This window comes from Nocardioides sp. URHA0020, from assembly GCF_000620705.1.
Classification (GTDB): Bacteria; Actinomycetota; Actinomycetes; order Propionibacteriales; family Nocardioidaceae; genus Nocardioides.
Window position 1 is genome coordinate 1 of the sequence record NZ_KK211169.1, and the last position, 54,459, is coordinate 54,459.

A 54,459-nucleotide genomic window follows, 5' to 3' on the forward strand; every position below is an offset into this window, starting at 1 on the left:
TGTGATGCCCAGGCACGTTGTGCGATCGGGTACGGCGAACCCGTAGATGGGTGAAGGCCTCCCGGTGTGGAGTGGAGCTATCTAGGAACCGCTCCCACCCAGGAGGCCTTCGTGTCCCACGTTAATGCTGCTCTGACTCCCAGACACCGCCTGCGGCTGGCCAGGTTGATCGTTGAGGACGGTTGGCCACCGTCTCGTGCGGCTGAGTTCTTCAACGTCTCGTGGCGCACCGCGGACAAGTGGGCGAGCCGCTACCGTGACGAGGGCATCGCCGGGATGAACGACCGGTCCTCGGCCCGCCACACCCAGCACGCCAAGACACCGCCGCCGGTGGTGCGCAAGATCGTGCACCTGCGGTGGAAGCAACGCCTCGGACCGGTCCAGATCGGCGCGAAGCTCGGCATGCCAGCCTCGACCGTGCACGCGGTCCTGGTCCGCTGCCGGCTCAACCGGCTCACCTACATCGACCGGACCACCGGTGAACCAGCGCGACGCTACGAGCGGTCCCGGCCCGGGGAGCTGCTCCATGTCGACACCACGAAGTTCGGCAACATCCCCGATGGTGGCGGCTGGCGCTTCGTCGGGGTGAACCGGGGCAACGTGAACCGTCGCTCGACCCGGAACCGGACCGGGAAGAAGACCCACCGCTACGACGTGTCGATGGGGACCTGCTTCGTGCACACCGTCATCGACGACTACACCCGCCTGGCCTACGCCGAGTGCCACGACGACGAGAAGGCCGTCACCGCGGTCGGAGTCCTCTACCGAGCGATCGCGTGGTTCGCCGAACGAGGCGTCAACGTAGAGCGGGTCATGTCGGACAACGGCTCGGCCTACATCTCACACCTGTGGCGCGACACCTGCCAAGAGCTCGAGATCAAACACAAGAGAACTCGACCCCGTCGCCCGCAGACCAACGGGAAGATCGAGAGACTCCACCGCACCATGGCCGACGGCTGGGCCTACAAGAAGCTCTACACATCCGAGAACGCCCGCCGAGCGGCCCTGGCAGGATGGATCCACCAGTACAACCACCATCGGCCCCACTCAGCACTCGGCGGCCAACCACCCATCACCCGGTTGGACAACCTGGCCGGACATCACATCTAACCGCCGTGGTCCTCGATCGCTGTCTTGATGTAGTCGATGCATTCTTCGATCTCCTCCTGGAAGAAGATCTTGTCGATGAAGGCCTCTGCGCCGGCGCGGTATCGCTCCGCCTCGGCGCGCGGGCAGAGAAGTAGCCCGACGACGAAGGGTGCCGATCCGGTGACCATGGTGCGGAGTCGCTGGGCGGCGTTGTCGCGATCAAACGTCAGGGTGTCGCTCAGCCCGAGTCCCTGCAACGTTGCCGATCCGTAAAGCAGCTTCATCTCCAGTGCAGCCTCGGCGAGTTCGTAGAGGCGCTTCTGGATGTCATCGGCTACCCGGCGGATGCGTTTGACCTCCAGGTAGATGACGGGCGACTCGCCAGTCTTCGGATCGGGCCAGACCCCGTCTGGCTTGCGACGCGCGACGACCACTCCGGGCACTTCTCGCCGCGGAGGGCTCATGAACAGCGGTATGCCCTCGGCAGCGAGGCGGTCTCGGAAGTGCTGTTCGGTCCGTCCGCGCGCCTTGCGCTGGAGATCGCCTTGACGAAGTGCGGTGGCGTTGGAAGCAATGGTGTCAAAGTCCGCGCTAACAGGCAGCCTCGTCTGCACGGCGAACGCACGGCGCTGCCTCGTTGGAACTAGCTGTGCTTCGTCTTCGGTCGCGGCCTGGCGCAGCGACGTGCGGTTGAGCTCTGTGGCCGCGAGCATGAAGTAGTACCCGCAAGCGGCGTCGCGCAGAAGACGAGCGACGTCTTCGATTGGGAGTTTGCTCAGCGCGAATCGGCCGTCAGATGTTGCGGTTGTCGCGATCGCCGGATCAGACCGAAGAAGGACGACCCTCCTGCGGAACTCGTCCAGTTCCGGCAGCGACACGTGTACTCCTCGGGCTGTTCGGGTCGATCGAGTCGAGAGCTTGCGCGATCTCGTCGGTCTCGACGCCGAACAGGGCAGATATCAGGTCGGCGACCTCATCATGCCGCTGAGCGGCGGTGGCCTCTCGGATTGCGTCGCGCGTGTCATCGGTGACGTCAGGTATCGGCAACTCACGAAGGAACTGGCGCCGGTAGCGGCTGAATCCGTCCTTGACCTGAGGGGCTCGGGTCCGGATCAGGAACTCAATCGCTGGACTGTTGAGGATCGCGACGAGTGTGTCCGAAGGCAGAGTCGTCGCGGTCAGGTAGTAGAGCGAGTGCTGGGGGACGTATCTGCCCATGTCGACCGCGAATCTGTTGGATCGGGCTACGTCGGGCACCAGGATCTTCTCGGTCGTGTGCAGCGGCGCCCCGACTGGATCGTGAAGATCCCACCAGGGCTTCCCCCAGACACGTACGCAGTGGCGTTGCTTCAACTCCTTGCGGAACTGACGCAGCCACCGCCCCGTCCTCGGGAACTCCTTCAGATCTACTAGGTGCGGTGTCCCGTCTGCGGCCCATCTGTAGGGAACGAGCATGCATTCGCCCGAGTCCACAATCTCGTTTGCGAGGACGTCACGACCGCGAACCGTGGGGTGAATCAGGTCGGGCTCGAGGCGACTCGCAGTCTTGGCGTCGAGAATGAATGCCGGGTTGTAGCCGGTCGTCAGGCCTGCTGAGATCCGCTCGGTCAGTGCGCCGAGTCGTGGGTGTCCGGCAGTCAACCGTTCCTCAAGTGATTCGTAGCCGCTGCGTTGGAAGGACCACGTCGAGAATTCAAGCCGAGCGGAGTTGAGGAGTTGGACCTCTTCGACGACGGGTGTTCGCTCATTGTCGTCGGCAAGGGCGACTCTGCTCACCTTCAATACAGTCGTGTCCGCAGGGTTCGGGTGCCCGGCAACATCAGGGTCCTTCTGCTGAGCTCGGACTGACCGAGCTTCGGCATCAGCCGCGACGATGGATGACCAGACAGTGACGCACGGAACGGTCGCCGCGTCCTCAAAGACCCTGTGACTGCTGAATACCGCGATGCTGCGGACCGTCCCAGTCTCACGGAGCAGGTTCCGCAACGGGCCTGCCGACGAACTGGACAGGTACTTGTCTGGAGTTATGAATGCGAACGCGCCGCCGGCGTCCACGGTTCGTGAGGCTTGTTCCATGAAGAGGGTGTAGAGGTCGAGACGTCCGAACGCGCTGCTGAAGTCCGCCCGGTATTGCGCCTTCTTTGGCGCCGTGATTCGGTCGGCCGTCACGTAGGGCGGGTTGCCGATCAGCAGCCTCGGTCGCTGGGCTAAGCGAGGGAACGCGCTCAAGCCGTCGGACAGAAAGTCGGCGACCACGATGTTCTCGTCGAACGTTGAGGGTTCGAGCAGCGTGCCCACGAATTGCTCGGCGGCCGAGCACAACGACTTGCGGGTCAGTTCGACAGCCATCGGGTCGAGATCGAGGCCCCATAGGTGGGACTGAGCTCGCCGGAGCAACTTGCCTCGGCCGGCAGCCGTTCGGAGATCACTCTCCGCGGCCATGCGCTCCAAGCACGCCAGGAGAAAGACACCGGCACCGACTGCCGGATCCAGGACCGGACCTGGAAGAGGCTCACCCTGTGCCAGCGCCTGGTCCAGGACGAAGCGAGCCAGGGATGCTGAGGTATAGACCTTGCCGTGGGTGCGCCGATGCTCCCGTTCCAGCGTGCTGAGGTGCTGCGCGCCGGTAGTTGGGGGTCTCGTCTCGTTCATCTCGCCCTAGTCTCGCCTGATCTCGAAGCATTCGGTCGGCGCAATGCCGTATCGGTCTCGCATCCTGCCTCAGAGGTCCGACATAGACTCCGGCGAAAGTGCAACGCCGCTGGTTGGCGACGGGCGGATCCTGGCGCATGGGACCGACCGGACCTACGTGGCCAAGCACGATCTAGCGCGGAACTGTGCGCTGCGGGCGCGGTAGATCGCCTTCATTCGTGGGTATGAGAGGCCATGCCCTATCCGTCGAGGCCGGTCCTCGATGCAGTTGCGGAGTTCCGGGGATCTGCCACTACGAGACCCTCGCCGGAGCAACGGCGACGCCTGTTGGAGTTTGTCGCAGCCCAGTGCCGCGCAGGTCGCTCCCTGCGCGAAATCGCGGAACTGGCGGATCGCACCCAGTCCGCGGTGCGTCGAATACTGGACCAGGCAGGGGTGCCGCGGCGCGGGCAAGGCGCGCCCAAGAATGGACGGAGTTGTTGTCCGCTGAGGCTCGATCGCGGCTCAAAGTGGCGCCGTGCGAGCAGTCTCTTGAATTCTCGGAGGACGGGTCCGTCAGACAGTTGCGCAGGATGGCCCTGCCTCGCGTGCGGTCGACCTGTTCCGTAGGCAAAGGTCCCCGCACTTGATACAACCTGCTCATCGTGGGACTCGTGCAGGGGACCAGGTGTCGGCCATTGCGTCACGCGCTGGGGCTGACCACCACGGTGCTCTGGACCCCGTACTTGTCGCGGCCGACGCAGGCGATTCGGGCGTCGACTCCGGAATCCAGCGCTGAGGTGCACAGCTCGCGGCCCTGGTGGCTTCGTCTTGATACGTGTCGTATCAACGTTGTCGCATTGGTCCCGTATTGCCTCCGCCACTCACGCCTTCGGTCTGGACAGTTCGTTCGAGACCAGCCTGGCGTACGCATCGAGGCGCGCGCGGTCACCGCCCGCTCGTACCCACTGAAGCGGTGTGAGGTCGCCGAGCTCCGGCGCCGGGGTGTGCATCAGCACAGCTACCGTCCACGCCTCGTGTTTACGGAGGGCTCGAAAGAGGCTCTGCAGGCCGGGGCGGACCCGCGTGAGGTCACCGGCGCGCTCGAACTGCGCGACCGAGTAACGGTGATCGCCATCGGTGCTCTCCACCCCCAAGATCAGACCGTCGCGGCGGAGCTCGGCGAGTTTGAGCTCGTCCACGTCGAGGGCGCGTTGTGTCCTTCCAGGTGTCCAGAACGGAGCAAGCAGGTCAGCGAGCTCGTTCGGCGGCGGAGTTGGAGCCCCGACTTCAGGCGTATCTTCCGTCATCTCCCGGCCTTGACTGGATCGGTGAGCGTGGCGAGGTCGAGGAGTCTCATGTTCCCCGCCTTGCCGTTGCAATCCAGTGACCAGATCTCGGTGTCGTAGCCAGCGCCGGACAGCGTGACCGTCCGCTGGCCCGAGCAGTGATAGTGCGCATGCACCTGAAGCCGTGGGGCAACGCCGAGGAATGCGGCAGTGACGAGGTCTCGACCCTCTGTTGCATATGAGAGTGCGCGGTCGGTCCAACTCATCGGGTTCGTCGTCACAATGTCCTCGACTGCTCGCGTCGCCCACGGCGGTCCGGGTGCATCGTGAGTGATCATCACGTCGGCGTAGCCGCCGGCGATTGTTCGATCAACGTCCTCCTGCGTCATCTGTTCCTCGGGCCACCAATCCTTTCCCTGGCGCCGAGAGAGGAAGTCCACGCTCGGTGCTCCACCAAGCGACACGAAGGAGCGGCCGTGCATCGACCATCTATAGCCGCGGGGGAGGACGGCGACGTGCTCGGTGAGGTAAAGGGGGCGCCTTTCACCGTCTGCTTCACGGTTCTTAGGGTTCTCCCAGAGCTGATTAATGCGCGACCAATGCTCATGGTTACCTGGAGTGACGAGCACTGCGATGTCGTACCTTGCGCAGACCTTCTCGACGGACTGTAGAAAGGCCTTGCCGCTCGGTCCGGGCCAAATGCCGAAGTCGCCGGCGTGGAGCGCGACGCTGACACCGCGTTCCCCCAGCGACTGGAGTCGTGCGTTGGCCCACGATCGGTCGCCGTGCCAGTCTCCGATCACAGCGGCGATCGACGATTCGTCGAGGTTGGCTGTCGACATCATGAGGTCTCTCGTGGCTGATGGCGGCCCTGGGTGCTGGGGCGCGAACTATGGGAAGTTGCCGTGACCGTTTGGATCGCGAGACGACGACGCTACTTATGAGTCCTCAGTAGGACCACATGTTTCGCGCTGTGCGGGGTTATTGGATCTGTTAGCTCAGTCGGTCGGGCGAGGCTTCGCGCAGCAATCGCTGCGCGCGGCAGTCGCTGCACTGCCGGTAGAGCACTGGATATGGACGCCCACGTCCGCTGGGCGGGTCTTCAAGTGGCGTTGGCGGGACTCTCCTCGCTGTCACAATGGGGCACGACCCCGTGGCAGCAACCTTTGGCCTAGCTGGCTTCGCCCTCACCCTCCAGCAGAAGGGTCAGGGGCTGTATTTCGATCCGCTCGGCGATTCGCTCGACGGACCTCAGGGACAAGTTCCGTTCACCTCGCTCGAGGCCGCCGACGTAGGTGCGGTGGTATCCGAGTTTGTCAGCGAACGCCTCCTGTGAGAGGCCAAGGGCCTCTCGATGACGGCGAAGGTTCCGACCTACGACCCGCTGCAGATCTCCTTCGGCCACCCCGAGAACGGTTCCGGGCTGCTACCTTTTGGTCTACAGACTCATAAGTAGCATCGCGCTCCGAATGGGCTGTGGGTCTCGGACTAGGCGCTCCTTGCCCACTTGCCTGGCCAGAAGTGGTCGCGCCGCTGGCCTGTTCCACGCTTGAACTCCGGTCCAAGACCACAAGCCAACAGAAGTGGCGGAAAAGTGGCCTGGACGTTTGCGCAGGTCAGACGGCGTTTTGGTAGTAGTAGTTAAGAAGAGAGACCACTCTTTTAGATTGATAGATACCTAACACCAACACTGGGACCTAGTTCCGCTGTAACTCTCTCTATTGCTCACTTCCTTCTATATATAGCTATATGTAGGAGCTGGATGTGCGGTCAAAGTGGTCGCGACGCTGTCGGCAGGGCTCTGACCTGGGCAAACGCATCCAGGGGGTCGGCGAATCTGCCCACAAACGTGTACAACTCCGTGGCGTCCTTGGTCTCCAAGGTCGAAAGGTGGTCGCGACGTCCAGGTCGGTTGACCTGATGAGGTCGAACCGAAGCAAAGGGTTGCCCGGTCGCCAGGCGTGTCGACTTCGCCGTGACCGAGTTCAACCACGTAGAAGAGCTTGGCGTCTGCGCCACCAGGAGGGCGTACCTCGGCCTGGCAAACGCTCCTCCCGGACCCGGCCACACTTTGCTGCCGCCGGTGGTCTGGCACATGGCATAGGCACCTGTATGACCATGAACTCTGACGGTAGGTGCGCCTGCTGCGTACCCCGCTCGACTGAGCCGTCTGCGACGGAGCCCGTCGAGGATGAGGCCCGTACTGGGATCGGCTCGGCGCTCCCGGGTTTCGCCTCGCCCATCGCTGCGGCCCACACCGTTCTTCTCACCGTGGAGGAGGCCGCGCAATATTTGCGCATCGGCCGGTCGAAGATCTACGAACTCTTGCGCGACGAGACGTTGGCATCGGTCCGGATCGGACGCCGGCGACTGGTCCATGTGGTTGAGGTCAATCGCTACGCCGACAGTCTGGCGACCAAGGATCGTGACCTCTGATGGGTAAAAAGGGCACCCGGAACAGCAACGGTGAGTCCTCGATCTACCGCGATCCCAAGGGGACCTGGCACGGATGGGTCACGATGGGCCAACGCGCCGATGGCTCCAACGATCGCCGGCATCGGCAGGGCAGGAACCGTACAGAGGTCGCGCGGAAGGTCGCTGAACTAGAGAAGGCTCGAGAGTCGGGGCAGTTCGCCGCCGCGGGTGCGGCCACAACCTTAGAGCAATGGCTGAGCCACTGGCTCCGCGAGATCGCGCCCAACCGCCTGAGGCGAAAGACGCTTGCTTCCTACCGTACGGACATCATCAGGCACCTGATTCCGGGTCTCGGCAAGGTGCGGCTCAAGAGGCTCACGTGGGTACAGATCGAGGCGTTCGAGGCGGCCATGCGTCGCGAGACTGTGACGGAAGCCGGCCTGAGTCGCGTGCGCTACCGGCCCGCGACGGTCGACCACGTCCATCGAACCTTGCATAGCGCCCTCAAGGACGCGGTTCGCGCTGGGCTCCTCGGCAACAATCCGGCGACGCAGGTTCAGTCGACTGCCTCGCAAGCAGTAGACGCCGTCGACTTCGAAGGTGGAGTCCTTAGCGTCGACGAAGCACGCCGCGTAATCGCTTCGGCCCTGAAGCGCGACGGAGGCGCCCGACATGTCATCCGGCTTGCTTTGGGTCTGCGACAGGGAGAGACGCTGGGTCTGCCTTGGTCGCGGACCTTTCTTGAGTCGGCCCCGCGCCTCTCCATTGCCCAACAGCTGCAGCGACACTCCTACCTGCACGGTTGTGGGGAGGAGATCGGCATCGCGGGAAGCCGGGAGTGGCCGTGCGGCGCCAAGCGAGGAGCCGATTGCCCCTCTCGCCACGGAGGCGGACTTGTCGTGACGCAAGTCAAGACTCGCAAAGGCGAACGCGTGATTCCGCTCGACGACGTCAGCGCGGCGTACCTTCGCGCGCACAAGGCGGCCCAAGCCGAACTGCGGCTCGCGGCGGGGCCGGCATGGCACGACACCGGCTTGGTGTTTCACCCAGCCCGATGGCTCACCAATTGACCCGCGCGCCGATCTTCGAGAATGGAAGGAGATCCTGGCCGAGGCCGGGGTCCGCGACGTTCGTCTGCACGACGCACGACACACCGCGGCGACCATCCTCCTGGTCCAAGGCGTCGACAAGCGCGTGGTGATGGACCTCATGGGATGGAGCAGCGAAGCTATGCTTCGCCGCTATCAGCACGTTGTCGACGAGTTGCGTGTCGAGGCTGTTCGAAAGTCGACGTCCTACTTGTACGGAACGGCAAACTGAGATTCGAACTGTCTGTCGTCCCCGCATCGCAGTCGACTAGAAGGCGCCCATCTGGTCGAGCACCTGCTCGGCCATGTCCACGATGTCTGTGGCTCTCGCGAGGTCCGCTTTGACGTCGTGCGCCGTCACCGATGGCGCGTCGCCCGTCGGGTACTCGCTGTCGTTGCGAGTGCGGCGCATCCGAGGGAATGCGCGCAGGAGGTTGCCAGCAACGTTGCCCAACTGAGCTGCGACTGCATCGCCGACGACCACATGGCCGCCCGCGTGGGTAGGCCGCAGCCCTTGGTTCTCCAACACCGCGACCAGCGCTTTGCGAGTCGCGTCGTATGTGAGCTGGTAGGCGCCGGTGGGGTCAGCATCAGCGATCGCTGTCGCGGATGCGAGATGCGTGCGCGCTTGTTTGACGAGGAAATCGGCCTGACTGCGACTCGCTGCGACGCTCTCAAGGTGCCCGGCGCTCAGCATCTGCTGGATGGTTGTCTCGCCGATCGCCCAGCGGGTCATCGGAAGCCCTCACTCCTGTGTTGTGGATCTACCCGGTCTGGTTGCCTCACGGAGAGTCTGCTGCGGCGGGTGTCTGCGTCGTTAGTCCGTTCGGCAGCGCTTGCAGGTGCACCATTGGACGGTCGCGGATGGTGCGAAGGAACGGGTCGTCGCCAGGGTGTTGCCACCGCTTCTTGGAGATCTGCCGAATGTTGACCTCCCGGTGGAGCTTTCCGCGCGCGGTCTCAGCGATCTGGTCCAGAAGATCTAAATCGACGCTGCCGACGACCAGCACGTCTACGTCGTTCGGGGTCGGTCCCGGAGCGCCCGAATATCGCGATGCCCAGGAGCCGTAGATGTAGGCTTCCTCGACGCCAGGAAGTTCGGTGAGGAGGCCCCGGAGGACGGGAAGGGGGCCGAAGGTGACGGCCAGGAGCTCGCGAAGTGCGCGCGTGACGAGGGTGTCATCGGGAGCCGAGATCAAGCGGGATCGGCCGGCTTTGACCTCGGCCAGGAGTCCCGCTTCGAGAAGTCGCCGAACTTCGGCGTGAACACTGGTTACGGGTTCATCAAGTTCGCGTGCCAGGTCGCTGATGCTCAGTGGCGCGTCCCAGCGGCTCAGATAGATCGCAGAAAGGATCTCTCCCTGCAGACGAGAGCGCAGGATTGCGAGTAGAGGCGGAGCTGACTTTCTCATTTACCTGTAATCATCTCTCGGTATACGGGATTGTCAAGGTAGAGGGCGCACGAGATGGACGTCGGTCGCTACCACTTGATCTCCGTGACTAGCAGGGAGCGTGTGGGTGGGGGCTTGCGAACGTGCGGTCCGCTAGTCAGTTCGACGCGCGCGGCAATGCAACCAGGTCGCTCGCACTTGCGAACCCGTACGCTCAGACATGACGACAGGAGTCGAAATGCTCGATCTGTACGTGACTCTTGGCCAGTCCAACGTCGGCCGCGACACGCGCACGGGGCGCGAGACCGACACCAAGGAGATCGAAACGGCTGATCGCGATCGCGCGGCCTACCGACATGACCTGACGAGCCTTCCACTCTCGTAGGAGCATTGAACATGACAGACGCACCGGCAGAGAAGCTCGATCTATACCTGCGGCTCGGGTCGCAGTTCGCGGCTGACCGAGAAAGCGGTCCGACAGGATCCACGCTGACGCATAAGGAGGAGACGGCCGACAACGACCGAGCTCACAGTGTCCTCGTGGCGGTTGGACTTCCCGCGGGCTGAGGCCGAACGCTTAGACACGAATCGCCACCCGCGTCCCAGTTGACGCCCTAGAGTCGGGGCATGCCCTGTGGCTCGCGTGCTGTTGCTGACGACCTGTACCTCGTACTCTCCAGCATTCCCGCTGTGACGGACCGCGAGGGCGCGAACCGAGGAACCCTTACGGCTAGCCCTGAAACCGTCGACGACGACAGGCGATCCGTTGACGGCTTTGCTTGCGGGCTACCTGTCGGATGACCAGCGACCTGGGTGCGTGCGTACTCATCGTTGGTGAGGAGACCGACCCTCACGTCGAGGCAGTTGCGGCCCTCCTGGAGTCGGCGCTAACAGTTGTCATCGACGCTGAATCTTTGTCGTCGCGCCCCTACTTGCTGTCAGCAGATGGCTTCGAGGTCGAGGGTCTTGCTGGGCCCTTTCGCTCAGGGCGCGCGCGGGCTTGGATGCGTCGTCTCGCCCCTGCCGATTGGGGGCACGGGGACGCAATCGGCTCGCACGCCGCAGTTGCGCAAGCGGCGGCAGTTTCGCTGATTGCCGGCATAGCCCGTGTTCCGGGGATCGACTGGCTCACGCCAATCGACCCGCTGCTCATCTGTGAGAGCAAGCTGCTCCAGATCCGGATCGCCGACCGTCTCGGCATTGCGACGCCCCGAACCGTGGTCACCAACAAGGTCGACACCGCTGTGCGCGAACTTGGCCACAACGTAGTCATCAAGCCCCTGGGGCCTGGCCATTTCACGACCTCAGACGGCACTCCTGCTGTGGTCTATGCGACGGCGGTCGATCTCTTGAGTCCGGACTTCCAAGATCTCGGGCCGACGCCGTTCCTGCTCCAGGAGCGAATTACCGCGAGCACCCACTTGCGAGTCGTCACGGTCCGCGGCCAGTGCTGGGTTGCTGAGCTCGACGCAGACTCCGTCCCGCTCGACTGGCGAGCAGAGGAGGCAGCACACAGCTCCTTTCGCGCGACGTACGGAACGCACGACACTGTTGCCAAGGCGGCGGCGCGCCTAGCCGACGACCTTGGTCTCGGCTACAGCAGTCAGGACTGGATCCTTACCCCGAGCGGCGATGAGGTCCTACTGGATGTGAACCCCGCTGGACAGTGGCTGTTCCTGCCGGAGCCGATTGCGTCGGCCGTCTCGGCGGCGATCGCCAGCTGGCTCAACGGAGGTTAGAAATGGCACCTGACACATCTGGGCGAACGGAGCCGCCCGCTCCGCTTCCTGAATGGAAGCTGTACCTGGTCCACCTCAGCGGTCTTTGGGCGGGAAAGTCGGTTCCGGTCGTTGAACTCCATCGATCGCAACCGGCCGACATCTCATCGTGCACCGATCAGGAGCTCAACCTCCTGATTGCCGTCGCCCAGCGCCAACTCGATGCCCTCTCTGAACAGCTCGAGCAGATCCGTCAGCGCGGTCAGTTCCTCTTCACAACCCTCATCGTTCTGATCGGTCTGTCCACGGCGGCACTTTCGAAGATCGTGGACGGAACCAGCCTGGTGGGCTTCGTCATCTGGGCTGTTGCAATCGCGGTCCTCTTCCTTGCCCTGCTCGGCACCGCAGGTGTCGTGGTGAACAGAAAGGTGATGGGAACCGTCGACTCAGCCTGGATTACCCACCAGCCGCGGCCGTGGTTGCAAGCGAACGCCCAAGATCACCTCGATTCCGTCGAGCCATCGTGGGCGACGGTCGCGACCCAAATCACCATCTACCGCGACAGCGCGCTGTTGACGATCTTGGGCGTAGTTGGCATCGGCGTTGCCTGGTGCGTCTCTCTCGCCTGACGTTCGAGATGTCCACGGGTTGACGACGGAACCGGCTGATCAGCGCGGCACCTCGGCTGCCCTTCACAGTCGTGCGGGGCTCAGATCGCGGATCGCCTCGACGGCTGAGAGCAACAGATCGATCGAACGGGATCACCTCTCCATGCGTTCGATCAGTCGGTCCGTATCGACGCCGAGCCGCACCGCAAGCCACGCCCGGATCAAGTTGAGGCCCTGAGCGGCGAAGTCGCGAGCCGCCAGAGCGTCGGGGAGAGGCCGGTCTGCATGCTTCGATCCCTTGAAGGCCTCATTGAAGTCACGGCGCCAGGTCCTTGCGTCGGCTTCGCCATAGAGGCGGTTGTGGTGGAAGCCAACGGCATCTGTGACCCGCTCCAGGAGTCGCGGGAAGTTCGGCGTCGCGCCACCCCTCGAGTTGCGCTCCGCAGTCCAGATGGCGAAGCCGAGTGACTCAAGAGCCACTCCGATCTGCAGGAGCTTCGCCTCAATGGTCGTGCCTTGCTGAAACATCGTGGTGACAGCAATCCAGGTGGGGCGTGACCAGAGATCCCATTCGGCCATCCAAGACTGAAGAGCTGATTCGTCCAGGTCGCGCAGATAGAACAAGGGTCTGTCGCGCGTTCTGTCTAGAGGTCTGACGGCGGCGGACCCTCGTCCGAACGAGGGTTGGTACGCCTCGTGCCAGAAGCGTTTCTCGCTGCTGTCAGAGTAGGCCTGGTCGTCGTCGCGCATCACTGCGGTGAGCTCTGCGCTGCAGGGCTTTGCGTAGACCAAGCACATCAGGTCCTGCAGCATGCGGTGCACGACCGCGTGGTTCTCCCACGCCACGAGCTCAGCAGACCGCGTCCGGACCGACACGATGTCGGTAACGGAGAAGACGTTGCCCGTGGGGCGTGGATTGTGGGTAAATGTGGTTTCTAGGGAGACGTTGAGTGGGCCGCCGAGCAGGATCGGGTCGGGGTTGTCAGCCCGGATCAGCACTGCCAACGACTCATCGCCTGTGCGTTCGAGACTTTGCTGGACGGTAGTCATCTCCGCCCAAGTAGCGAGCCCGTCGATCTCGACTCTCATGCCGTTGACCGCGTCATAGGGGATCGCATCCCGGCCAGACGCGACAACCCGGGTCGCTCGGATTCTTTCCACGCTGGCTCCGCCGGTGGAAGCGGTCGTACCGACGTTCCGGCACTCCAGGAGGGTGAGGCGTCCTTCGTGGTCGTAGAAGTGCAGAGGGTCAGGCGCGGCAGGCGGATCATCGGTGAGCATCCGAAACGGATCGAGGCCGGGATTGGATCTCGGCCGGGTCGCGATCGCCCCTTTCGCGTCCAACTGAACGATCACGACCTCCGACGTTCCGTCGTCGTTCTTGACGTGCCCCATCCGCAACGTTCCCGCCAAGAGCTTGCGTGCCATGACACAACTCAACCGCATAGCTGGACGTTGCGGTCGATGGAAACCGCCACTCGGCACGAAGCAGCGTCGCGATCGCGCCGAACCCGGGTCGTCGGGCGGCCCGCAACAGGTCAGATAGCGCGAACCTCGGTCGCCGGTTCGTTCAGCTGCTCTTCGTGGTGAGTCCACACGTTGGCGTCGAACACGTCAGGGGTCTGCTGCACGAACGGGTGACAGACCCCAACGCGCGCAGGAAAGTCTGCGTCTTGGTCCGATGGGCCGGGACATCGAGCTGGTCAATTCGGGTCAAGTCAACGCGTATGTCGCGCGGCCCGACCGTCGCTTCGCCCGGACCTCCCCGGAGCATCCCAGAGAGCGCCGTGGCATCTGCGGCACGTGTATAACGTTCGCGCCCAGCGGTCTTGAGGCGACCGCCCATGAAAGGGTGCCCCGACCAAGATCCACGCGTGCCAGGTGACGCCATCAATGCAGATGTCTCCGCAGCGAAATGCAACGGAAACTGCAACTGACGTGTCCGAAAACACCCCCACCGATTACCCGGTGGGGGTGTCTTCGCAGGTCAGAGACCTGCTTGCCGGTGGCCAGGGGCGGGGTCGAACCGCCGACCTTCCACTTTTCAGGCGGACGCTCGTACCAACTGAGCTACCTGGCCAAGCGACGGAAACCATACAGGAGCCGTCGGGGTCGGGCGAAACCAGCGGCGGCTGCTGCTTTTGGAGCGCTCAGCGAGGGGACTCTATGCTTCTCCGTGCACGTCCGGCCCCCATCGTCTAGCGGCCCAGGACCCCGCCCTTTCACGGCGGTAGCACGGGTTCGAATCCCGTTGGGGGTGCGACCCGAGGTGCGAGTCGGCCCGATTGGGAGTCGGCCGCAACCATGGGTTAGAGTTCCACCGCTTCACCAGTGAGATACCTGGCCCCGTAGCGCAGTTGGTTAGCGCGCCGCCCTGTCACGGCGGAGGCCGCGGGTTCGAGTCCCGTCGGGGTCGCAGATGAGCACCAGCCCCTCCCGGTCCGGGAGGGGCTGGTGTCATTTCGACGGGCTCCTTCGGCGTGCCTGCACAATGACCGCATGCCGGTCGAGATGGGCTCCGTGGAGTTCGACGCCCTCGTCGACCGCGCCCTGGACGCCATCCCCGACGAGATCACCTCCCTGGTGCGCAACGTCGTCGTCCTGGTCGAGGACGAGCCACCGGCCGACGACCCCGACCTGCTCGGGCTCTACGACGGCATCGCGCTCACCGAGCGCTGGGGCGACCCGATGATGGATCTACCCGACCGCATCTTCATCTTCCGCAACCCCCTCCTCGACATGTGCGAGAGCGTGCAGGAGGTGGAGGACGAGGTCCGGATCACCGTCGTCCACGAGGTCGCCCACCACTTCGGCATCGACGACGCCCGTCTCCACGACCTGGGCTACGGCTGACCGCGGCGCGTCCGCGGACCAGCGGCTCAGGCCGCGAGCCAGAACCCTGCCGCGCAGGCGGCCAGCGCGGTCACGATCGTGCCGGCGGCGTACGCCGTCCCGCGGCGCGGCCCGAGCCCGTGCGTCTGCACGGCGAAGGCCGAGTACGTCGTGAAGCCGCCGCAGAAGCCGGTGCCCAGCAGGGCCATCGCGTGACCCGACAGGGCCAGCGCCGAGAGCAGACCGAGCAGCCCCGACCCGGTGACGTTCACGAGCATCGTGCCGAGGGGCAGCCGGCCGGGCTCGTCGTACCGGCTCGCGACCACGAACCGCAGCGGCGCCCCGACCGCGGCGCCGAGGGCGACCAGCAGCGCCGTCACTCGTTGCCGCCCTCGGGTGCGACGGCCGCCCGCTCGGACGGCCGCGACCAGTGGTCGGCGACGGCGACGCCCACCACGCAGCAGGCGAGGGTCGCGACGAGGTAGAGCCCGGCGGTCGAGGCGTGCCCGTGGTCGAGCAGGGCCCGGGTCTGCTCGGAGTACGCCGACAGGGTCGTGAACCCGCCCAGCACTCCCGGGCCGAGCGCCACGGCCAGGAGGCGCTGTCGGCGCACGACCACGAGGGCCGGCAGCAGCGCCAGCGCGAAGGACCCGACCACGTTGATCGCAAAGGTCGTCCACGGGAAGCCGTCGGGCTCCGCGGGCAGAGCCGCGGTCAGACCCCAGCGGGCCCAGGCGCCGACCGCGCCGCCCACCGCCACCGCGGCCAGGAGCCGCGGCGTCGAGGCGCCGACGGTCACGTCACGCTGCTGGGGTCCTGGGATCGCGACACGGGCGCATCTTTCCACGCCACGGCGGGCGCGCCCTGCTCCTGCCGGACGAACTCGCTGAGGAACCAGCGCTGGAAGCGCTGCTGGTCGGGCATCCGCGCGAGCGACAGCAGCCGCTTCTCCCGGCAGAAGGCGTCGGCGAGGTCGAGCAGCTCGATGAACCGACCGATGGTCGCGGCCGTCTCGCGCGGCATCGCGACGTGCAGGTCGGCGGTGGCTGCCCCCGAGGCCAGCGCCTGCTCGATCTGCTCGGCGCCGATGCCGTCACGCAGGTCGTTCTCGAGCGCGCCGAAGAGCGCGGAGAGGTCCTTGGCCAGCGGGTAGTCGGACTCGTGGGCGAGCGACAGCAGTCGGACCTCGCGGCGCAGCTCGCGGTAGTGACGCTGGAACTCGACGTACATGCGCAGGGGTACGCCGACGATGTCGATGCGCATCTCGTCGGGCGCCGGCTCGCGTGCGGGGGCGACGCGCTCGCCGGTCACGACGCCCTCGACCGGGTCGCCGCCGGGCTCGGACGACGGCGCGAACCAGATCGTCTTGCCGTGCTCCTCGACGTCGACGCCCCAGGCGGTCGAGCAGCGTGCCACGATCCCCAGGCCCCGCCCGAAGGTGAGGAGCAGGTCGTCCTCGGCGTCGTCAATGGGCATCGGCGGGACCTCCGCGGACCCGTCGTGGACCTCGACCCGGGGATGCTCGACGGTGCCGCGCACTCGCACGGTCAGCGGGGGCACGGCGTGCAGCAGCGCGTTGGTGACCAGCTCGGAGACACCCAGCTCCGCGCACTCGGCCAGGTCGTCTCGCCCCATGTCGTGGCATGCGTCGACCACCCAGCGGCGCGCGTCTTGCACGCCGCGGGGACCCGAGCCCAGCGACAGGGCGGGCCGGTTCAGCGGCACGGTGTTTCTCCACGGAGAGGCTGAGCAGGATGGAGGCAGTCCCCGGCGTGTACCCCTGCATTTTCCGTCGAAACCTTGCGAACCGTGGACGGTTTCGCCGGTCCAGACCGGGCGATATGTGCGGAACTCGTCGTGCTGACCCGATATCACGGTGAGTGTGAGCAACATGACCGCCCCGATTGCGGAAACCGGGGTGCGGAGCGGAACAATGGGTGCCGCTGAGGATGTTCTCTTGGCACGATCCAAACGAACGAAAGCGAAGGGCCCGTCATGGCGACGACGCAGCAGCACGAGCAGGCAGCCGAGCGACACCGGGTGGTGATCGTCGGGACCGGGTTCGGTGGACTCTTCGGCACCAAGCAGCTGCGCCGCTCCGACGTGGACGTCACGATCATCGGCAAGACGACGCACCACCTCTTCCAGCCGCTGCTCTACCAGGTGGCGACCGGCATCCTCTCCCAGGGCGAGATCGCACCTCCGACCCGCGAGATCCTGCACGGGCAGGACAACGCCCAGGTCCTCCTCGGCGAGGTCACCGGCATCGACCTGGACGCGCACACCGTCACCTCCCAGGTGCTCGGCCGCTCGACGGTCACGCCGTACGACTCGCTGATCGTCGCCGCCGGTGCCGGCCAGTCCTACTTCGGCAACGACCACTTCGCCGAGTACGCCCCCGGCATGAAGAGCATCGACGACGCCCTCGAGCTGCGCGGTCGGATCTTCGGCGCCTTCGAGATGGCCGAGCTGGGCGCCACCCGGGGTGAGCCCGTCGACCACCTGCTGACCTTCGTCGTGGTCGGCGCCGGCCCGACCGGTGTGGAGATGGCCGGCCAGATCGCCGAGCTGGCCCACCGCACGCTGCACAAGGACTTCCGCGCCATCAACACCCGGCAGGCACGGGTGATCCTCGTCGACGCCGCGCCGCAGGTGCTGCCGCCCTTCGGCGCCAAGCTGGGCGCCAAGGCCAAGTCCGAGCTCGAGAAGCTCGGCGTCGAGGTCATCCTCGGCGCGATGGTGACCGACGTCGACGAGCGCGGCATCGAGATGAAGTTCAAGGACGGTCGCGTCGAGCGCATCGAGAGCGTCGCCAAGATCTGGGCGGCCGGCGTCCAGGCCAACCCGCTCGGCCGCACGCTCTCCGAGCAGACCGGTGCCCCGCTCGACCGCGCCGGCCGGATCGCGGTCAACCCCGACCTGACGCTGCCGGGTCACCCCGAGGTCTTCGTCGTCGGCGACATGATCGCGCTCGACAACCTCCCGGGTGTCGCCCAGGTCGCGATCCAGGGGGCGAAGTACGCCGCCAAGGAGATCGACAACCGTCTGAAGTCGAAGCCCTCCGCGGGCCCGTTCCACTACTTCGACAAGGGCTCGATGGCCATCATCAGCCGCTTCCGGGCGGTCGCGCTGATCGGCAAGTTCCGGATCACCGGCGTGCTCGCCTGGCTGATGTGGCTGGCGCTGCACCTCATCTACATCACCGGCTTCAAGAGCCGCGTCACCGCGCTGCTGCACTGGGCGGTCTCGTTCATCGGGCGCGGTCGCTCCGAGCGCACCACGACCGAGCAGCAGATCTTCGCGCGCAGCGCCTTGAGCCGCCTCAAGCGCGGCGCCACCGACCTGGTCTCCGACCCCGGGGCGTACGACGCCGCGCGGGCCATGCTCGAGACAACCCGACGGGCGGAGCTGGAGGAGCGCGCGCTCGAGGAGTCGCGGCTCACCGACGCCGGCGAGCGCGGCGTACCGGTCGAGCAGACGGTCGGCTGACCTACTCGAAGGACGGCGGCGGCTGCGCTGCCGCCTTCTCCCGCGCCCAGCGCGGGAGGATGAAGAGGCCCTCGGCCTCGACCGTCACTCCGTCGGCATCGGACAGGTGGCCGCGCGCCCAGGTCTTGATGCCCTCGGTGCGCTCGATCCACGCCTCGGCCCGCAGGTCCCCCAGCGCGGTGGCGCGCCGGTAGGTCAGCGTCAGGCTGGCCGTCATGCCCGGCTTGCCGCCAGCGCCGGTCGCCTCGCCGAGCATCTGGTCGAGGACCAGCGCCGAGACGCCGCCGTGCACGAGGCCGGGAGGACCCTCGTACGCCGCACCGAGGTGAAAGCTCGACCAGGCGCGACCGGTGCTCTCGCGCTCGATGTGCAGCGGCGGGGCGATCGCGTTGCGAAGACCCACGACCGTGTTGCCCCAGTGCCGGCCGCGGTTGTTCACGGCGTACGGGCCGTCGAGCTGGCGCGTCCGGAGCCGGGCCACGATGCTCGCGAGCTCGGTCTGGATCCCCGCGACCTCGGCGTCGTCGATCTCGGTGCGGATCGTGGCGTCGACGAGCTCCCGCACGACGTCGGTGAAGGGTCCGTAGAGCGACGCCTCGCGCGCCACCTGCTCCGCGGTGCTGGGTTCGCGCTGGTCTCCGGCCACCGGCCGATCCTAGAACACGTTGCAGTTCTGGGATCTGATGGGATGGGGCCATGACGACGCTCGTGACCCCGGACCTCGACCTGCGTGCCTCCTGGGCTGAGGCGGTCGAGGAGTTCGGTGAGCGGGACTTCATGCACGGCTCGGGTCTGTGGGACTTCGATGTCGTCGACGTCTCTCCGGAGGGTGCGCCCGCGCTGATCGCCGCGCTGCTCGCCCAGGCCGACCCCGCCACCCCTCTCCCCGAGGGGCGGGTGCACTGCACCTACTTCTGGATCACCGACGGTGACGAGTTCGTGGGCTACCTCGCCCTGCGGCACTCGCTCACGCCCTGGCTGCTCGAGGAGGGCGGCCACATCGGCTACTCGGTGCGTCCGTCACGTCGCCGCGAGGGGCACGCGACCCGAGCCCTCGCCCTCGGCGTACGCCGCGCCGCCGACCTCGGCCTCGACCGCGTGCTCGTCACCTGCGACGACGACAACGACGGCTCGCGCCTCACGATCGAGCGCTGCGGCGGGGTGTTCGAGGACGCCCGCAACGGCAAGCTGCGGTACTGGATCGACACGGGCGCGCCAGCTGCCGGAGATGAATGAACCGCCGGGGTCTCGGGCCGCCGGCGGTTCAGTCTGACGCGAGACTAGGGACTCGCCGACCCGGTGGATAGGTCGTGGTGCAGACCCTGGGGTGCATATGGCCCACTTGGGCGGCCACCTGACCACTTTGGGTAGGCCCCGTGGGACTCGAACCCACAACCCGCGGATTAAAAGTCCGATGCTCTGCCAATTGAGCTAGGGGCCCGGGACATGGTTACTTTCATTCTGACAACCCTCCGGAGTTCTCCACAGGCTCGTGAACCATGCCGGGGACATCCTGCCGCATGCGTCTCCGGGGACCGGGGGCTGGCTCGCCGCGAGCGGACATGCCTGGTGACAACCCTCGGTACAACGTCGTTGTCATTCACCCGTGCTGCGGCGTGCTGCCAGGGTGCCGGCGGGACGGTGAGCCGCAGTCGGACCGGGCGGCTTCACCGGGTCGAGCGCACGCTTGAAGCAGGTGCCCCGCACCGCGCCGCGACCGAACTGCCTCGTGGCCCGTGCTGGACCAGGCCCGTGAGGCGTCGTGTGACACGCCAACGACGGATCGCGGCAAGCGTGGTCCAGGCCCAATCCGATGGGAAGGGTCCGCTTCGAGCGACCGCTCGCCGCGTTGGCTCCTGAACGGGTCGCACCGGCTGCGCACGTTCGGTAGCGTGAACGACGTGTTCGACCTGCGCGACCTGGCGTTGCCGGTCATCAGCTCGCCGATGGCAGGAGGGCCCTCAACGCCTGCGCTGGCCGCCGCGGTCTCCGAGGCTGGCGGCCTCGGCTTCCTGGCCGCGGGATCCACAGCTCCTGAGGCAGTCGCCGCCGACATCAACGCAGCTCGGGTCGATACCACCGGTCCACTGGGCGTGAACCTCTTCGTCGTCGACGCTTACGAGCCGAATCCTGTGCTCCTCGACTCCTACCGGCGGTCACTGCAACCAGAAGCCACCCGTCTGCAGGTAGCGCTCGGAGAGCCGCAGTGGGAGGACGACCACTGGCAGGCCAAGCTGGACCTCGTGCTCGACCTGCGCCCCGACATGGTGTCGTTCACCTTCGGATGCCCGGCCGACGACGTGTTCGACGCCCTGGCCCACCGCGGCATCCTGTCCTGTGTCACGGTGAGCTCCCTCGACGAAGCCACGGCAGCCGTCGCCCGAGGGGCGGGCTCGCTGTGTATCCAGGGGCACGAAGCAGGCGGCCACCGGGCTACCTGGGACGCGGACGCCAGTCCGAGCACCTCGCCGCTGATGACGCTGGTGTCCGCCATCGCGTCGAGCGTCGACGTACCGGTCGTCGCTGCGGGTGGCATCGTCGACACGTCGACGAGTCGGGCGCTGATGGACCGAGGTGCCGTCGCCGTCCAAGCCGGCACCGCGTACCTGCTGACCGATGAGGCGGGAACCAACGCAACGCACCGAGCAGCGCTGGTAGACCCGAACTTCACCCGCACGACCCTCACCCGTGCCTTCACAGGCCGGTGGGCTCGTGGCCTGGAGAACCGCTTCATCGCCGAGCACGCCGATGCACCGGCCGGGTACCCGCACCTCCACCACGTGACCTTCCCGCTCCGCCAGGCCGCAATCGCGGCCGGGGACATGGAGGTCGCGCACCTGTGGGCGGGGACGGGTCACAGCCACGTACGGTCGGGCGCTGCTGCGGACGTCACCCGCGCCCTCGCCCCCTGACCTCGAGGCCCGGAGGATCCAGACGCGGTCGGCAGCACCGCGACGGCGGCGATCACGACGGTGAGCGGTGGGCAATCCACCGTTCGTGTGGGTCGGAACGGTGGGAAGCCCACCGGCGGTCGTCGGTCGGCGTCGTCCCCGCGGGCCGGCGGTGGCCCCGAACAGCTCGATCGCTGATCTCGCCGCGATGCCGCCACATCGCCGAACGCGCGACGAGGATCCTCGCTCAGGTCAGCTCGGGCAGCTGCTGGGCGCCGCGGAGGAGGACGCGGAACGGGTCGCCCAGGGACTCCACCCGGTCCAGCACGGTGCGGATGGTCCACCGGTCCGGGCGCAGGTCCGGGTCGTCGAGCTCGTCCCAGCCGATCGGCACCGACACCGGCGCACCGGCTCCGGCGCGGGGCGAGTACGGCGCGACGAGGGTCTTGTTGATGGCGTTCTGGGTGTAGTCCAGGCGCGCGAGCCCGCCACGGGCCTTGACCTCCCACTTCCAGCTCACCAGGTCGGGCAGCACCTTCCCGACCGTTCGGGAGACCTGCTCGACCCAGGCGCGGGTGTCATCGAAGGTGTACCCGGCCACGATCGGGATCCAGATCTGGATGCCGCGTCGGCCGGTCACCTTCGCCCGGCCGGTCACGCCCAGGTGGTCGAGGGCGGTGCGGTGCAGCCGGGCCAGGACGAGGAGGTCGTCCCAGCTGGTCTCGGTGCCGGGGTCGAGGTCGATGAGCGCGTACGTCGGCTCGTGCGGCGCCTCGGTGCGCGAGGTCCAGGGGTGCCACTCGAGCGCTCCGAAGTTCGCCATCCACACCAGGGCCGCCGGCTCGTCGGGCACGATGTAGGTCGTGGTCTCGCCCCGGTCGGCATCCGGGTTGTCCCAGCCCGTCAACCAGTCCGGGGCATGACCGGGGCGCTGCTTGTGCCAGAAGCCCTTCTCGTCGGCTCCGTTCGGGTAGCGGTGCAGGTTCACCGGCCGGCCCTGCAGGTAGGGCAGCGCCGCCGGGGCGATCCGCGCGGCGTACGCGAGCAGCTCACGCTTGGTCACCCCTGCCTCGTCGGTGCGCGCAGGGAAGAGGACCTTGTCGAGGTTCGTCACCTTCAGCGAGCGTCCGAACACCTCCCAGGTCCCGGCCGTCCCCATCGCGGCGAGCTCGTCGAGCGCGTCGTCCGGGAGCGGGCTGGGCATCAGCGAGACGCCCGCCCGGTCGGCCGGGAGGTCGGTGCGCCACTCCCAGTCCGGGTCGGCGAGCACGTCGTCGTTCGTGCGCCCCGTCAGGACCGACACCGGATGCTGCTCCGGGTCCCACCCGATCGCCGCGTGCTCGTCGTGCTTGTGCAGCAGCATCCACTCCTTCCCGTCCGCCGAGCTGCCGCGGCGGACGAGCACCAGGCGACCGCGCAGCTTCTGGCCGTGGACCTCCACGTGCAGCTCACCGTCCGCGACAGCGGCCGCGGGATCCTCGGTGTGGACGGGCTCCCAGGTCCCGGTGTCCCACACGATGACGTCGCCACCGCCGTACTCACCGGACGGGATGACGCCCTCGAAGAGCAGGTAGTCCACGGGGTGGTCCTCCACGTGCATCGCGAGACGCCGGGCCTCCGGGTCCAACGTGGGGCCCTTCGGCACCGCCCAGGAGACGAGGACGCCGCCGATCTCGAACCGCAGGTCGTAGTGCAGCCGGCTCGCCCGATGACGTTGGACGACGAACCTCGGCTGCCCGTCGGTGCCCGCGAGCGCGCCGGCGGGCTCGGGGGTGCGCGTGAAGTCACGCTTGCGGCGGTAGGTGGAGAGGTCGCCCGGCATACCGGACACGTTCCCGCTCGCCCCCCGGCTCATCCGTCCGAGCGGTCCGTCCGTCCTCGGCCACCGGCGCTGCCGGTCGCGACCGCCAGACGAGTGCGCTCAACGGGTGCACAGGAGGCGCACAGCGACCACAGGCGTCCCCGACAACTCCGGAAGGCCTACTGGGGGAGTCGATCCACCCGCCGTCCCCCTGGAGCTCACTGCAATGCCCACCTACGCCCTGTACGCCGCCGACCTGGTCGCGATCAGCGTCCTCGTCTTCGGCCTCTTCCTCCCGCGCAACCACCGACCGGAGCTGATCGTCGCGCTGCTGACGGTGAACGTCGGCGTCCTGGCGGTCGCGTCAGCGCTGACGACCTCGACGATCGGCGCCGGCCTCGGCCTCGGCCTGTTCGGGATCCTGTCCATCATCCGGCTCCGATCCGAAGAGCTCGCGCACAGCGAGATCGCCTACTACTTCGCGGCTCTCACGCTCGGGCTGCTCGGCGGGCTCGACCAGTCGCCCACCTGGGTGGACCTGGCGCTGATGGCCGCCGTCCTGGGCGCGGTCGCAGTCGGCGACAGCCCGCGACTCGGGCGCAGGCCGCAGTCGCAGCAGCTGCTGCTGGACCGCGCGTACGTCGATCGCGGCGCCCTGACGGCACATCTGGAGAGGATCCTCGGCGGCACCGTCCTCTCGGTCCGCGTTGTGAGGACCGACATCGTCAACGACACGACGCTCGTCGACGTGCGCTACCTGGCGTCGCAGGGTGTGGTGCCGCCGGCGCCCGTCCCGGCCGGTGCCCGATGACCGCGTTGGAGGCGGAGCGGCTGCACGCGATGGCGCCGATCTCCCTCGCCGAGCTGGTCGATCGCGCCGAGCTCCTGACCCGGGTGGACCGCAAGTACGTCGTCCCCGTGCGGGAGGCGCAGCTGCTGATGGACAGCCTGTCCGGCCTCGGCCAGGTCCTGGAGATCGACGGTCGGCGAGCGTTCGGCTACCGGTCGACCTACCTCGACACCCCGGGCCGGGACAGCTTCCACACCTCGGGCCGGTCGCATCGCCGGCGTTGGAAGGTCCGCACCCGGACCTACCTCGACTCATCCTCGTCGTGGCTCGAGGTCAAGACCCGCGCGGCTCGCGGCCAGACCGTCAAGCTGCGCATCGAGCATCCCGATGCCGAGGAGGTCGGTGGGCTCACCGCCGACGGACAGGGGTTCGTCGCAAGCGTGGTCCCACCGGGCGTCACCAGCCGTCTCGAGCCCGTCCTGGTGACGGACTACCGCCGTACGACGCTCTTCCTGCCGGACTCCCGGAGCCGGGTCACCGTCGACGTCGACCTCGGCTGGACGTCGCTGATCCAGGGCGGAGACCTGGAGCGCCCGTCGCTGGCGATCGTGGAGACCAAGACGGGCTCGACGCCGTCGCAGGTCGACCGGCTGATGTGGTCGCGCGGCCACCGGCCCGCCCGGATCTCCAAGTACGGCGTCGGGATGGCCGCCCTGCACCCCGACCTGCCCCGCCTCAAGTGGCACCGCGCACTCGACAAGCACCTCGGCCTGATGGCCGTCCGACCCCAGGAGAACCCATGAAGAAGACGACCCTGCGCCACCGGATGGCCGCGCTCGGCACGGCCGCCGTGCTGACCCTCGCCACCGCGTGCGGCTCCAGCGCCGACGGTGGCACCACCGCGACCGGCACGTCGGGCGGGACCGGCACCGTCGCCAGTGCGACGGCGTTCATGACGTTGGACGACACCCATGCCGACACCGACGATGGTGACTACTCGGCGGACGGCGCGACGACCATCGCGCTGGCCGACGGCGGCACGGAGGTCGACGGTGACGGCGCGACGGTGAAGGGTGACGTCGTCACGATCACCACGGCGGGCACCTACATCGTGTCCGGGACGCTGACCGACGGCCAGATCGTCGTCGACAGCCCCGGCGACGGCAAGGTCGACATCGTGCTCGACAACGCCGACATCACCTCCGCGTCGACCTCGCCCCTCGTCGTCACCGAGGCCGACGAAGCGGTCGTGATCCTCGCAGCGGACAGCGTCAACAGTCTCGCGGACGCCGCCGCCTCGACCGCCGACGACGACAGCGACGACGCCCCGACCGCCACCCTCTTCTCGATGGCCGACCTGACCATCGCCGGCACCGGGACGCTCGAGGTGGCCGGCAACAGCAACGACGGCATCGCCAGCAAGGACGGGCTCGTCATCCTGTCGGGCACCATCGACGTCACCGCGACCGACGACGGGATCCGCGGCAAGGACTACCTGGTGATCGCGGGCGGCACCCTCGACGTCACCTCCGGGGGCGACGGTCTGAAGTCCGACAACGAGACCGAGGGAGAGCCCGGGACGGTCCAGCTGGATGCCGGCCAGGTGACCATCTCCGCCGGCGACGACGGAGTCGACGCCATCGGCGCGATCAACGTCGCCGACGGCACGCTGACCGTCGCGAAGTCCACGGAGGGCCTCGAGGCGGCCCAGATCAGCATCGCCGACGGCACCGTCGACGTGACCGCCCAGGACGACGGCATCAACGCCACCAACGGCGAGACCGCCGGCGGTGGCGAGGACGCCCAGGAGGGTGTGCTGGCGTCGATCAGCGGCGGTGACGTCCACGTCGTCGTGGCGCAGGGTGACGGCATCGACTCCAACGGCTCCGCGACCATCACCGGCGGCACCACGGTCGTCGAGGCCGGCTCGGCGGGTGGTGGCGGCACCGGGTCGCTCGACGTGAACGGCTCGTTCCCGGTGACGGGGGGCACCCTGGTCGCCCTCGGCGGGATGTCGTCGGCGCCGTCGACCGACTCCGACGAGGGCTGGGTCGCCGCGACGCTGACGACGCCCGCGGAGGCTGGGCAGGTCGTCGCCGTGGTCGACTCCGACGGCGACGTCGTCGCGCGGTACGTCGTACCTGAGGCGACGTCGTCGGTCATCGTCGCCGCCGAGGGCATCACCAACGGCCAGGACCACGACCTGTACGTCGGCGACGCGGGCAGTGACACCGGGTTCTCGACCGGCGGCAGCACCTCGGGGCTGACGAAGGCGGGCACCGTCACCGCCGGCGAGTTCACCGGTGGCATGGGCGGCGGTCGCGGCGGTGGGCCGCGCGGCGGCGACGGTGGCGGACCGGGCGGTCCGCCGGAGGACGACACGAGTGCCGGCAGCGGCACGACGTGAGCTGACCCGGTCGACAGCTGACCGGCAGGGGGTCCGGAACTCGACGGAGTTCCGGGCCCCTTGCTGCGTCGGCGAGGAGCTCTCGAGGCCTCACATCGCGCTCGGGGAGCGAGCACAGGGGGCCCACAGACCGCGACGACAAGGTCGTGCCATGCCAGCCGACCCTGACCTGAGGCCCCGCCGTACCGTCGCCCGACGCTCCTTCCTGATCGGAGGAGTCGTCGCCGCCCTGGGCGCCGGCGGCGCGAGCTCGTGGGCGTTGAACGAGTACGTCGTCGACCATGTCGCCATCGACGACGCCGACGCCTACGAGGCCGCCGCCGGCAGCACCGGCACGGCGCTGGACACGTCCGACGCGACCGCGACCGGCGACACCTGGTCGGCCGACGGCACCACGGTGAAGATCTCGAGGATCGAGTCGGGCAGCGGCGACGACAAGGTCACCTACTTCGTGGCCGACCTGACCCTGACCGATGCCACCGTGCTGCGCTCAGCCTTCGCGCACAACCAGTTCGGCGAGAACATCGTCGAGAACACCTCGGCCATCGCCCAGGACAACGACGCGGTGTTCGCGGTCAACGGCGACTACTACGGCTTCCGCGACCGCGGCATCGTCATCCGCAACGGCGCCGTCTTCCGCTCGACCGGCGCCCGGGAGGGCCTGGCGTTCTACCGGGACGGCACCGTCAAGCTCTACGACGAGACCGCGACCACGGCGAAGGACCTGGTCGCCGACGGGGCGTGGAACACGCTGTCCTTCGGGCCGGCGCTCGTCAGCGACGGCGCCGTGGTGGACGGCATCGACCAGATCGAGATCGACACCAACTTCGGCAACCACTCCATCCAGGGCGAGCAGCCCCGGACCGCCGTCGGGACGATCGACGTCAACCACCTGGTGGTCGTGGTCGTGGACGGCCGGGATGCCGGCTACAGCCGCGGGGTCACGCTGCCCGAGCTGGCAGAGATCATGAAGGGGCTCGGCGCGCAGACGGCGTACAACCTCGACGGCGGTGGCTCCTCCACCCTCTACTTCCAGGGCGAGGTCGTGAACCGGCCCAGCAACGGAGGCGAGCGGGGCACCTCCGACATCCTCTACATCGGCGGCTGACCCGGTGCGCGTGCTGATCCCCGCCTACCAGCCCACCGACCTGCTGACCGGCCTGGTTCGAGGACTGCTCGAGGCCAGGCCCGGGGCGGACGTGCTGATCGTCGACGACGGGAGCGACCTGGCCCGGCAGGAGGTCTTCGCCGCCTGTCAGCGGCTGGGAGCGAGCGTCCTGCGACTGCCGACGAACCGTGGCAAGGGCTACGCCCTCCGCGCCGGCTTCCGGCACCTCGACGCGCTGCGCGCCACGGGGCCGGTGGTCACCGCCGACGCCGACGGTCAGCATGCCGTCACCGACATCCTCGCGGTCGCCGACAGCGTCGACACCGCCGTCGGTGCCGCCCCGCACCTGGTGCTCGGCGAACGGCAGTTCGACACCGACGTCCCGCTGCGGAGCCGCTTCGGCAACGCCGTCACCCGCCTGATGTTCCGCGCCGCGACGGGGCTGCGCCTCCGGGACACCCAGACCGGGCTGCGTGCCTTCCCGGCCACGATGCTGCCGTGGCTGACCACCGTGCGCGGCGACCGCTACGAGTACGAGCTGGTGATGCTGCTCCAGGCCGCGCGACACGGGATCCCGATCCGGAGCGAGGCCATCCGCACCGTCTACCTCGACGAGGCGAACACCTCCTCGCACTTCCGGCCGGTGGCGGACTCGGTGCGGATCTACGCGCCGCTGCTGATCTTCATGGCGACGTCCCTCACGGCGTTCATCGTCGACACCGGGGCACTGCTCGTCGTGTACGCCGCACTGGGTGCCCTCCTGCCCGCCGTCGTCGTCGCGCGCCTGGTCAGCGGGGCGCTCAACTTCGCCATGAACCGGCACCTGGTCTTCCCCGGTGGCAGTCCCAGTCGCCCGCGCCGGGCGGCGGTCCGCTACGCCGTGCTCGCGGCGGCGCTGCTGCTGGCGAACTACCTGCTGCTCTCAACCCTCGTCGCGGCCGGGATCGCGATCCTTCCGGCCAAGATCGCGACGGAGGCGGTGCTGGTCTCGCTCGGCTACGTCGCGCAGGCCCGCTTCGTCTTCCGCGTTCCTTCAAGGTTTCCACAAGACTCCGCGCACCCATTGGAGAGCGCCGCGTCCCTCGCTACCGTTGACCCCACAAGCCGCGCTGGTGACCCGAGACGCTAGCGCGGCTTGTTTCTATTTTTCGGTCGGGCGGCTGGTGCCGACGGCCGTCGAGACGCCGAGGATCACGCCGGCGTGACCTCCCCGTAGCGCAACCTTCATCCGCGGACTGAGAAAAATCCGGGCCTAGGAGGTTCGAACCGGAGCGATGGTTGGTAACGTGTCTGGTGCAACAGGTGCAAGTTCCAGCAGGTATGACGCCGGCGGAGTTTGTGATCCAACGGCGTTTCTTCTTTCGTGGGCTTGATTCTCATGCGAAGTAGGGGCGACGTGTCACCGCACCTGATGTGGGACCGTCGAAGTGGCGGTCTCTCGCCCCGACAGAGGAGTAACGAGCACATGGCTCAGGGCACCGTTAAGTGGTTCAACGCAGAAAAGGGCTTCGGCTTCATCGCTCAGGACGGCGGCGGCGACGACGTCTTCGTTCACTACTCGGCGATTCAGACCCAGGGCTACAAGTCCCTGGACGAGAACCAGAAGGTCGAGTTCGAGGTCACCCAGGGTCCCAAGGGCCCGCAGGCGGAGAACGTCCGCGCGCTGTGATCTGACGGCCGTCCCAGCGATGGCCTGAAGGGGCTCCACCCTGTTGGGTGGGGCCCCTTCATCAATTTGGACCCCGTTCGGGACCACCGGTATGGCCCGGATGGGTCAGATTTCGTGTAGCGGCGTTTGTGGGCGTGACCGTCGGGCACCCTTGGCGTTAGGGGAGGTCAGCCGATGCCAAGTCCACTGCGCCCACTTGAGACGCACCCAGGGAGTGATGACGTGCACGACCAGTTCGACATCTCCCTCGAGGACTCCGACCTGCTCGGAGAGGTGGAGCTCACCACCAACCTCATCATCGCTGCCAGCGAGTCCGACGAGCACCTGTCCGTCGACGAGATCGACAAGATCCTCGGCGTCGTACCAGCGCCGCGGAGCGAGGCCTGATCCTCAGTTCCGGGGCCGCATACCCCTCAGGGGTATGCTCGAGGGCATGAGCGAGAGTGCCACGGCCGAGCACCAGCACGGCTACATCCAGCGCAAGGACGAGTACCTCCGGCGGCTGCGCCGGATCGAGGGCCAGGCCCGCGGTCTGCAGCGCATGGTCGAGGAGGAGCAGTACTGCATCGACATCCTCACCCAGGTGGCGGCGATGACGAAGGCACTGCAGGCGGTCTCGCTGGGCCTGGTCGAGGAGCACCTGACCCACTGCGTGGTCGACGCCGCCCGCTCGAGCGACGAAGCGGCCCAGGAGAAGATCGCCGAGGCCGTCGACGCCATCAGCCGGCTGGTGAAGTCGTGACCAGCTCGTCGTGGCAGGTCGCCGGCATGACATGTGCGCACTGCGTCGCCGCAGTGCGCGAGGAGATCGGCGGGCTCGACGGAGTGCGGTCGGTCGAGGTCGTGCTGGACACCGGTGCGGTGACCGTCGAGAGCGACGCTCCGCTCGAGCGGTCGGCCGTCGCCGCGGCGGTCGAGGAGGCCGGCTACCAGCTGGCCTGAGTCAGCAGGTCGCGAAGAGCACGGGCCCGCTCGAGAGGTCGGACAGGACGTACGCCCCGGCCCGCGGCTCCAGGTCGAGCCGGACCAGGTCGCCGTCGGCGGTCGTGGACCGTACGGCGAACCGGTCGCCGAAGTCGCCGCCCTGCCCGGGGGCCGGACCGGCGGCGAGCGCGGCGCGGCTGGTCGCGTTGGTGCGCGCCTGGTCGTCGTCGGCGAAGGCCATCACCACGCGCACGCCGCCGCCCGGCTGCACCGACATCGCCAGCGCCCGCAGGGGGTCGACCGTCCCGGCCTCCTCGACCAGCCGGTCGGCCGTGGCCCGGTCGTCGGCGTCGGCCTGGCTCATCGCCAGCGCCGAGCAGGCGCGGTCACCGTCGTACGCCGCCGCGGAGAGCGGCTCGCCGGAGGCCCGGACGACACTGCGCAGCGGCGCGGACAGGTCGTCGTCGCCGAGGCCGTCCAGCACCTGCTGGAGGTAGCCGGCCCGGTCGCTGGTCAGGACCAGGCCCGCGTCGGCGTCCAGCGCGACGTACTGCAGCTCGGGCGTCAGGTCGTCGCCGATCCCCGGCAGCAGCGACTCGCCGCCGACCCACACCCCCTGGTCCTTGCTCGGGCGCGTGAAGCCGACGGCCGCCAGGTCGTCGCCGATCTCGTCGGTGCGCGAGCCGTCGCTCAGCTTCAGGATCACGACCGCGCCCTGGGTCGACTGGCTGAAGAGCTCCCAGTCGACGCTGGCGGGGGAGAAGCCGAAGCTGCTCTGCAGCACCGGCGCCGACTGCACCAGCGCGGAGGTCGAGGTGAGGTCGCGATCGAAGGCCCGGTCGAGGAAGGACTGCACCTCGTCCGCCGAGGAGTCCGCGCCGAGTCGCGCGCCCGTCCGCTCGCGGACCGCCGCCCAGTCGGTCCAGGACAACCGCTCCGCGTCGGCCGGGGCGTACGACGCCGCCTGCTCGAAGGCCGTCGTGTCCCGGTCACGCCACCAGCCGACGCCCACGACGGCTAGGGCCGCCAGCAGCGCCAACCCGACCACCGCGGCGACGACGATCGCCAGGCGTTTGTGCACGGGTCGGTCTCCTCATCTGGCCGCGGTGGTGTGAGACTAGTTCGTATGGCCACGAACGACGTGCTCGCCGCCGGCGCCGTCGTGTTCCGTCCGGGCAAGCGGGTGCTGCTGGTGCACCGCCCTCGCTACGACGACTGGTCCTTCCCCAAGGGCAAGCTGGACGCCGGGGAGCACGTGACCGCGGCCGCCGTCCGCGAGGTGTCGGAGGAGACCGGGCTGCACGTGCGGCTCGGCACGCCGCTGTCGGCGCAGCGCTACCCGGTGACCGGCGGCCGGACCAAGCAGGTGTCCTACTGGGTCGGTCGTGCCGTCGGCGGCGACGACGTCTCCGACTATCGGCCCAACGCCGAGATCGACGCCGTCGAGTGGGTCCGGTACGACGACGCGATGGACCGGCTCACCTATGACTACGACCGGGCCACGCTCAAGGAGGCCCGGCCGGTGCGGCGCAAGACGCACGCGCTCGTGGTGCTCCGGCACGCCCAGGCGCGGACCCGCAAGGGCTGGCGCGCCGACGACCGGACGCGCCCCCTCGTGCAGGCCGGTCACGCCCAGGCGCAGCGGTTGGTGCCGGTGCTCGCGGCGTACGACGTCACGAAGGTCGTCAGCTCCGGGAGCCTGCGCTGCCTCGACACCGTCACGCCGTACGTCGCCACGACGGGCTGGCCGATCGAGATCGCCGACGGCGTGAGTGAGGAGGGGGCGAGCGCCGAGGCGGTGGTCGAGGTCACCGACCGGCTGGTCGCCGGGGACGGGTCGGCGGTGCTCTGCACCCACCGGCCGGTGCTCCCGTCGGTCCTCGACGCCCTCGGCGTGGCCGACACCAAGCTCGAGCCGGGAGCGATGCTGGTGGTCCACCTGCGTCAGGGCACGGTGACCGCTACCGAAGTGCACCGCATCGGCTGAGTCAACCGGTCCCGGGCTTGTTCACGTGATTGCCGTCTCGTGAGCGGCTGCCGGACTCCGATTGGGCAGTTCGAGTTCACCGCTCGTTCACCAACGACCCCGGAACCGTCCACTTCCACTCCCTAACTTCGCTGTTGTCAGAGACATAGAAGACAGAGGAGTCTCGAAGTGATCCGCACTTCCTTCCGCCGGGCAATCGTGCCCGGCCTCGCCGTTCTCGCCCTCGCCCTCACCGGCTGCGGCGCCGGCAACAGCAGCGACGGCAGCGACGGTGGCGACGCGGGCAGCAGCCTCAGCGGCTCCCTCGCCGGTGGCGGCGCCAGCTCGCAGGACTCCGCCCAGCAGGCCTGGCGCGCAGCGTTCCAGACCGAGAACTCCGGCGTCACGATCACCTACGACCCGGTCGGCTCCGGCACCGGTCGTGAGAACTTCATCAGCAAGGCGTACTCCTTCGCCGGCTCCGACTCCTACCTCAACGACGACGAGGGCGAGCTGAGCAGCGCCAAGGAGCGCTGCGGCGGCGAGGACGCGATCGAGGTCCCCGGCTACGTCAGCCCGATCGCGATCGTCTTCAACGTCCCCGGCGTGGACTCGCTGAACCTGGACGCGAAGACCGTCGCCTCGATCTTCGACGGCAAGATCACCACGTGGGACGACCCGGCGATCGCTGCCCTCAATGACGGCGCCGACCTGCCCGACACGAAGATCTCGCCGGTGCACCGCTCCGACGACTCGGGTACGACGCAGAACTTCACCGACTACCTCAACAAGGCCGGCGACGGCGCCTGGTCGTACGACGCCGACGGCGTGTGGCCGATCAAGGGCGGCGAGGCCGCTGAGGGCACGTCCGGGCTGGTTGCGGCCGTCAAGGGCGGCGAGGGCACCATCGGCTACGCCGACGAGAGCCAGGCCGGTGGCCTCGGGCTCGTCTCGGTCAAGGTCGGCGAGGAGTTCGTCGCCCCGTCCGCCGAGGGTGCCGCGAAGGCGCTGGCCGTCTCCAAGCCGGTCGAGGGCCGCTCGGACGTCGACCTGGCCATCGACATCGACCGCACCACGACCGAGTCGGGTGCCTACCCGGTGCTGCTGGCGTCGTACCTGATCGCCTGCCAGACCTACGACGACGCCAACGAGGCCGCACTGGTGAAGGGCTTCCTGTCCTACATCGTCTCGGAGGCCGGTCAGCAGGCCTCCGCGACCCAGGCCGGCTCGGCCCCGCTCGACGCGGAGCTCTCGGCGAAGGCGAGCAAGATCGTCGGCGCCATCTCCGCGAAGTAACGACCTCGGACGTACGGCGGCCCGCGACCCGGGTCGCCGTACGTCCGTCACAGCACCAGCACCACTCCCGACAGGAGCCTCGTGTCCGTCACCGCACCGCCTCAGCCGCCGCGGGCCGCCAAGCCCGTGGTCCGGCCGGGCGACCGCATCTTCGCCGGCACCGCCCGGGTCGCCGCCCTCACGATCATGCTGGCGCTGGCCGGCGTCTTCGTGTTCCTGGCACTCGAGGGCTACCCGGGACTCAGCGCTCCTGAGCGCATCTACGCGCCGGCCACGGACTTCTGGTCGTACGTCGGCCCGCTGGTCTTCGGCACGATCCTCGCCGCCTGCGTCGCGCTCGTGATCGCCGTGCCGTTCTCGATCGGCGTCGCGCTCTTCATCTCGCACTACGCGCCGCCGCGGGTGGCCGTGCCGATCGCCTACGTGATCGACCTCCTCGCGGCCGTGCCGAGCGTCGTCTACGGCCTGTGGGGCGGTCTCGCCCTGGCGCCCGCCACCCGGCCGCTGATCGACTGGCTCTACGACAACCTCAGCTTCATCCCCTTCTTCGCCGGACCGCCGTCGGTGACCGGGCGGACCATGCTGACCGCCGGCATCGTGCTGGCGATCATGGTCGTGCCGATCACCACCGCGATCTCGCGGGAGGTCTTCGCGCAGACCCCGCGCCTGCACGAGGAGGCCGCGATGGCCCTCGGCGCGACCCGCTGGGAGATGATCCGGCTCGCGGTCTTCCCCTACGCCCGCTCCGGGGTGATCTCCGCGGTGATGCTCGGCCTGGGCCGGGCCCTCGGCGAGACGATGGCGGTCGCCATGGTGCTCTCGGCGACGCCGGTGGTCACGCTCAACCTGATCTCCAACAGCAACCCCGCGACGATCGCGTCCAACATCGCCTCCAACTACAAGGAGGCGACGCCCGACAAGCAGGCGGTCCTGATCGCCACCGGCCTGGTGCTCTTCGCGGTGACCTTCGTGGTCAACTTCGCAGCCCGTTGGGTGATCAGCCGCGGCGAGAGGAACCTGACGCGATGAGCACCTCCACGCCCCTGGAGCCCGACACCTTCGCCATCACGGCCGACCTCGCGCAGCCGCGGCTGCCGGCGTGGGCGGTGCTGCTCGACGTCGTGCTCGCCGCCGGCGTCGCCGGGCTGCTCACGCTGCTGCTCGGCTGGAGCCCGTACGCCGGCCTCGTGCTCGCCATCGTCCTCGCAGCTCTCGGGATGCCCCTCTGGTCGCTGCTGGTCGAGGGCCGCCGCGCGGCGGCGGACCGCCTCGCGACCTCGGTCGTCTGGGCCTCCTTCGGCGTCGTGCTGGTGCCCCTGGTCTGGCTGATCTGGCTGGTGGTCAAGAACGGCATCGGCGTCATCAACAGCGAGTTCCTGTCCTACGACATGCGCAACGTGATCGGCGAGGGCGGCGGCATCTACCACGCCCTGTGGGGCACGATCCTGATCACGCTCGCCGCCGCGATCATCTCGATCCCGATCGGGCTCTTCACCGCGATCTACCTGGTGGAGTACGGCCGGGGCAGCCGGCTGGCCCGGGTGACGACGTTCCTGGTCGACGTGATGACCGGCATCCCGTCGATCGTGGCGGGCCTCTTCGCGCTGTCGCTCTTCGTGCTGATCTTCGGGCCGGCGATCCGGATCGGCTTCGGCGGCGCCGTCGCACTGTCGCTGCTGATGATCCCGACGGTGGTCCGCTCGTCCGAGGAGATGCTCCGACTGGTGCCGAGCGACCTGCGCGAGGCGTCGTACGCGCTGGGCATCCCGAAGTGGCGCACGATCGTCAAGGTGGTGCTCCCGACCGCGCTCGGCGGCATCATCACCGGCATCGTGCTCGCGGTCTCGCGGGTGATCGGCGAGACCGCCCCGCTGCTGGTGGTGGCGGGCGCGACCGACACGGTGAACTTCAACCTCTTCAACGGCCGGATGACGACCCTGCCGGTCTACATCTTCCAGCAGTACAGCCAGCCCGGCATCGTCGGCCCGGCCGGCGGCGACCCGCCCGGCTACGCGCGCGCCTGGGGTGCAGCCCTCGTGCTCATCGCCATCGTGATGGTGCTCAACCTCGTGGCCCGCATCATCGGCACCTACTTCGCCCCCAAGACCGAACGGCGCCGTTGAGCGCGCCGGTGTGTGAGAGAGAAACCATGGCCAAGAGCATCGACGTCTCCGACCTGAACATCTACTACCGCGACTTCCTCGCCGTCGAGGGCGTCAACATGACGATCCGCGCCAAGGCGGTGACCGCGTTCATCGGTCCCTCCGGCTGCGGCAAGTCGACGTTCCTGCGCACCCTGAACCGCATGCACGAGGTGATCCCCGGCGCCCGCGTCGAGGGCAAGGTGATGGTCTCGGGCCAGTCGTTGTACGACGCCGCGATCGACCCGGTCGCCGTACGCCGCCAGATCGGCATGGTCTTCCAGCGGCCGAACCCGTTCCCGACGATGTCGATCTACGACAACGTCCTGGCCGGCTCCAAGCTCAACTCGAAGAAGATGAAGAAGGCCGAGGCCGACTCCATCGTCGAGAAGTCGCTCACGCGCGCCAACCTCTGGAACGAGGTGAAGGACCGGCTCGCCAAGCCCGGCATGGGTCTGTCCGGTGGCCAGCAGCAGCGGCTGTGCATCGCCCGTGCGATCGCGGTCGAGCCCGAGGTGCTGCTGATGGACGAGCCGTGCTCGGCGCTGGACCCGATCTCGACGTCGGCGATCGAGGACCTCATCCACGAGCTCAAGTCGGAGTACACGATCGTGATCGTGACCCACAACATGCAGCAGGCGGCGCGCGTCTCCGACGACACCGGCTTCTTCAACCTCAAGGCGACCGGCGAGCCCGGCCACCTGGTCGAGTTCAACCCGACCAACAAGATGTTCACCAACCCGGACGAGGAGTCCACCGAGGCCTACATCTCGGGCCGCTTCGGCTGAGCCCACCTGCTGAAGCGCTCAGCATCCCCCTCGTGCGGCCGATGGACACCTCGTCAAGTGTCTTTCGCATGCCGTCAGGGGGATTCGGTGCCTCGGAGCGCAGTCGTGATCGAGGACGACGCGGACACCGCGTCGCTCCTCGAGCTCGCGCTGTCCTCGCAGGGCTTCGAGGTGACGATCGCGGCCGACGGCCAGGACGGCGTCGCGCTGGTGACCGCGCTGAGGCCGGACCTCGTCACCCTCGACGTCGGGCTGCCCGGGATCGACGGGCTCGAGGTGTGCCGGCGGATCCGGCCGCTGACCGACGCCTACGTGATCATGGTGACCTCGCAGGCCGAGGAGATCGACCGGCTGATCGGTCTCGAGACCGGAGCGGACGACTACCTCGCCAAGCCGATCAGCACGCGTGAGCTCAAGGCGCGGGTCAACGCCATGTTCCGCCGCCCGCGTCGCTTCGTCGCTGCGGCCGACGACGTGCTCGGCGACGCCTCCGGGGATGCCCCGGGGCGTGGTCTGGGCGCCGAGGGTCACCAGATGCTCACGCACGGCGACCTGCTGGTCGACGTGGACGCCCACCGGGTGTGGTGCGCGGGCGCCGAGGTCGACCTGACCCCGACCGAGTTCAGGCTGCTGACCACGCTGATGCGCTCACCGAGCCGGGTCTGGCCGCGCGCCCTGCTGATGCAGGAGGTGTGGGGCCAGAGCTGGGGGGAGACCCACCACGTCGAGGTCCACATGGGCAACCTGAGGCGCAAGCTGGGGGACCGGCGCGGACAGGTGCGGTTCGTGGAGACCGTGCGGGGTGTGGGCTACCGCCTGCTGGCCGCGAGCTGAAGCACCGGGGCCGGACGCCAGTCGCGTGCGTCGACCAGCTGGCCGGCGCTGAACCGGGTCCCGGGGCCCTCGAGCCGGACCTCCGTCGTGGCTGCGACCAGGCGGGGCGGCTGCATCGGGCGGAAGTTCGTCGAGTCGGTGATCATGCGCGGGGCTCCGAGGTCACGAGGGTGAGGCGCGGGCGCGCCTCCGGCTCCGGCGCTGAGCGACGACGCGGCGGGCTCTGGCGCCAGACCAGGCCGAGGCCCAGCAGCACCACGCCGCTGAGCGCGATCCAGACGGCGCCGTACCGGACGACCGCGGCGCGGGCCCCGGCGATGAGGCCGGCCTCGGGCAACGCCCCGACCGCGAGTGCGACCAGTCCGAGTCCGACGGCGGCGACCAGCAGCCGCCCCGCGACCCGGCGTGGTGTGGTGTCCATCCGGCTTCCCTCCCCCTGGGTCCCAGGCAACCGCCTGGAGGTCTTCGTCCTGCTGATCCAACCCTGCCGATCGCAAGACGCCACCCGCTGAGTCGCACCTTTGTGACAAGAGAAATGCAAGATGCTCAGGTCGTGTCGAAGGGGTAGTCCCTGACGGTCGCGGGGTGGGTTCGGCCGCTCGAGCCCGACACCGTCAGGGACTACCCCGACGGTGCCCTGTGGATGACCGCCGCAGGATCGCGACGCATCGTGCACTCTCCCCGGATGGATCTCTCGGGAGTGACTCGGCCGGTCGTCGTGCCGGTGCCCGTGGACCGGGCAGGTAGGCGCGGGCCGACACCCGACGCGGCGCGCGGGAAGCGATGGCGCGCCTCGAGCCGCGGCCTCTACGTGCCGGCCGACGTCGACAGCTCCGGCGTCGACCAACGGGTCGTCGAGGCCGCCGCGGTGCTGCCGGCCGACTGGGGCGGAGTCACCGGCTGGGCGGGGCTCGCGTGGATGGGTGCTCGTTGGTTCGACGGTGCGCCGTGGGGCGGTGGGCGAACGAGGCCCGTCACCCTCGCCATCGGCGGCAACCGGGCGATCCGTCCCCAGCGCGCCATGGCGACCAGCGAGGAGCGGCTCGCTCCACGAGATCTCGTCCACGCCGACGGCGTACGGCTAACGACGGCGGTGCGATCGGTGTGCTTCGAGATGCGCTACGCCCTCACGCTGTGGGATGCGGTGACCGACCTGTGCCTGGCGTGCTTCAACGACCTGGTCTCGATCGCGGAGGTCGCTGCCTTCGCTCATGCCATCCCCGGGTGGACAGGGATCGGACAGTGCAGGGACGCCCTCCCCCTGGCGAGCGAGAACCTGTGGTCGCCGCGCGAGGTCGGGATGCTGAGGGCCTGGACGGTCGACGCGGGACTGCCGCGGCCGCTGTGCAACGAGCCGGTCTTCGATCTGGGCGGGCGCCTGCTCGGGGTGCCCGACCTGATCGACCCCGTGGCCGGAGTCATGGGCGAGTACGACGGGGGAGTGCACTTCGTGGACGGCCGCCGACGCCCTCGTGACCTGGATCGCGAGGACAGCTTCCGCTCGCACGGCATGGAGTACGTCGCGATGATCGCTGATGACGTCCGCGACACGTCGCGTCTGGTGGCGCGGCTGCACGCGTCGTACGCACGGGCCTCGCGGCTGCCCGCGTCCGAGCGTCGCTGGACCCTCGAGCGCCCGCCGTGGTGGATCGACGTCGGCTCCGTCGCGGCGCGGAGATCGCTCACGACCCGTCAGCGGGACCGGCTCCTCGGCCACCGGGCGGCGTGAGGTGCATCGTCGGGGTAGTCCCTGACGATTGCGGGGTGGATCCGCCCGGAAGACCCCGGAAACGTCAGGGACTACCCCGAAGAAGCGCCCTCAGACACCCAGCACAGCGTGCAGCACGACGTAGAAGAGGGCCGCGACCAAGCCGGCCATCGGGAAGGTGAGGACCCAGGCGGCGACGATCGAGCGGGCGACACCCCAGCGTACGGCGGAGAAGCGCTTGGTCGCGCCGGCTCCCATGATCGCCGAGGTGATGGTGTGGGTGGTCGAGATCGGGGCGTGGAAGACGAACGCCGTCGTGTAGAGCACGCCCGCACCGACCGACTCCGCCGCGAAGCCACGGGCCGGGTCGAGGTGGATGATCCGGCGCCCGAGGGTGCGCATGATGCGCCAGCCGCCGGAGTAGGTGCCGAGCGAGATCGCGGAGGCGGCGAGGACGACGACCCACAGGGGGAGGTTCTCCTGCGGCTCGCCCGCGGCGTTGGTGTAGTAGCCGGCCGAGGTGAGGGTCAGGAAGATGACGCCCATCGTCTTCTGGGCGTCCTGCAGGCCGTGCCCGAGGGCCAGGGCCGCCGCGGAGAACGTCTGCGCCATCCGGAAGCCACGGAAGACCCGGTGCGGGTTCCTGCGCCGGAAGATCCACATGATCGTGAGCATCACCGCGAAAGCCGCAGCGAAGCCGACGATCGGCGACAGCACCATCGGGATCAGCACCTTGTCGACGATCGTGGCCCAGTGCACGATCGCACCGGCCGTGATCGCGGCACCGACGAGGCCGCCGATCAGCGCGTGGGACGACGACGAGGGCAGCCCGAAGTACCAGGTGATGAGGTTCCACACGATGGCGCCCAAGAGCCCGGCGAGGATGACCACCAGCCCGGCGTCGCCGGCCATCGGGGTGATCACGTCACTGACGGTGTGCGCGACCTCCTGGCCGAGCAGGGCGCCGACGAAGTTCATGACCGCAGCCAGCACCAGGGCGATGCGCGGGGTGAGGGCACGCGTCGACACCGAGGTGGCGATGGCGTTGGCCGCGTCGTGGAAGCCGTTGGTGTAGTCGAACCCCAGGGCGACGACCACGACCGCGATGACGATCGCGAGTTCCATGACCGGTCAGGACTCCTTGACCGCGATCTGCTCCACGATGTTGGCGACCTTCTCGAACGCGTCGATCGCCTCCTCGAGGGATTCGACGATGTCCTTGAGCTTGAGGACCTCGATGGTCTTGAACTCGCCGCTGAAGAGCTTGGCGATCGTACGGCGGTGGTTCTTGTCGCCGGCGTTCTCGAGCCGGTTGATCTCGATCCAGTACTCGTCCAGGGACTGCAGCGACTGCAGGTTCGGCATCGACGCGGCCGTCAGCTCCGCACACCGCTGGAGCACCTCGACCTGGGTCGACAGCTCGGGCGGGAGGACCTTCACCTCGTACAGCAGGATCATGTCGACGACCTCGTCCATCAGGTCCATGACGTCGTCGAGTCCCGAGGCCAGCGAGTAGATGTCCTCGCGGTCGAAGGGCGTGACGAAGGTGCTGTTCACCTTCTTGATGATGGCGTGCGTCGTCTCGTCGGCCTGGTGCTCGGCCTCGCGCATGCGCCGGGCCACGTCGTCGCGGTCAGCGCCCTCGGCGAGCATCTCGGCGAGCAGTGCGGCACCCCCCACGAGGTGCTGGGCCTGCTCGGTGAAGAGGATGTAGAACGAGGTGTCTACGGGGCGGAATCGGAATCCCACGGATAACTCCTGGTGAGGAGGAAACGAACGCGATCAGACTAGGGGGTGGCCGACCGAAAAGCGCAAGTGCGGGCCCCGCGTCGTACGTCCCTGGTGGTGCAGGTCACCGCTTCCGGCGCTGGGCCTCGATCAGGCTCTCCTGGAGGTGGACGGCGCCCCGGTTGAGCGTCCACCTGCCGTCGCTGTCGAGCTCCCACGCGCTTGTCTCGGGGTCGAAGGCCAGGTCGAGCATGCTGCCGACCGATTGCACGTTCTCCTCGCCGGGCAGTCGCACGAGCACCTCGACCCGCCGGTCGAGGTTGCGGTGCATCATGTCGGCCGAGCCGATCCAGACCTGCGGCTCGCCGGCGTTCTGGAACCAGAAGACGCGGCTGTGCTCCAGGAAGCGGCCGAGCACCGACCGGACCGTGATCGTCTCGGAGAGCCCGGGCACGCCGGGCCGCAGCGAGCAGATGCCCCGGACCAGGAGGTCGACCTGCACGCCCGCCTGGGAGGCGAGGTAGAGCGCGTCGATCACGGCCTCGTCGACCACGGAGTTGGCCTTGATCCTGATCCGCGCGGAGCGGCCGGCCTGCAGGTGCGCGATCTCGCGGTGGATCTGCTCGACCAGCCCGGACCGGACGGAGTCGGGGGCGACCAGCAGCTCGTCGTACGACGCGTTGCGCGACCAGCCCGACAGGTTGTTGAAGAGGTGGGCGACGTCGTCGCCGATCCGCTCGTCGGTGGTGATCAGCCCGAGGTCCTCGTACATCCGCGACGTCTTCGGGTTGTAGTTGCCGGTGCCGATGTGGGTGTAGCGCCGGATGCCGTCGGGCTCGTCGCGCACGACCATGGCGAGCTTGCAGTGCGTCTTGAGGCCCACCAGGCCGTAGACGACGTGGCAGCCGGCCTGCTCGAGCTTGCGGGCCCACCGGATGTTGGCCTCCTCGTCGAAGCGCGCCTTGATCTCGACGATGACCAGCACCTGCTTGCCGGCCTCGGCCGCGTCGATGAGGGCGTCGATGATCGGGCTGTCGCCGGAGGTGCGGTAGAGGGTCTGCTTGATCGCGAGCACGTGCCGGTCGGCGGCCGCCTGCTCGATGAAGCGCTGCACCGAGGTGGCGAAGGAGTCGTAGGGGTGGTGCAGCAGCACGTCGTGGCGCCGCGCGGCCTTGAAGACGTCCACGGGTGCCGCCGACTCGACCTCGGCGAGGAGCGGATGGGTCGTCGGCACGAAGGCCGGGTACTTCAGCTCCTGGCGCGGGAGGTCGGCGATGTCGTGCAGCCCGCGCAGGTCGAGCGGGCCGCCGAGCTTGAACACCTCCTCCTCGCGTACGTCGAGCTCCGAGACCAGCAGCTCGAGCACCTGCGGCGCGATCGACTCCTCGACCTCCAGGCGCACCGGCGGGCCGAAGCGACGGCGCAGCAGCTCCTTCTCCAGCGCGGCGAGGAGGTTCTCGGCGTCGTCCTCCTCGACTTCCAGGTCCTCGTTGCGGGTGACCCGGAAGGTGTGGACCTCGAGCACCTCCATGCCCGGGAAGAGCCGCTTCAGGTGCTCGCCGATCACGTCCTCGAGCGGCACGAAGCGCTGGTTGCCGACCGCCACGAAGCGGGAGAAGATCGGCGGCACCTTCACCCGCGCGAAGTGCTCCTTGCCGGTCTTCGGGTTGCGGATCAGCACGGCGAGGTTGAGCGACAACCCGGAGATGTAGGGGAACGGGTGGGCCGGGTCGACCGCCAGGGGCGTGAGCACCGGGAAGATCCGCTCCTTGAACATCCGCTTGCAGGTGCGCTGCTCCTCGCGGTCCAGGTCGTCCCACCGGACCAGCTCGATGCCGGCCGCGGCGAGCAGCGGGACGATGTCGTCGCGGAAGAGCCGCGCCTGCCGCTCGGTGAGCTCGCGGGTGGTGGACCAGATGAGCTCCAGCACGTCGCTCGGCATCAGCCCGGACGCGGCCGGTACGGCGAGCCCTGCGGCGATCCGGCGCTTGAGGCCGGCCACGCGCACCATGAAGAACTCGTCGAGGTTGCTGGTGAAGATCGCCAGGAATCGGGCCCGCTCCAGCAGCGGGAGGCTCGCGTCCTCCGCCAGCTCGAGGACGCGCTGGTTGAAACGCAGCCAGGAGAGCTCGCGGTCGAGGAAGCGGTCGTCGTACTTCTCGACCGCGGCGAGCGCCTCGTCGTCCGGCCGGTACGGCGGCTCGACGTCGAAGGACTCCTCGGGGATGCCCTCTCCGTGGTTCGAGGGCAGGCTGTCGAGGCTCATGGGGTCAGTCTCGCACCACCAGGTGAACGATAGGTTGCCCGACGTGAGACCGATCGAGCGTGTGAAGACCTGGGGACTGCGCGTCGCACTCGAGCTGCCTCCCGGGGTGCAGCGGGTGCTGGCCGGCCCCGAGGTCGTCGTCGACGGCGCGCCGCTCGCGGTCGACACCCAGCTGATGCTGCGGCTCCAGCGCCTGACCGGCGAGGTCGGCGCGGAGACCCTGCCGATCCCCGAGGGGCGGCGCGTCATCCGTCGCCATACCCGCATGTCGGCCGGTCGGGCATCCGTCGGCGACTCCCGTGAGCTGACCGTGGCCGGCCTCGCCGCCCGGCTCTACACCCCGACCCTGTCGCGCGGCGGCCTCCTGGTCTTCTTCCACGGCGGCGGCTTCATGTACGGCGATCTCGAGTCGCACGACGCCGCGTGCCGGTTCCTCGCCGAGCACTCGGGCGTCCGCGTGCTGGCCGTCGACTACCGGCTCGGCCCCGAGCAGCCCTTCCCCGCGGCGTACGACGACGCCGTCGCGGCGTACCGCTGGGTCGTCGAGCACGCCGACGAGCTCGACGCCGACCCGGCGAGGCTGGCGGTCGGCGGCGACTCCGCCGGCGGCAACCTGGCGATCGGGGTGGCGATCGAGGCGGCGCGCGCCGGGCTCCCCCTGGCCTTCCAGTTGCTCGTCTACCCCGTGACCGATGCGCTGCGCGACACCGCCAGCTCGCGGCTCTTCGCCGACGGCTTCTACCTGACCAAGGCGTTCATGGACCTGGCCGAGGTCAGCTACGTCGTGGGCACCGACCCCCGCGACCCCGGGGTCTCGCCGGCGTACGCCGAGCTCCCCGCGGGCCTGGCTCCGGCGTACGTCGCCACCGCCGGCTTCGACCCGCTCCGTGACGAGGGGGAGGCGTACGCCGACCGGCTCGCCCCCGCCGGCGTACCGGTCCAGCGGCGGCGGTTCGAGAGCCAGATCCACGGGTTCTTCAACGTCGTCGGCGTCGGCCGCAGCAGCCGGGCCGCGAACACCGAGATCGCGGCAGCCCTCAGAGCGGGCCTCAGCTAGCTCGCGTGGAAGTGGCTGCGGCAGGGGCAGGCCCAGCCCAACGACGTCTGCTCGCCGCACTCGACGCGTCGCGCCTTGCGACCGATGGCACGCCGCGCCATCTGGCTCACGCCGGTGGCTCGCTGGCGTGGGGAGTGTCCACAGCGCCGGCAGGTCTCGATGTCATCGGTGGTCTCTGACATACACCAAGTGTGCGCTCGGTTCGGGCAGATGCAAGCCCAGATCCCAGTGGTTGACAGGGATTCTCGCCACACTCACCCGTTGGGATGAACCGTCCGGGTGAACGCGGCGTTAACGGCTGCGACGCCAGCCGCTCTTCTTCTGCTGCATGTCGAGCAGCTCGGCGCGCAGCTCGACCAGCTCCTGCGCGAGCTCGCGGGCCTTCTGCTCAGCCTCGAGCCGCTCGCGCATCGCCTCCTCGGCGATCTCCGCCTGGTGGCGTACGGCGGCCTCGACCGCGCTGCGGTCCGTGGTCCGCTCGGCGGCGACCGCCTCGGCCTCGGCCCGCAGCCTCGCCTGCTCGGCGGCGGCGACCTCGGCGGCCTGCCGGGCGTCGGTGGCGACGCGCAGCTCCGCGGCCTGCCGGTCGGCCGCCGCGGAGCTCGACTCCAGGAGCTCGCGCAGCTGCTGCTCGGCCGCCTCACGGCCCGCGGCAGCCCGCGCGGCCAGGTCGGCCTGCTCGCGGGCGTCCTCCTCGGCGATCCGACGAGCCTCCAGGGCCCGGGTCGCGGCGAGCTCGGCCGCCTCCCGGGCGGCTGCGTGCTCCTGCGCGGCGGTGTCGGCGGCCGCCCGCGCCTCGTGCGCGGCCCGGGCGTCGGCGGCCTGCTGCTCGGCGCGCTGGTGCGCGGCCGTCTGGTCGGTCGCGGCGGCGGCGGCGGCCTCGGCCTGCTCGCTGGCGCGCATCTCGGCCTGCTCGCGGGCGGTCTGGGCGGCCTCCGCCCGGGCGGTCGCGCTCTGGGCGGACTGCTCGGCGGCGCTGCGGTCGCCGTGTGCGGCGGCCGCGAGGTCGAGCTGGGCGCGCGCCTGGTGCTCGGCCTGCTCGCGCGCCGCGACGGCTGCCGCGGCCAGCTCCTCGGCGGCGAGCCGAGCGGCGTACGCCTCCCGTGCCTGCTCGCCATGGGCCCGTGCGGCCTCGTCGGCGGCGATCCGGGCATCGTGCGCGGCCTGGAGCGCGACCGCCATCTCGGCGGCGGTACGCCGCGCCTGCTCCTCGCCGGCGGCGGCCGTCGCGGCGGCGTCGGCCTGCCGGGTGGCGGCCTCCTCGGCAGCGGTCCGGCGTGCCTCCGCCGTCTCCGCGGCAGCGCTCTGTGCGCGCGCGGACTCCTCGGCCTCGGCCCGGGCCGTGTGGGCCTCCGCCGCGAGGCGGGCGTGCTCGGTGGCTGCCTCGTCCGCAGCCGTCCGGGCCTGGTGGGCCTGGGCGGCGAGGGACTCCGCCGCGGCCCGCGCGTCGGCCTGGTCGGCGGCCTCCTGCTCGGCGGCGGCGCGCGTCTCCTGGGCCACCCGCACGAAGTCCTCGTGGGCCTGGGTCGCGGTCGCGAGCTGGGCGGCAAGCCCGGCGGCCCGGCCCTCGGCCGCCTCACGGGCGCGGTGCGCCTGCTCGGCAGCGGTGCCCGCCTCGAGGAGCTTGGCCTCGGTCGCGGCGACCGCCTCGTTGATGGACAGCTCCGCAGCAGCGGCCCTCGACTGCAGGGAGGCCTGGGTGGTGGTGGCGGTCTCGTGGAGCGACTGCTCGGAGCTCGCGGCGATCTGCTGGACCGACTCCACCGCGGCGGCGGCGGTCGCCTGGAGCGAGGCCTCAGTGGTGGTGGCGGTTCCCCGGAGCGACTGCTCGGAGCTTGCGGCGATCTGCTCCACCGACTCGACGGCGTCGGCGGCGGTCGTCTGCAGGGCGGCCTCGGAGGTGCTCGCGGTCTCGCGGAGCGACTGCTCGGAGGTCGCGGCGATCTGCTGGACCGACTCGACGGCGTCGGCGGCGGTCGTCTGCAGGGCGGCCTCGGAGGTGCTCGCGGTCTCGCGGAGCGACTGCTCGGAGGTCGCGGCGATCTGCTGGACCGACTCCACCGCGGCTGCGGCGGTCGACTGCAGCGAGGCCTCGGAGGTGCTGGCCGTCTCCCGGAGAGCGGCCTGGGAGGTTGCGGCGATCTGTTCGACCGACTCGACGGCGTCGGCGGCGGTCGCCTGAAGGGCGGCCTCGGAGGTGCTCGCGGTCTCGCGGAGGGACTGCTCGGAGGTCGCGGCGATCTGCTGGACCGACTCCACCGCGGCTGCGGCGGTCGACTGCAGCGAGGTCTCGGAGGTCGTCGCCGTGTCCCGGAGGGCGGTCTCGGAGGTCGTCGCGGTGTCCCGCAGGGAGCCCTCGGAGGTGCTCGCGGTCTCGCGGAGCGACTGCTCGGAGGTCGCGGCGATCTGCTGCACCGACTCCACCGCGGCTGCGGCGGTCGACTGCAGCGAGGCCTCGGAGCTCGTGGCCAGGTCGCGCAACGCCTGCTCCGTGCTGGCTCCCAGCTCGCGCAGCGTCCGCTCGGCCGTCTCGGCCGTGGCGCGGGCCGCTTGCTCGGCCTCCTCGCGCTTGGCGTGCGCCTGGGCCGCGGAGGTCGCCTGCTGAGCGGCGGCCACCTCGGCCTGCTCGCGTGCGTCGGTGGCGGCGACGGCGCGCTCGACGGCGTCCCGGGCCGCCTCCTCCGCCGCCGTGCGGTCCACGGTCTGCTGGGCGGCGGCCTGCTCGGCGGCCAGCCGGAGCGCGGTGGCGACCTTCGCGGAGTCGACCAGCCGGCGCGCGATCTCCTCGGCCTCGGCCCGGGAGCGGGCGGCCTCGGCCGCCACCTCCTCGAGGCGGCTCCGCTCGGTCGCGTGGGCCTCGCCGGCCTCCTCGGCGGCTCGGCGGGCGTCGTACGCCTCCTGCGCCTTGGCCGCGTGCTCGGCCGCGCTCTCCTCCGCAGCCGCGCGGGCGCGGGCGGACTCCTGGGCGGACTCCTCGGCGACGAGCCGCTCCGCTGCCTGCTCGGCGGCGGCCAGCTCGGTGCGGCGCCGCAGCTCGGCGGTGCGCTCGATCGCGGCCTCGAGGTCGGCGGGCTTGCGGCTCGTCGCGGGAGCCGCGGGTGGTGGTGCGGGCGGCGCCGAGGGCGCAGCGGCTACCGGCGAGGGAGCCGAGGCCTCGGGCTTGCGTTGCCACCAGCGTGCGGGCTGGGCGTCGGGCTCGACCTCGTCGTCGGGTCGGTTCGGTGGGGTCGCGTCCATCGGGACCGAGCCTAGTGCGTGCCCACCGCGGACGTGCCCCCAGTCAGTACACGAGCGCCTGCACGTCGGGGGCCAGCGCCTCCTCGACGAAGGTCGACGCCCCCGCGATCCGTACGCCGGGCAGCAGGTCGGCCTCGGCGATCTCCCGACGCGCGGCGCACTGCGTGCACACGGTGACCTGAGCCTCCGCAGCCAGCGTCGCCACCAGGTCGGCAGCCGGAGCGGCCTGCGGCAGGGTGAACGCCTCCCGGCCGGCCACCCCGAGCCACGCGCCCTCGCCGGTCAGCCACAGGCTGACCCGGGCGCCGGCGCTGAGCGCCGTGGCCGCGACGGTCAGCCCCTGGTTGGACCGCTCCGGGTCGTCGGCGCCGCAGGTGACCTTGACGACGAGTGGGCGAGTCATAGCCGCCAGCCTAGAGTGACCTCCATGGTGTTCGAGCTGCCTGACAACCTGCACCCCGACTGCGCCCCGGTGGCCTGGCTGCTGGGCCGGTGGGGCGGGCGCGGCAAGGGCGACTACCCCACGATCGAGCCGTTCGACTACGGCCAGGAGCTCGTCTTCACCCACGACGGCCGCCCGTTCTTCCACTACTTCGCCCGCTCCTGGATCGTCGACGCCGACGGTGAGAAGGTCCGCGACGCCGCGCAGGAGGCAGGCTTCCTGCGCTGCCGCCCCGGCGGGGACCTCGAGCTGGTGCTCGCGCACTCCTCGGGCATCTCCGAGATCTGGTACGGCAAGGCCGAGGTCGCCAAGTTCGAGCTGCACACGGCCGGCGTGGGCTTCACGGAGTCGGCCAAGGAGGTCCTCAGCGGCAAGCGCCTGTACGGCACCGTCAACGGCAACCTGCTCTACGCCTTCGACATGGAGGCGATGGGCCAGCCGCTCCAGCCCCACCTCTGGGCGCAGCTCGAGCGTCAGTAGGGGCGATGACCGACGAGCTCGCCTCCCGGCTGCACAGCCTCGGCTACCGGCTGACGCCTCAGCGTCAGCTGGTGCTTCAGGCGGTCGAGGAGCTGGGCCACGGCACCCCGGACGAGATCCTCGCGGAGGTGCAGCTGCACGCCAGCGCGGTCAACATCTCCACGATCTACCGCACGCTGGAGGTCCTCGAGGAGCTCGGGCTCGTCCGCCACGCGCACCTGTCGGACCGCGCCCCGACGTACCACTCCGTCTCCGACCACGATCACTTCCACCTGGTCTGCCGGAATTGTCACCGCGTCATCTCGGTTGCCCCAGAGGTGGTCGCGCCGTTGGCGGCGCGGCTCCGCGAGGAGCAGGCGTTCATCATCGATGTCGGACACCTGGCGATCTTCGGCGAGTGTGTGGAGTGTGAGGACCAGAGTGAGTAGCCCATTGCTGAGCCTGCCCGGGGCCGTCGGCGCCGACGGCATCGACCGCGACGTGGCGGCGCACTACGGCTCGTTCAACGGCGAGCAGCGCACCCTCGAGGCCGGCGGGGGCTTCGTGGACCTGTCGCACCACGACGTCGTCCGGGTCTCCGGGCCCGACCGGCTGACCTGGCTGCACTCGCTCACGACGCAGCACCTCGAGTCCATCGCGCCGAAGGAGTGGACCGGCGTCCTGATCCTCAGCCCGCAGGGTCACGTCGAGCACGCGTTCTTCGGCTACGACGACGGCGAGGCGTTCACCGCCTTCACCGAGCCCGGCGCGGCCGCCGCGCTGGTGACCTTCCTCGACCGGATGCGCTTCATGATGCGCGTCGAGGTCGCGGACGTCACCGAGGAGCTCGCGCTGACCTGGCGCCCCTCGGCCACCGGAGCCGGGCCGTACGCCGGCTACGAGCTGGTCCCGCGCGAGCAGCTGGCGGCGTACGCCGAGGCGGCCGGCCCCGCCTGCGGCCTGTGGGCCTTCGAGGCGCTGCGGATCGCGCGCGGCGAGCCGCGGCTCGGCCTCGACACCGACCACCGCACGATCCCGAACGAGGCCGGCTGGATCGGCCCCGCCGTCCACCTCGACAAGGGCTGCTACCGCGGCCAGGAGACCGTGGCGCGCGTGCACACGCTCGGCCGGCCGCCGCGCCGGCTGACCCTGCTGCACCTCGACGGGTCGGAGAACCGGCTGCCCGCCGTCGGCGCCGAGCTGCGCCACGGCGACAAGGTCGTCGGCTTCGTGGGCACCTCCGCCCGCCACCACGAGCTCGGCCCGATCGCGCTCGCGATGGTGAAGCGCAACGTGCCGCTCGACGTCGACCTCACGGTCGACGGGATGCCGGCTGCCCAGGAGGTCATCGTCGACCCCGAGGTCGGCCTGCACGTGCGTCCGCTGCGCTGAGTCAGCCGCGGTGGTACATCACGTGCGTGTCGGCGTCGGCGTGCGTGAAGCCGAGGCCTGAGTAGACCGCGACGGCGGGCGCGTTGTCGGACTCGACGTAGAGCAGGACCTCGGCGACCCCGAGGGCCGCGAGGTGGTGCAGGCCGGCGAGGGTGAGGAGCTTGCCGAGGCCCCGGCCCTGCGCCGACGGGTCGATGCCGACGACGTACACCTCACCGAGGTCGGGGGAGTGCTGCTTGGTCCAGTGGAAGCCGAGGAGCCGGTCGCCCTCAATCGCGAGCAGCAGCCCGGCCGGGTCGTACCACGGCTCTGCCATCCGCTCGGCCAGCTCCGCGGCATCCATTGCACCCTGCTCAGGGTGGTGGGCGAAGGCGGCGGCGTTGACCCGCAGCACCTCGTCGGCCCACTCCGGGGTGTAGCCCTGCACCGTCAGCCCGGGCGGTACGACGGGCTCGGCCAGCGGCTGGCTCGTCGGCCGGCGCATCACCCACAGCGCCCGGACCCGCTCGAAGCCGTGGCTGCGGGCCAGCGCAGCAGCGGCCGGATGGTCCCCGTGCGACCAGGCGCTGACCGCCCCCGTCGGCACCTCGGCGAGCAGGGCGGTCGCCACCCCGCGGCCCCGGGACTCCGGGCGTACGACGAGGCTCAGCTGGTCGTCGATGAGCAGCGCGAAGCCGTCCTCCGACTCCCACGTGCGGACCGTCTCGGGCCGGTGCCGCAGGGCACGCCAGGTCGCCTCGTCCAGCGGGGCGGCGCCGTCCTCCGCCTCGGCGGCGGAGGCGATGGCGGTGATGGAGTCGAGCACGTGCCCACCCTAGGGCCGTGCTCCGACCTCAGACGGTCTCGTCGACCCGGTCGGTGGCGCGCGCGTCGGCGCTGGCCTGCTGCTCCTTGGAGGGCAGCACGAACCGGTAGCCGACGTTGCGCACGGTGCCGATCAGCGTCTCGTTCTCGACGCCGAGCTTGGCGCGCAGGCGCCGGACGTGGACGTCGACGGTGCGGGTGCCACCGAAGTAGTCGTAGCCCCACACCTCCTGCAGCAGCTGCTGCCGGCTGAAGACCCGGCCGGGGTGCTGGGCCAGGAACTTCAGGAGCTCGAACTCCTTGAAGGTCAGGTCGAGCGGCCGGCCGCTGATCTTGGCGGTGTACGTCGCGTCGTCCACCACCACCTCGCCGGAGCGGATGACGTGCGACTCCGGGTCATCGGCCTCGCGGCGGGCGTGCAGGCGACCGATCGTCAGCTTGATGCGCGCCTCGAGCTCGGCGGGGCCGCAGGTGTGCAGCACGACGTCGTCCATGCCCCAGTCGTGCAGCACGACGGCGAGGCCGCCCTCGGTGCAGACCAGGAGGACGGGCACGTCGGTGCCGGTGGTGCGGATCAGCCGGCACAGGTCACGGGCGTGGGCGAGGTCCTGGCGACCGTCGACCAGGAGCAGGTCGGAGTCGGGCGCCTCGAGGAGGGCGCTGCCCTCGGACGGCAGGATCTTGACCTGGTGGCCGAGCAGCGAGAGGGCCGGCAGGACCTCCGCAGACGGCTGGAGGGCGCTGGTGAGAAGCAGGAGCGTGCTCATGAGATGGTCTCCTCCCGGATGGGGCGGGGACCGAAACGCAACACTGGGCTTCGGCCAATCACTCGACCTGGTGAACAATACCGAAACATGGGCGTCTCATTGGAACCTTCCAACGGAAATGAGACCGACATCATCCGCGTCCACTACTGGGCGTCCGCACGCGCGGCCGCCGGGGTCAAGGGCGACGACCTGTCGGTCGAGGGACCGATCACGCTGAGCGAGGTCGTACGCCGCGCGCTCGCGCTGCACCCGGGCACCCGACTGCCCGAGGTCCTTCAGGTCTGCTCGACGCTGGTCGGCGACCGACCCGTCAGCACCGACGACCCGGGCGAGGTCATCGTGCGGCCGGGGGAGTCGGTGGAGTTCCTGCCGCCCTTCGCCGGCGGCTGAGCGCGACCACCCCCGCGCCGACCAGGCCGCCGAGGGTGTTGGCGACGATGTCGACGTACGACGCCGTGCGGCTCGGGAGCACCAGGCCCTGGGTGAGCTCGACGAGCCCCGCGACGAGGAAGGCGTACGCCGTCCAGTCGCGCCACGTCGTACGCGGCCACACCAGCGATCCGAGCGCGGAGACCGGCGCCAGGATCGCCACGTTGCACAGGAACTCCGCGCGCTCCTGGGTGGCGGTCTCCGGCGAGAAGCCGAGCCAGACCCCCAGATCGCTGACCCAGGACGCCATCGTGGACTGGGTGCCCGACGTCGGCGCCAGCAGGGCGATGCCGAGGAGGGCCGAGTAGCCGACGAGGGCGACGATCAGCCTGCGCTGCGTCGAGCCGGTGACCTCCATGACGCCGAACGCTCTCACAGCTCCGGAATGTCGGGCGGACCGCGGTGGTTGCCGCCACATGAGCAGTGGAGCGTGGGTCGTCGTCGCGGCGGTGGTGCTCGGCGTCGGCTTCGGTCTCTACCGGATGCTGACCGACGGCCGGTTCCGCGGCACGCACCAGGTCCGGCACGCGGACAGCGCTGACAACGCGGACAACGCCGCCGCGGCCGAAGCGCCCGGCGCGCCGGCGCCGAGCCCGGAAGCCGCCTGGACCGACGTGGTCGCCTCGATCCCGGACGCCACGCTCGGCGAGAGGGCGACCCTGCTGCAGTTCTCCTCGGCGTTCTGCGCCCCCTGCCGGGCGACCCGACGGACCCTGTCGGAGGTCGCCACCCTGGTGCCCGGCGTCGAGCACCTCGAGGTCGACGCCGAGCACCACCTCGAGCTCGTACGCCGGCTCGGCATCCTCCGCACGCCGACCACGCTGGTGCTCGACGCCGCGGGCCGCGAGGTCAACCGAGCTGCCGGTGCGCCGCGCAAGGAGCAGGTCCTGCAGGCGCTGGCGAGGGCGTGATGTCCGCGATGTGGACAACCGTCTCGGGCAATGAGACGCGGATTGTCGGCACGGCGTACGCGCTCCCTACTCTGGACGACATGTCCTCGACCTTGCTCACCAAGCGCCGCGCAGTGGATCACTGCCGCACGCGCTCGGCGCTCTGTCGAATGCGCTGACCGAGCCGCGCCCTCAGCTTCCTCGCTGACCTGCGTGGTCCCGTCCACGCCAACGTCCGCAGGAGAGACATGTCCTCGATCACCACGCCGCAGCACGCCGGTCCGGGCGCCGGCATCGACCCGCGCGGTCCGCAGTTCGCCGCCGGGCTGACCTCGCTGGTGCTGATCGTCGTCCTGCTGCTGGCCCCCAGCACGGCAGCGACCGTGCTCCTCGGCGTCCAGGCCCTGCTGTTCGCGGTCGGGGCGGCCCGCGGGGTCCAGCACACGCCGTACTCCTGGCTCTTCCGGACGGTGGTGCGGCCCCGGCTCGGTCCCCCCGACGATCTCGAGGACCCGGCGCCGCCGCGGTTCGCCCAGACGGTCGGCCTCGGCTTCGCGCTGGTCGGGCTGGTGGCATTCATCGCCGGCGCCGACCTGCTCGGTGAGATCGCGGTCGGCTTCGCGCTGGTCGCGGCGCTGCTCAACGCGGTCTTCCGCTTCTGCCTCGGCTGCGAGATGTACCTCCTCCTCAAGCGGATCGGTGGTTGAGGAAGGACGAAGTCCTGTCTCGAAACCACTCCACACACCCCCGCGCCTCTTCCTCGGCGCACAAGAAAGGTAGAAACATGACCCGCGAGAACACCCTTGTCACCGCCCAGTGGGTGGCGGACAACCTCAACGACCCGAAGGTGGTGCTGATCGAGGTCGACGAGGACACCACGGCGTACGACAAGGGCCACATCGAGGGCGCCATCAAGCTCGACTGGACGACCGACCTCCAGGACCAGGTGCGTCGCGACTTCGTCAGCAAGGAGCAGTTCGAGGCGCTCCTCTCGAGCCGCGGGGTCGCGAACGACGACACCGTCGTGCTCTACGGCGGCAACAACAACTGGTTCGCGGCCTACGCCTACTGGTACTTCAAGCTGTACGGCCACCAGGACGTCAAGCTCCTCGACGGTGGCCGCAAGAAGTGGGAGCTCGACTCCCGCGAGCTCACCGCCACCCTGCCGAGCCGCGAGGCGACGTCGTACACGGCGCAGGAGCAGGACTCCTCGATCCGTGCCTTCCGTGACGAGACCGTCGCGGCGATCGGCGTCAAGAACCTGGTCGACGTGCGCAGCCCTGACGAGTACGCCGGCCGCCTCCTCGCGCCGGCCCACCTCCCGCAGGAGCAGGCGCAGCGCGCCGGCCACGTGCCCACCTCGATCAACGTGCCGTGGAGCAAGGCGGCCAACGACGACGGCACCTTCAAGTCCGACGACGAGCTGCGCGAGATCTACGGCGCTGCGGGCCTCGACGACACCAAGGAGACCATCGCGCTGTGCCGTATCGGCGAGCGCTCGTCGCACACCTGGTTCGTGCTCAAGGAGCTGCTCGGCCACCAGTCGGTCAAGAACTACGACGGCTCCTGGACCGAGTACGGCTCGCTCGTCGGCGTGCCCGTCGCCCTGGGCGACGAGCCCGGTGAAGCCTGATGTGCGGGGCGACTGAAGGGGGCCTGTCCCTCGACGGCATCGACGTGAAGAAGGAAGCGATCGTCCAGGGGCAGGTGCTGCGCGACGGCGAGCCGGTCGGCAACGCCTACGTGCGCCTGCTCGACCGCACGGGCGAGTTCACCGCCGAGGTCCCGACCTCGGCGAGCGGGCACTTCCGGTTCTTCGCCGGCGACGGCGAGTGGACGCTGCGCACCCTGGCGCCCCAGGCCGACCCGGTCGACAACGCGGTCACCGCAGCCGTCGGCAGCGTCGCCGAGGTCGTCGTCGCGATCTGATTGCGAGCAGCAGGGGCTCCCGCCGGTGGCGGGAGCCCCTGCTGCATCTCGGCAGGTGGGATAACCGAGTGAAGTGGTCCAGATCACTTCGGCCCTCGACCCCCAGTGCCAGGCGCCGTTCGCAATAGCCCGAACGGGTCACTATCGGCCCCTGGGGCGTGAACATGAGGGAAAGCTACCGACGGG

62 protein-coding genes and 4 tRNA genes are annotated in these 54,459 nt (G+C 69.2%); 39 read left to right on the forward strand and 27 right to left on the reverse strand.

Annotated elements, in window-relative coordinates:
- Positions 1-111 precede the first annotated feature (111 nt).
- Positions 112-1,110, forward strand: a complete 999-nt coding sequence (locus tag N542_RS0114740; RefSeq protein ID WP_028644590.1) for an IS481 family transposase — start codon at positions 112-114, stop codon at positions 1,108-1,110.
- Here the strand turns inward: N542_RS0114740 and N542_RS0114745 are convergent.
- Both N542_RS0114745 and N542_RS0114750 read right to left on the reverse strand, forming a co-directional pair.
- The gene (locus N542_RS0114745; RefSeq protein ID WP_028644591.1) at positions 1,107-1,967 is read right to left on the reverse strand and encodes a hypothetical protein; all 861 of its coding nucleotides are present in this window, start codon (positions 1,965-1,967) and stop codon (positions 1,107-1,109) included. The two genes, N542_RS0114740 and N542_RS0114745, sit on opposite strands and share 4 nt — an antisense overlap.
- Positions 1,912-3,741 carry an Eco57I restriction-modification methylase domain-containing protein gene (locus tag N542_RS0114750; protein ID WP_081795223.1) on the reverse strand — a complete coding sequence of 610 codons (1,830 nt, stop codon included), beginning with the start codon at positions 3,739-3,741 and terminating at the stop codon, positions 1,912-1,914. The genes N542_RS0114745 and N542_RS0114750 overlap by 56 nt, the downstream gene beginning before the upstream one ends.
- Positions 3,742-3,975: 234 nt before the next feature.
- Between N542_RS0114750 and N542_RS28440 the strand changes: the two genes are divergently transcribed.
- Positions 3,976-4,350 carry a helix-turn-helix domain-containing protein gene (locus N542_RS28440; protein WP_442937467.1) on the forward strand — a complete coding sequence of 125 codons (375 nt, stop codon included), beginning with the start codon at positions 3,976-3,978 and terminating at the stop codon, positions 4,348-4,350.
- A gap of 254 nt (positions 4,351-4,604) precedes the next feature.
- Here the strand turns inward: N542_RS28440 and N542_RS0114760 are convergent, their stop codons facing one another.
- From N542_RS0114760 to N542_RS27200, 3 genes are all read right to left on the reverse strand, one after another.
- A complete protein-coding gene (locus N542_RS0114760; RefSeq protein WP_028644594.1) occupies positions 4,605-4,922 on the reverse strand; it encodes a hypothetical protein in 318 nt (105 codons plus the stop codon).
- Between the two features lie 104 nt (positions 4,923-5,026).
- Positions 5,027-5,854, reverse strand: a complete 828-nt coding sequence (locus tag N542_RS0114765; protein WP_028644595.1) for a metallophosphoesterase — start codon at positions 5,852-5,854, stop codon at positions 5,027-5,029.
- A 326-nt stretch (positions 5,855-6,180) separates the two neighbouring features.
- A complete protein-coding gene (locus N542_RS27200; RefSeq protein ID WP_081795224.1) occupies positions 6,181-6,414 on the reverse strand; it encodes a helix-turn-helix domain-containing protein in 234 nt (77 codons plus the stop codon).
- Between the two features lie 707 nt (positions 6,415-7,121).
- On the opposite strand from N542_RS27200, the gene N542_RS27205 reads away from it, so the two are divergent.
- Genes N542_RS27205 through N542_RS28445 form a run of 3 tightly spaced genes read left to right on the forward strand, consistent with a single transcriptional unit; the run spans position 7,122 to position 8,744 of the window.
- On the forward strand, positions 7,122-7,445 hold the full coding sequence (locus N542_RS27205) for a helix-turn-helix domain-containing protein (RefSeq protein ID WP_197025978.1): 324 nt from the start codon (positions 7,122-7,124) through the stop codon (positions 7,443-7,445).
- Positions 7,445-8,494 (forward strand): hypothetical protein, encoded by a 1,050-nt coding sequence (locus N542_RS24990; RefSeq protein ID WP_051551833.1) that lies wholly within the window; start codon positions 7,445-7,447, stop codon positions 8,492-8,494. Before N542_RS27205 ends, N542_RS24990 begins: the two co-directional genes overlap by 1 nt.
- Entirely contained in the window at positions 8,490-8,744 is a 255-nt protein-coding gene (locus N542_RS28445) for a tyrosine-type recombinase/integrase (RefSeq protein ID WP_442937483.1), read from the forward strand. Before N542_RS24990 ends, N542_RS28445 begins: the two co-directional genes overlap by 5 nt.
- Positions 8,745-8,780: 36 nt before the next feature.
- Here the strand turns inward: N542_RS28445 and N542_RS0114785 are convergent, their stop codons facing one another.
- Positions 8,781-9,248 (reverse strand): hypothetical protein, encoded by a 468-nt coding sequence (locus N542_RS0114785; protein ID WP_028644598.1) that lies wholly within the window; start codon positions 9,246-9,248, stop codon positions 8,781-8,783.
- Between the two features lie 46 nt (positions 9,249-9,294).
- Positions 9,295-9,924 (reverse strand): ArsR family transcriptional regulator, encoded by a 630-nt coding sequence (locus N542_RS24995; RefSeq protein ID WP_051551835.1) that lies wholly within the window; start codon positions 9,922-9,924, stop codon positions 9,295-9,297.
- A 199-nt stretch (positions 9,925-10,123) separates the two neighbouring features.
- Between N542_RS24995 and N542_RS27585 the strand changes: the two genes are divergently transcribed.
- The 3 genes from N542_RS27585 to N542_RS0114805 all read left to right on the forward strand — a co-directional run bounded on the left by N542_RS27585 (position 10,124) and on the right by N542_RS0114805 (position 12,250).
- Positions 10,124-10,288 carry a hypothetical protein gene (locus N542_RS27585; protein ID WP_155993117.1) on the forward strand — a complete coding sequence of 55 codons (165 nt, stop codon included), beginning with the start codon at positions 10,124-10,126 and terminating at the stop codon, positions 10,286-10,288.
- A gap of 412 nt (positions 10,289-10,700) precedes the next feature.
- Positions 10,701-11,642 carry an ATP-grasp domain-containing protein gene (locus N542_RS0114800; RefSeq protein ID WP_028644599.1) on the forward strand — a complete coding sequence of 314 codons (942 nt, stop codon included), beginning with the start codon at positions 10,701-10,703 and terminating at the stop codon, positions 11,640-11,642.
- 2 nt (positions 11,643-11,644) lie between these two features.
- The gene (locus tag N542_RS0114805; RefSeq protein WP_028644600.1) at positions 11,645-12,250 is read left to right on the forward strand and encodes a hypothetical protein; all 606 of its coding nucleotides are present in this window, start codon (positions 11,645-11,647) and stop codon (positions 12,248-12,250) included.
- 132 nt (positions 12,251-12,382) lie between these two features.
- Here the strand turns inward: N542_RS0114805 and N542_RS0114810 are convergent, their stop codons facing one another.
- Entirely contained in the window at positions 12,383-13,657 is a 1,275-nt protein-coding gene (locus tag N542_RS0114810) for a hypothetical protein (protein ID WP_028644601.1), read from the reverse strand.
- A 578-nt stretch (positions 13,658-14,235) separates the two neighbouring features.
- Positions 14,236-14,309, reverse strand: a tRNA-Phe gene (locus N542_RS0114815).
- Between the two features lie 107 nt (positions 14,310-14,416).
- Between N542_RS0114815 and N542_RS0114820 the strand changes: the two genes are divergently transcribed.
- The 3 genes from N542_RS0114820 (at position 14,417) to N542_RS0114830 (ending at position 15,082) form a co-directional block, all read left to right on the forward strand.
- Positions 14,417-14,489: transfer RNA gene (locus N542_RS0114820), tRNA-Glu, on the forward strand.
- Between the two features lie 82 nt (positions 14,490-14,571).
- Positions 14,572-14,645 (forward strand) — tRNA-Asp (locus N542_RS0114825).
- A gap of 83 nt (positions 14,646-14,728) precedes the next feature.
- On the forward strand, positions 14,729-15,082 hold the full coding sequence (locus N542_RS0114830; protein WP_028644602.1) for a metallopeptidase family protein: 354 nt from the start codon (positions 14,729-14,731) through the stop codon (positions 15,080-15,082).
- 26 nt (positions 15,083-15,108) lie between these two features.
- On the opposite strand, the gene N542_RS0114835 is transcribed toward N542_RS0114830, so the two are convergent.
- Genes N542_RS0114835 through N542_RS25005 form a run of 3 tightly spaced genes read right to left on the reverse strand, consistent with a single transcriptional unit; the run spans position 15,109 to position 16,696 of the window.
- Complete coding sequence (locus tag N542_RS0114835) at positions 15,109-15,441, reverse strand: fluoride efflux transporter FluC (RefSeq protein ID WP_028644603.1); 333 nt, start codon at positions 15,439-15,441, stop codon at positions 15,109-15,111.
- Positions 15,438-15,860, reverse strand: a complete 423-nt coding sequence (locus N542_RS25000; protein ID WP_051551837.1) for a FluC/FEX family fluoride channel — start codon at positions 15,858-15,860, stop codon at positions 15,438-15,440. Before N542_RS25000 ends, N542_RS0114835 begins: the two co-directional genes overlap by 4 nt.
- Positions 15,857-16,696 carry an ATP-binding protein gene (locus N542_RS25005; protein ID WP_231482685.1) on the reverse strand — a complete coding sequence of 280 codons (840 nt, stop codon included), beginning with the start codon at positions 16,694-16,696 and terminating at the stop codon, positions 15,857-15,859. Before N542_RS25005 ends, N542_RS25000 begins: the two co-directional genes overlap by 4 nt.
- A 360-nt stretch (positions 16,697-17,056) precedes the next feature.
- Between N542_RS25005 and N542_RS25010 the strand changes: the two genes are divergently transcribed.
- A complete protein-coding gene (locus tag N542_RS25010; RefSeq protein WP_036508116.1) occupies positions 17,057-18,550 on the forward strand; it encodes an NAD(P)/FAD-dependent oxidoreductase in 1,494 nt (497 codons plus the stop codon).
- 1 nt (position 18,551) lies between these two features.
- On the opposite strand, the gene N542_RS0114855 is transcribed toward N542_RS25010, so the two are convergent.
- Positions 18,552-19,196, reverse strand: coding sequence for a PaaI family thioesterase (locus N542_RS0114855; RefSeq protein WP_028644604.1), 645 nt, complete (start codon positions 19,194-19,196; stop codon positions 18,552-18,554).
- A 50-nt stretch (positions 19,197-19,246) separates the two neighbouring features.
- On the opposite strand from N542_RS0114855, the gene N542_RS0114860 reads away from it, so the two are divergent.
- The gene (locus tag N542_RS0114860; protein WP_028644605.1) at positions 19,247-19,786 is read left to right on the forward strand and encodes a GNAT family N-acetyltransferase; all 540 of its coding nucleotides are present in this window, start codon (positions 19,247-19,249) and stop codon (positions 19,784-19,786) included.
- A 132-nt stretch (positions 19,787-19,918) separates the two neighbouring features.
- Here N542_RS0114860 and N542_RS0114865 read toward each other — a convergent pair.
- Positions 19,919-19,991, reverse strand: a tRNA-Lys gene (locus N542_RS0114865).
- Positions 19,992-20,442: 451 nt separating this feature from the next.
- Here N542_RS0114865 and N542_RS0114870 point away from each other — a divergent pair.
- Positions 20,443-21,462: an NAD(P)H-dependent flavin oxidoreductase gene (locus N542_RS0114870; protein WP_028644606.1), complete on the forward strand. Its 1,020-nt coding sequence runs from the start codon at positions 20,443-20,445 to the stop codon at positions 21,460-21,462.
- 226 nt (positions 21,463-21,688) lie between these two features.
- Here the strand turns inward: N542_RS0114870 and ligD are convergent, their stop codons facing one another.
- Positions 21,689-23,263, reverse strand: coding sequence for a non-homologous end-joining DNA ligase LigD (ligD, locus tag N542_RS0114875; protein WP_028644607.1), 1,575 nt, complete (start codon positions 23,261-23,263; stop codon positions 21,689-21,691).
- A gap of 205 nt (positions 23,264-23,468) precedes the next feature.
- On the opposite strand from ligD, the gene N542_RS0114880 reads away from it, so the two are divergent.
- The 9 genes from N542_RS0114880 to N542_RS0114920 all read left to right on the forward strand — a co-directional run bounded on the left by N542_RS0114880 (position 23,469) and on the right by N542_RS0114920 (position 30,158).
- Positions 23,469-24,053, forward strand: coding sequence for a DUF4956 domain-containing protein (locus N542_RS0114880; protein ID WP_028644608.1), 585 nt, complete (start codon positions 23,469-23,471; stop codon positions 24,051-24,053).
- The gene (locus N542_RS25015) at positions 24,050-24,835 is read left to right on the forward strand and encodes a polyphosphate polymerase domain-containing protein (RefSeq protein WP_036508119.1); all 786 of its coding nucleotides are present in this window, start codon (positions 24,050-24,052) and stop codon (positions 24,833-24,835) included. The genes N542_RS0114880 and N542_RS25015 overlap by 4 nt, the downstream gene beginning before the upstream one ends.
- The gene (locus tag N542_RS25020; protein WP_051551842.1) at positions 24,832-26,439 is read left to right on the forward strand and encodes a carbohydrate-binding domain-containing protein; all 1,608 of its coding nucleotides are present in this window, start codon (positions 24,832-24,834) and stop codon (positions 26,437-26,439) included. Before N542_RS25015 ends, N542_RS25020 begins: the two co-directional genes overlap by 4 nt.
- 151 nt (positions 26,440-26,590) lie before the next feature.
- Entirely contained in the window at positions 26,591-27,547 is a 957-nt protein-coding gene (locus N542_RS0114895; protein ID WP_028644609.1) for a phosphodiester glycosidase family protein, read from the forward strand.
- A 4-nt stretch (positions 27,548-27,551) separates the two neighbouring features.
- Positions 27,552-28,676 (forward strand): GtrA family protein, encoded by a 1,125-nt coding sequence (locus N542_RS25025; protein ID WP_051551844.1) that lies wholly within the window; start codon positions 27,552-27,554, stop codon positions 28,674-28,676.
- A 336-nt stretch (positions 28,677-29,012) separates the two neighbouring features.
- A complete protein-coding gene (locus N542_RS0114905; protein WP_028644610.1) occupies positions 29,013-29,216 on the forward strand; it encodes a cold-shock protein in 204 nt (67 codons plus the stop codon).
- A 222-nt stretch (positions 29,217-29,438) separates the two neighbouring features.
- Positions 29,439-29,603, forward strand: a complete 165-nt coding sequence (locus N542_RS27910) for a hypothetical protein (protein ID WP_197025979.1) — start codon at positions 29,439-29,441, stop codon at positions 29,601-29,603.
- A gap of 46 nt (positions 29,604-29,649) precedes the next feature.
- Complete coding sequence (locus N542_RS0114915) at positions 29,650-29,958, forward strand: metal-sensitive transcriptional regulator (RefSeq protein ID WP_028644611.1); 309 nt, start codon at positions 29,650-29,652, stop codon at positions 29,956-29,958.
- The gene (locus tag N542_RS0114920) at positions 29,955-30,158 is read left to right on the forward strand and encodes a heavy-metal-associated domain-containing protein (RefSeq protein WP_028644612.1); all 204 of its coding nucleotides are present in this window, start codon (positions 29,955-29,957) and stop codon (positions 30,156-30,158) included. Before N542_RS0114915 ends, N542_RS0114920 begins: the two co-directional genes overlap by 4 nt.
- Before the next feature lies 1 nt (position 30,159).
- On the opposite strand, the gene N542_RS0114925 is transcribed toward N542_RS0114920, so the two are convergent.
- On the reverse strand, positions 30,160-31,221 hold the full coding sequence (locus N542_RS0114925) for a hypothetical protein (protein ID WP_028644613.1): 1,062 nt from the start codon (positions 31,219-31,221) through the stop codon (positions 30,160-30,162).
- Between the two features lie 45 nt (positions 31,222-31,266).
- On the opposite strand from N542_RS0114925, the gene N542_RS25030 reads away from it, so the two are divergent.
- From N542_RS25030 to N542_RS0114955, 6 genes are all read left to right on the forward strand, one after another.
- Positions 31,267-32,127: an NUDIX hydrolase gene (locus N542_RS25030; RefSeq protein ID WP_036508122.1), complete on the forward strand. Its 861-nt coding sequence runs from the start codon at positions 31,267-31,269 to the stop codon at positions 32,125-32,127.
- Between the two features lie 168 nt (positions 32,128-32,295).
- Positions 32,296-33,402, forward strand: a complete 1,107-nt coding sequence (gene pstS / locus N542_RS0114935; protein ID WP_028644614.1) for a phosphate ABC transporter substrate-binding protein PstS — start codon at positions 32,296-32,298, stop codon at positions 33,400-33,402.
- A gap of 81 nt (positions 33,403-33,483) precedes the next feature.
- A complete protein-coding gene (gene pstC / locus N542_RS0114940; protein WP_028644615.1) occupies positions 33,484-34,431 on the forward strand; it encodes a phosphate ABC transporter permease subunit PstC in 948 nt (315 codons plus the stop codon).
- Positions 34,428-35,525 (forward strand): phosphate ABC transporter permease PstA, encoded by a 1,098-nt coding sequence (gene pstA / locus N542_RS0114945; protein ID WP_036508124.1) that lies wholly within the window; start codon positions 34,428-34,430, stop codon positions 35,523-35,525. Before pstC ends, pstA begins: the two co-directional genes overlap by 4 nt.
- Before the next feature lie 26 nt (positions 35,526-35,551).
- Complete coding sequence (pstB, locus tag N542_RS0114950) at positions 35,552-36,331, forward strand: phosphate ABC transporter ATP-binding protein PstB (RefSeq protein ID WP_028644617.1); 780 nt, start codon at positions 35,552-35,554, stop codon at positions 36,329-36,331.
- A gap of 87 nt (positions 36,332-36,418) precedes the next feature.
- A complete protein-coding gene (locus N542_RS0114955; protein WP_028644618.1) occupies positions 36,419-37,165 on the forward strand; it encodes a response regulator transcription factor in 747 nt (248 codons plus the stop codon).
- Here the strand turns inward: N542_RS0114955 and N542_RS27590 are convergent.
- Positions 37,141-37,311: a hypothetical protein gene (locus tag N542_RS27590; protein WP_155993119.1), complete on the reverse strand. Its 171-nt coding sequence runs from the start codon at positions 37,309-37,311 to the stop codon at positions 37,141-37,143. The genes N542_RS0114955 and N542_RS27590 overlap by 25 nt on opposite strands.
- Entirely contained in the window at positions 37,308-37,586 is a 279-nt protein-coding gene (locus tag N542_RS0114965) for a hypothetical protein (RefSeq protein WP_028644619.1), read from the reverse strand. Before N542_RS0114965 ends, N542_RS27590 begins: the two co-directional genes overlap by 4 nt.
- A 264-nt stretch (positions 37,587-37,850) precedes the next feature.
- Here N542_RS0114965 and N542_RS0114970 point away from each other — a divergent pair, with 264 nt between their 5' ends.
- Positions 37,851-38,894, forward strand: coding sequence for a hypothetical protein (locus N542_RS0114970; RefSeq protein ID WP_028644620.1), 1,044 nt, complete (start codon positions 37,851-37,853; stop codon positions 38,892-38,894).
- 90 nt (positions 38,895-38,984) lie between these two features.
- On the opposite strand, the gene N542_RS0114975 is transcribed toward N542_RS0114970, so the two are convergent.
- The 3 genes from N542_RS0114975 to N542_RS0114985 form a co-directional block, all read right to left on the reverse strand.
- A complete protein-coding gene (locus N542_RS0114975) occupies positions 38,985-39,998 on the reverse strand; it encodes an inorganic phosphate transporter (protein WP_028644621.1) in 1,014 nt (337 codons plus the stop codon).
- A 6-nt stretch (positions 39,999-40,004) separates the two neighbouring features.
- On the reverse strand, positions 40,005-40,622 hold the full coding sequence (locus tag N542_RS0114980) for a DUF47 domain-containing protein (protein ID WP_028644622.1): 618 nt from the start codon (positions 40,620-40,622) through the stop codon (positions 40,005-40,007).
- A 103-nt stretch (positions 40,623-40,725) separates the two neighbouring features.
- Entirely contained in the window at positions 40,726-42,867 is a 2,142-nt protein-coding gene (locus tag N542_RS0114985; RefSeq protein WP_028644623.1) for an RNA degradosome polyphosphate kinase, read from the reverse strand.
- Positions 42,868-42,910: 43 nt separating this feature from the next.
- Between N542_RS0114985 and N542_RS0114990 the strand changes: the two genes are divergently transcribed.
- Positions 42,911-43,924: an alpha/beta hydrolase gene (locus N542_RS0114990; RefSeq protein ID WP_231482686.1), complete on the forward strand. Its 1,014-nt coding sequence runs from the start codon at positions 42,911-42,913 to the stop codon at positions 43,922-43,924.
- Here N542_RS0114990 and N542_RS27595 read toward each other — a convergent pair.
- The 3 genes from N542_RS27595 to N542_RS0115000 form a co-directional block, all read right to left on the reverse strand.
- Positions 43,921-44,106 (reverse strand): hypothetical protein, encoded by a 186-nt coding sequence (locus N542_RS27595; protein ID WP_155993121.1) that lies wholly within the window; start codon positions 44,104-44,106, stop codon positions 43,921-43,923. The genes N542_RS0114990 and N542_RS27595 overlap by 4 nt on opposite strands.
- Before the next feature lie 109 nt (positions 44,107-44,215).
- Positions 44,216-47,161 (reverse strand): hypothetical protein, encoded by a 2,946-nt coding sequence (locus tag N542_RS28300; RefSeq protein WP_051551849.1) that lies wholly within the window; start codon positions 47,159-47,161, stop codon positions 44,216-44,218.
- 43 nt (positions 47,162-47,204) lie between these two features.
- Positions 47,205-47,564: a DsrE family protein gene (locus N542_RS0115000; RefSeq protein ID WP_028644625.1), complete on the reverse strand. Its 360-nt coding sequence runs from the start codon at positions 47,562-47,564 to the stop codon at positions 47,205-47,207.
- Positions 47,565-47,588: 24 nt separating this feature from the next.
- On the opposite strand from N542_RS0115000, the gene N542_RS0115005 reads away from it, so the two are divergent.
- From N542_RS0115005 to ygfZ, 3 genes are read left to right on the forward strand one after another with little or no spacing between them, the layout of a single operon-like run.
- Positions 47,589-48,083 carry an FABP family protein gene (locus N542_RS0115005; protein WP_028644626.1) on the forward strand — a complete coding sequence of 165 codons (495 nt, stop codon included), beginning with the start codon at positions 47,589-47,591 and terminating at the stop codon, positions 48,081-48,083.
- A 5-nt stretch (positions 48,084-48,088) separates the two neighbouring features.
- Positions 48,089-48,511, forward strand: a complete 423-nt coding sequence (locus N542_RS0115010; protein ID WP_028644627.1) for a Fur family transcriptional regulator — start codon at positions 48,089-48,091, stop codon at positions 48,509-48,511.
- Positions 48,504-49,454: a CAF17-like 4Fe-4S cluster assembly/insertion protein YgfZ gene (ygfZ, locus tag N542_RS0115015; protein ID WP_028644628.1), complete on the forward strand. Its 951-nt coding sequence runs from the start codon at positions 48,504-48,506 to the stop codon at positions 49,452-49,454. Before N542_RS0115010 ends, ygfZ begins: the two co-directional genes overlap by 8 nt.
- A 1-nt stretch (position 49,455) precedes the next feature.
- On the opposite strand, the gene mshD is transcribed toward ygfZ, so the two are convergent.
- Both mshD and N542_RS25040 read right to left on the reverse strand, forming a co-directional pair.
- Positions 49,456-50,259, reverse strand: coding sequence for a mycothiol synthase (gene mshD, locus N542_RS0115020; protein ID WP_028644629.1), 804 nt, complete (start codon positions 50,257-50,259; stop codon positions 49,456-49,458).
- A gap of 28 nt (positions 50,260-50,287) precedes the next feature.
- Positions 50,288-51,025, reverse strand: coding sequence for a response regulator transcription factor (locus N542_RS25040; RefSeq protein WP_036508132.1), 738 nt, complete (start codon positions 51,023-51,025; stop codon positions 50,288-50,290).
- Positions 51,026-51,112: 87 nt separating this feature from the next.
- Between N542_RS25040 and N542_RS0115030 the strand changes: the two genes are divergently transcribed.
- On the forward strand, positions 51,113-51,415 hold the full coding sequence (locus tag N542_RS0115030) for a MoaD/ThiS family protein (protein WP_051551852.1): 303 nt from the start codon (positions 51,113-51,115) through the stop codon (positions 51,413-51,415).
- On the opposite strand, the gene N542_RS25045 is transcribed toward N542_RS0115030, so the two are convergent.
- Positions 51,360-51,830, reverse strand: a complete 471-nt coding sequence (locus N542_RS25045; RefSeq protein ID WP_197025981.1) for a VanZ family protein — start codon at positions 51,828-51,830, stop codon at positions 51,360-51,362. The genes N542_RS0115030 and N542_RS25045 overlap by 56 nt on opposite strands.
- A 40-nt stretch (positions 51,831-51,870) precedes the next feature.
- Between N542_RS25045 and N542_RS0115040 the strand changes: the two genes are divergently transcribed.
- The 4 genes from N542_RS0115040 (at position 51,871) to N542_RS0115060 (ending at position 54,273) form a co-directional block, all read left to right on the forward strand.
- On the forward strand, positions 51,871-52,365 hold the full coding sequence (locus tag N542_RS0115040; RefSeq protein WP_028644631.1) for a thioredoxin family protein: 495 nt from the start codon (positions 51,871-51,873) through the stop codon (positions 52,363-52,365).
- 227 nt (positions 52,366-52,592) lie between these two features.
- Positions 52,593-53,051, forward strand: coding sequence for a DUF4395 domain-containing protein (locus tag N542_RS0115050; RefSeq protein ID WP_028644632.1), 459 nt, complete (start codon positions 52,593-52,595; stop codon positions 53,049-53,051).
- Between the two features lie 77 nt (positions 53,052-53,128).
- Positions 53,129-53,977, forward strand: a complete 849-nt coding sequence (locus tag N542_RS0115055; protein WP_028644633.1) for a sulfurtransferase — start codon at positions 53,129-53,131, stop codon at positions 53,975-53,977.
- The gene (locus tag N542_RS0115060; protein WP_028644634.1) at positions 53,977-54,273 is read left to right on the forward strand and encodes a DUF1416 domain-containing protein; all 297 of its coding nucleotides are present in this window, start codon (positions 53,977-53,979) and stop codon (positions 54,271-54,273) included. The genes N542_RS0115055 and N542_RS0115060 overlap by 1 nt, the downstream gene beginning before the upstream one ends.
- Positions 54,274-54,459: the final 186 nt, after the last annotated feature.

Bases quoted from the DNA above. Each gene is read 5' to 3' on its own strand.
- N542_RS0114750 (WP_081795223.1), bottom strand. From the start codon at position 3,741: ATGAACGAGACGAGACCCCCAACTACCGGCGCGCAGCACCTCAGCACG.
- N542_RS28440 (WP_442937467.1), top strand. From the start codon at position 3,976: ATGCCCTATCCGTCGAGGCCGGTCCTCGATGCAGTTGCGGAGTTCCGG.
- N542_RS0114765 (WP_028644595.1), bottom strand. From the start codon at position 5,854: ATGATGTCGACAGCCAACCTCGACGAATCGTCGATCGCCGCTGTGATC.
- N542_RS27205 (WP_197025978.1), top strand. From the start codon at position 7,122: ATGACCATGAACTCTGACGGTAGGTGCGCCTGCTGCGTACCCCGCTCG.
- N542_RS24990 (WP_051551833.1), top strand. From the start codon at position 7,445: ATGGGTAAAAAGGGCACCCGGAACAGCAACGGTGAGTCCTCGATCTAC.
- N542_RS0114785 (WP_028644598.1), bottom strand. From the start codon at position 9,248: ATGACCCGCTGGGCGATCGGCGAGACAACCATCCAGCAGATGCTGAGC.
- N542_RS24995 (WP_051551835.1), bottom strand. From the start codon at position 9,924: ATGAGAAAGTCAGCTCCGCCTCTACTCGCAATCCTGCGCTCTCGTCTG.
- N542_RS27585 (WP_155993117.1), top strand. From the start codon at position 10,124: ATGACGACAGGAGTCGAAATGCTCGATCTGTACGTGACTCTTGGCCAG.
- N542_RS0114800 (WP_028644599.1), top strand. From the start codon at position 10,701: ATGACCAGCGACCTGGGTGCGTGCGTACTCATCGTTGGTGAGGAGACC.
- N542_RS0114805 (WP_028644600.1), top strand. From the start codon at position 11,645: ATGGCACCTGACACATCTGGGCGAACGGAGCCGCCCGCTCCGCTTCCT.
- N542_RS0114810 (WP_028644601.1), bottom strand. From the start codon at position 13,657: ATGGCACGCAAGCTCTTGGCGGGAACGTTGCGGATGGGGCACGTCAAG.
- N542_RS0114830 (WP_028644602.1), top strand. From the start codon at position 14,729: ATGCCGGTCGAGATGGGCTCCGTGGAGTTCGACGCCCTCGTCGACCGC.
- N542_RS25005 (WP_231482685.1), bottom strand. From the start codon at position 16,696: ATGGGGCGAGACGACCTGGCCGAGTGCGCGGAGCTGGGTGTCTCCGAG.
- N542_RS25010 (WP_036508116.1), top strand. From the start codon at position 17,057: ATGGCGACGACGCAGCAGCACGAGCAGGCAGCCGAGCGACACCGGGTG.
- N542_RS0114860 (WP_028644605.1), top strand. From the start codon at position 19,247: ATGACGACGCTCGTGACCCCGGACCTCGACCTGCGTGCCTCCTGGGCT.
- ligD (WP_028644607.1), bottom strand. From the start codon at position 23,263: ATGCCGGGCGACCTCTCCACCTACCGCCGCAAGCGTGACTTCACGCGC.
- N542_RS0114880 (WP_028644608.1), top strand. From the start codon at position 23,469: ATGCCCACCTACGCCCTGTACGCCGCCGACCTGGTCGCGATCAGCGTC.
- N542_RS25015 (WP_036508119.1), top strand. From the start codon at position 24,050: ATGACCGCGTTGGAGGCGGAGCGGCTGCACGCGATGGCGCCGATCTCC.
- N542_RS25020 (WP_051551842.1), top strand. From the start codon at position 24,832: ATGAAGAAGACGACCCTGCGCCACCGGATGGCCGCGCTCGGCACGGCC.
- N542_RS0114895 (WP_028644609.1), top strand. From the start codon at position 26,591: ATGCCAGCCGACCCTGACCTGAGGCCCCGCCGTACCGTCGCCCGACGC.
- N542_RS0114905 (WP_028644610.1), top strand. From the start codon at position 29,013: ATGGCTCAGGGCACCGTTAAGTGGTTCAACGCAGAAAAGGGCTTCGGC.
- N542_RS0114915 (WP_028644611.1), top strand. From the start codon at position 29,650: ATGAGCGAGAGTGCCACGGCCGAGCACCAGCACGGCTACATCCAGCGC.
- N542_RS25030 (WP_036508122.1), top strand. From the start codon at position 31,267: ATGGCCACGAACGACGTGCTCGCCGCCGGCGCCGTCGTGTTCCGTCCG.
- pstA (WP_036508124.1), top strand. From the start codon at position 34,428: ATGAGCACCTCCACGCCCCTGGAGCCCGACACCTTCGCCATCACGGCC.
- pstB (WP_028644617.1), top strand. From the start codon at position 35,552: ATGGCCAAGAGCATCGACGTCTCCGACCTGAACATCTACTACCGCGAC.
- N542_RS27590 (WP_155993119.1), bottom strand. From the start codon at position 37,311: ATGATCACCGACTCGACGAACTTCCGCCCGATGCAGCCGCCCCGCCTG.
- N542_RS0114965 (WP_028644619.1), bottom strand. From the start codon at position 37,586: ATGGACACCACACCACGCCGGGTCGCGGGGCGGCTGCTGGTCGCCGCC.
- N542_RS0114970 (WP_028644620.1), top strand. From the start codon at position 37,851: ATGGATCTCTCGGGAGTGACTCGGCCGGTCGTCGTGCCGGTGCCCGTG.
- N542_RS0114975 (WP_028644621.1), bottom strand. From the start codon at position 39,998: ATGGAACTCGCGATCGTCATCGCGGTCGTGGTCGTCGCCCTGGGGTTC.
- N542_RS0114985 (WP_028644623.1), bottom strand. From the start codon at position 42,867: ATGAGCCTCGACAGCCTGCCCTCGAACCACGGAGAGGGCATCCCCGAG.
- N542_RS27595 (WP_155993121.1), bottom strand. From the start codon at position 44,106: ATGTCAGAGACCACCGATGACATCGAGACCTGCCGGCGCTGTGGACAC.
- N542_RS28300 (WP_051551849.1), bottom strand. From the start codon at position 47,161: ATGGACGCGACCCCACCGAACCGACCCGACGACGAGGTCGAGCCCGAC.
- N542_RS0115000 (WP_028644625.1), bottom strand. From the start codon at position 47,564: ATGACTCGCCCACTCGTCGTCAAGGTCACCTGCGGCGCCGACGACCCG.
- N542_RS0115005 (WP_028644626.1), top strand. From the start codon at position 47,589: ATGGTGTTCGAGCTGCCTGACAACCTGCACCCCGACTGCGCCCCGGTG.
- N542_RS0115010 (WP_028644627.1), top strand. From the start codon at position 48,089: ATGACCGACGAGCTCGCCTCCCGGCTGCACAGCCTCGGCTACCGGCTG.
- N542_RS25040 (WP_036508132.1), bottom strand. From the start codon at position 51,025: ATGAGCACGCTCCTGCTTCTCACCAGCGCCCTCCAGCCGTCTGCGGAG.
- N542_RS0115030 (WP_051551852.1), top strand. From the start codon at position 51,113: ATGGGCGTCTCATTGGAACCTTCCAACGGAAATGAGACCGACATCATC.
- N542_RS0115040 (WP_028644631.1), top strand. From the start codon at position 51,871: ATGAGCAGTGGAGCGTGGGTCGTCGTCGCGGCGGTGGTGCTCGGCGTC.
- N542_RS0115050 (WP_028644632.1), top strand. From the start codon at position 52,593: ATGTCCTCGATCACCACGCCGCAGCACGCCGGTCCGGGCGCCGGCATC.
- N542_RS0115055 (WP_028644633.1), top strand. From the start codon at position 53,129: ATGACCCGCGAGAACACCCTTGTCACCGCCCAGTGGGTGGCGGACAAC.
- N542_RS0115060 (WP_028644634.1), top strand. From the start codon at position 53,977: ATGTGCGGGGCGACTGAAGGGGGCCTGTCCCTCGACGGCATCGACGTG.